The 57,671-nt window shown below is 72.0% G+C and carries 44 protein-coding genes and 1 pseudogene (2 of these 45 running past the window's edge); 9 read left to right on the forward strand and 36 right to left on the reverse strand.

What is annotated here, in order from left to right; genetic code table 11:
* A protein-coding gene (locus ACFPFQ_RS05925; protein WP_379615559.1) for a PIG-L deacetylase family protein crosses the window boundary here: on the reverse strand, positions 1-346 show its start. Its footprint begins 365 nt before the window's first position; only the first 346 of its 711 coding nucleotides appear in the window; it begins with the start codon at positions 344-346; its stop codon lies beyond the left edge, outside the window.
* 74 nt (positions 347-420) lie between these two features.
* Complete coding sequence (locus ACFPFQ_RS05930) at positions 421-1,311, reverse strand: TIGR03560 family F420-dependent LLM class oxidoreductase (protein ID WP_379615561.1); 891 nt, start codon at positions 1,309-1,311, stop codon at positions 421-423.
* 123 nt (positions 1,312-1,434) lie between these two features.
* Here ACFPFQ_RS05930 and ACFPFQ_RS05935 point away from each other — a divergent pair, with 123 nt between their 5' ends.
* Positions 1,435-1,704 (forward strand): hypothetical protein, encoded by a 270-nt coding sequence (locus tag ACFPFQ_RS05935; protein WP_379615563.1) that lies wholly within the window; start codon positions 1,435-1,437, stop codon positions 1,702-1,704.
* Positions 1,705-1,837: 133 nt separating this feature from the next.
* Here ACFPFQ_RS05935 and ACFPFQ_RS05940 read toward each other — a convergent pair.
* The 5 genes and pseudogenes from ACFPFQ_RS05940 to ACFPFQ_RS05960 all read right to left on the reverse strand — a co-directional run.
* Positions 1,838-1,927, reverse strand: a pseudogene (locus ACFPFQ_RS05940) (helix-turn-helix domain-containing protein); the annotation flags it as partial.
* A gap of 42 nt (positions 1,928-1,969) precedes the next feature.
* On the reverse strand, positions 1,970-3,115 hold the full coding sequence (locus tag ACFPFQ_RS05945; RefSeq protein WP_379615565.1) for a pyridoxal phosphate-dependent aminotransferase: 1,146 nt from the start codon (positions 3,113-3,115) through the stop codon (positions 1,970-1,972).
* The gene (locus tag ACFPFQ_RS05950; protein ID WP_379615566.1) at positions 3,112-4,437 is read right to left on the reverse strand and encodes an MFS transporter; all 1,326 of its coding nucleotides are present in this window, start codon (positions 4,435-4,437) and stop codon (positions 3,112-3,114) included. Before ACFPFQ_RS05950 ends, ACFPFQ_RS05945 begins: the two co-directional genes overlap by 4 nt.
* Positions 4,434-6,197 (reverse strand): hydantoinase B/oxoprolinase family protein, encoded by a 1,764-nt coding sequence (locus tag ACFPFQ_RS05955; protein WP_379615568.1) that lies wholly within the window; start codon positions 6,195-6,197, stop codon positions 4,434-4,436. The genes ACFPFQ_RS05950 and ACFPFQ_RS05955 overlap by 4 nt, the downstream gene beginning before the upstream one ends.
* A complete protein-coding gene (locus ACFPFQ_RS05960) occupies positions 6,182-8,275 on the reverse strand; it encodes a hydantoinase/oxoprolinase family protein (protein WP_379615570.1) in 2,094 nt (697 codons plus the stop codon). Before ACFPFQ_RS05960 ends, ACFPFQ_RS05955 begins: the two co-directional genes overlap by 16 nt.
* A 193-nt stretch (positions 8,276-8,468) precedes the next feature.
* Here ACFPFQ_RS05960 and ACFPFQ_RS05965 point away from each other — a divergent pair, with 193 nt between their 5' ends.
* A complete protein-coding gene (locus ACFPFQ_RS05965; protein WP_379615572.1) occupies positions 8,469-9,191 on the forward strand; it encodes a GntR family transcriptional regulator in 723 nt (240 codons plus the stop codon).
* A gap of 57 nt (positions 9,192-9,248) precedes the next feature.
* Here the strand turns inward: ACFPFQ_RS05965 and ACFPFQ_RS05970 are convergent, their stop codons facing one another.
* The 20 genes from ACFPFQ_RS05970 to lanL all read right to left on the reverse strand — a co-directional run bounded on the left by ACFPFQ_RS05970 (position 9,249) and on the right by lanL (position 35,124).
* The gene (locus ACFPFQ_RS05970) at positions 9,249-10,010 is read right to left on the reverse strand and encodes an SDR family NAD(P)-dependent oxidoreductase (protein WP_379615574.1); all 762 of its coding nucleotides are present in this window, start codon (positions 10,008-10,010) and stop codon (positions 9,249-9,251) included.
* The gene (locus ACFPFQ_RS05975; RefSeq protein ID WP_379615576.1) at positions 9,994-10,794 is read right to left on the reverse strand and encodes a hypothetical protein; all 801 of its coding nucleotides are present in this window, start codon (positions 10,792-10,794) and stop codon (positions 9,994-9,996) included. The genes ACFPFQ_RS05970 and ACFPFQ_RS05975 overlap by 17 nt, the downstream gene beginning before the upstream one ends.
* Positions 10,795-10,802: 8 nt before the next feature.
* Positions 10,803-13,730: an aromatic amino acid lyase gene (locus ACFPFQ_RS05980; protein WP_379615578.1), complete on the reverse strand. Its 2,928-nt coding sequence runs from the start codon at positions 13,728-13,730 to the stop codon at positions 10,803-10,805.
* Positions 13,727-14,743 (reverse strand): alpha/beta fold hydrolase, encoded by a 1,017-nt coding sequence (locus ACFPFQ_RS05985; protein ID WP_379615580.1) that lies wholly within the window; start codon positions 14,741-14,743, stop codon positions 13,727-13,729. Before ACFPFQ_RS05985 ends, ACFPFQ_RS05980 begins: the two co-directional genes overlap by 4 nt.
* Positions 14,744-14,776: 33 nt before the next feature.
* Positions 14,777-15,502, reverse strand: a complete 726-nt coding sequence (locus tag ACFPFQ_RS05990; RefSeq protein WP_379615582.1) for a class I SAM-dependent methyltransferase — start codon at positions 15,500-15,502, stop codon at positions 14,777-14,779.
* Positions 15,503-15,703: 201 nt separating this feature from the next.
* The gene (locus ACFPFQ_RS05995) at positions 15,704-16,762 is read right to left on the reverse strand and encodes a tetratricopeptide repeat protein (protein WP_379615584.1); all 1,059 of its coding nucleotides are present in this window, start codon (positions 16,760-16,762) and stop codon (positions 15,704-15,706) included.
* Positions 16,763-16,900: 138 nt separating this feature from the next.
* The gene (locus tag ACFPFQ_RS06000) at positions 16,901-19,561 is read right to left on the reverse strand and encodes a helix-turn-helix transcriptional regulator (RefSeq protein ID WP_379615586.1); all 2,661 of its coding nucleotides are present in this window, start codon (positions 19,559-19,561) and stop codon (positions 16,901-16,903) included.
* The gene (locus tag ACFPFQ_RS06005) at positions 19,558-20,823 is read right to left on the reverse strand and encodes a cytochrome P450 (RefSeq protein WP_379615588.1); all 1,266 of its coding nucleotides are present in this window, start codon (positions 20,821-20,823) and stop codon (positions 19,558-19,560) included. The genes ACFPFQ_RS06000 and ACFPFQ_RS06005 overlap by 4 nt, the downstream gene beginning before the upstream one ends.
* A gap of 450 nt (positions 20,824-21,273) precedes the next feature.
* On the reverse strand, positions 21,274-22,236 hold the full coding sequence (locus ACFPFQ_RS06010; protein ID WP_379615590.1) for a helix-turn-helix transcriptional regulator: 963 nt from the start codon (positions 22,234-22,236) through the stop codon (positions 21,274-21,276).
* Positions 22,237-22,320: 84 nt separating this feature from the next.
* Positions 22,321-23,142: a helix-turn-helix transcriptional regulator gene (locus ACFPFQ_RS06015; protein ID WP_379615592.1), complete on the reverse strand. Its 822-nt coding sequence runs from the start codon at positions 23,140-23,142 to the stop codon at positions 22,321-22,323.
* A 219-nt stretch (positions 23,143-23,361) separates the two neighbouring features.
* A complete protein-coding gene (locus ACFPFQ_RS06020) occupies positions 23,362-23,568 on the reverse strand; it encodes a hypothetical protein (RefSeq protein WP_379615594.1) in 207 nt (68 codons plus the stop codon).
* A gap of 107 nt (positions 23,569-23,675) precedes the next feature.
* Positions 23,676-24,743: a tetratricopeptide repeat protein gene (locus ACFPFQ_RS06025; RefSeq protein WP_379615596.1), complete on the reverse strand. Its 1,068-nt coding sequence runs from the start codon at positions 24,741-24,743 to the stop codon at positions 23,676-23,678.
* On the reverse strand, positions 24,740-26,059 hold the full coding sequence (locus ACFPFQ_RS06030) for an MFS transporter (RefSeq protein WP_379615598.1): 1,320 nt from the start codon (positions 26,057-26,059) through the stop codon (positions 24,740-24,742). Before ACFPFQ_RS06030 ends, ACFPFQ_RS06025 begins: the two co-directional genes overlap by 4 nt.
* Before the next feature lie 113 nt (positions 26,060-26,172).
* A complete protein-coding gene (locus ACFPFQ_RS06035) occupies positions 26,173-26,316 on the reverse strand; it encodes an ALQxL family class IV lanthipeptide (RefSeq protein ID WP_379615600.1) in 144 nt (47 codons plus the stop codon).
* A gap of 46 nt (positions 26,317-26,362) precedes the next feature.
* Complete coding sequence (locus ACFPFQ_RS06040; RefSeq protein ID WP_379615602.1) at positions 26,363-28,141, reverse strand: ABC transporter ATP-binding protein; 1,779 nt, start codon at positions 28,139-28,141, stop codon at positions 26,363-26,365.
* A complete protein-coding gene (locus ACFPFQ_RS06045; protein WP_379615966.1) occupies positions 28,138-29,853 on the reverse strand; it encodes an ABC transporter ATP-binding protein in 1,716 nt (571 codons plus the stop codon). The genes ACFPFQ_RS06040 and ACFPFQ_RS06045 overlap by 4 nt, the downstream gene beginning before the upstream one ends.
* 154 nt (positions 29,854-30,007) lie before the next feature.
* Positions 30,008-30,157 carry an ALQxL family class IV lanthipeptide gene (locus ACFPFQ_RS06050; protein ID WP_379615968.1) on the reverse strand — a complete coding sequence of 50 codons (150 nt, stop codon included), beginning with the start codon at positions 30,155-30,157 and terminating at the stop codon, positions 30,008-30,010.
* A 50-nt stretch (positions 30,158-30,207) separates the two neighbouring features.
* Positions 30,208-30,333: a hypothetical protein gene (locus ACFPFQ_RS06055; RefSeq protein ID WP_379615603.1), complete on the reverse strand. Its 126-nt coding sequence runs from the start codon at positions 30,331-30,333 to the stop codon at positions 30,208-30,210.
* A gap of 241 nt (positions 30,334-30,574) precedes the next feature.
* Positions 30,575-32,368 carry an alpha/beta hydrolase family protein gene (locus tag ACFPFQ_RS06060; RefSeq protein WP_379615605.1) on the reverse strand — a complete coding sequence of 598 codons (1,794 nt, stop codon included), beginning with the start codon at positions 32,366-32,368 and terminating at the stop codon, positions 30,575-30,577.
* Entirely contained in the window at positions 32,368-35,124 is a 2,757-nt protein-coding gene (gene lanL / locus ACFPFQ_RS06065) for a class IV lanthionine synthetase LanL (RefSeq protein ID WP_379615607.1), read from the reverse strand. The genes ACFPFQ_RS06060 and lanL overlap by 1 nt, the downstream gene beginning before the upstream one ends.
* Positions 35,125-35,392: 268 nt before the next feature.
* Here lanL and ACFPFQ_RS06070 point away from each other — a divergent pair, with 268 nt between their 5' ends.
* Positions 35,393-37,954 carry an ATP-binding protein gene (locus tag ACFPFQ_RS06070; protein ID WP_379615970.1) on the forward strand — a complete coding sequence of 854 codons (2,562 nt, stop codon included), beginning with the start codon at positions 35,393-35,395 and terminating at the stop codon, positions 37,952-37,954.
* Positions 37,955-38,032: 78 nt separating this feature from the next.
* Here ACFPFQ_RS06070 and ACFPFQ_RS06075 read toward each other — a convergent pair whose 3' ends face one another.
* Both ACFPFQ_RS06075 and ACFPFQ_RS06080 read right to left on the reverse strand, forming a co-directional pair.
* Positions 38,033-38,521: a hypothetical protein gene (locus ACFPFQ_RS06075; protein ID WP_379615609.1), complete on the reverse strand. Its 489-nt coding sequence runs from the start codon at positions 38,519-38,521 to the stop codon at positions 38,033-38,035.
* Entirely contained in the window at positions 38,518-39,765 is a 1,248-nt protein-coding gene (locus ACFPFQ_RS06080; RefSeq protein WP_379615610.1) for a cytochrome P450, read from the reverse strand. The genes ACFPFQ_RS06075 and ACFPFQ_RS06080 overlap by 4 nt, the downstream gene beginning before the upstream one ends.
* Before the next feature lie 241 nt (positions 39,766-40,006).
* On the opposite strand from ACFPFQ_RS06080, the gene ACFPFQ_RS06085 reads away from it, so the two are divergent.
* Genes ACFPFQ_RS06085 through ACFPFQ_RS06095 form a run of 3 tightly spaced genes read left to right on the forward strand, consistent with a single transcriptional unit; the run spans position 40,007 to position 43,918 of the window.
* Complete coding sequence (locus tag ACFPFQ_RS06085) at positions 40,007-41,227, forward strand: beta-ketoacyl-[acyl-carrier-protein] synthase family protein (protein WP_379615612.1); 1,221 nt, start codon at positions 40,007-40,009, stop codon at positions 41,225-41,227.
* The gene (locus ACFPFQ_RS06090) at positions 41,224-42,954 is read left to right on the forward strand and encodes a CoA-transferase (protein ID WP_379615614.1); all 1,731 of its coding nucleotides are present in this window, start codon (positions 41,224-41,226) and stop codon (positions 42,952-42,954) included. Before ACFPFQ_RS06085 ends, ACFPFQ_RS06090 begins: the two co-directional genes overlap by 4 nt.
* A 13-nt stretch (positions 42,955-42,967) precedes the next feature.
* Positions 42,968-43,918, forward strand: a complete 951-nt coding sequence (locus tag ACFPFQ_RS06095) for a ketoacyl-ACP synthase III (RefSeq protein ID WP_379615616.1) — start codon at positions 42,968-42,970, stop codon at positions 43,916-43,918.
* A 62-nt stretch (positions 43,919-43,980) separates the two neighbouring features.
* Here the strand turns inward: ACFPFQ_RS06095 and ACFPFQ_RS06100 are convergent, their stop codons facing one another.
* Both ACFPFQ_RS06100 and ACFPFQ_RS06105 read right to left on the reverse strand, forming a co-directional pair.
* On the reverse strand, positions 43,981-44,727 hold the full coding sequence (locus ACFPFQ_RS06100) for an enoyl-CoA hydratase/isomerase family protein (protein ID WP_379615618.1): 747 nt from the start codon (positions 44,725-44,727) through the stop codon (positions 43,981-43,983).
* Positions 44,728-44,750: 23 nt separating this feature from the next.
* Entirely contained in the window at positions 44,751-45,815 is a 1,065-nt protein-coding gene (locus tag ACFPFQ_RS06105) for a 3-oxoacyl-[acyl-carrier-protein] synthase III C-terminal domain-containing protein (RefSeq protein ID WP_379615620.1), read from the reverse strand.
* Positions 45,816-46,093: 278 nt separating this feature from the next.
* Here ACFPFQ_RS06105 and ACFPFQ_RS06110 point away from each other — a divergent pair, with 278 nt between their 5' ends.
* The 3 genes from ACFPFQ_RS06110 (at position 46,094) to ACFPFQ_RS06120 (ending at position 50,057) form a co-directional block, all read left to right on the forward strand.
* Positions 46,094-47,854, forward strand: a complete 1,761-nt coding sequence (locus ACFPFQ_RS06110; RefSeq protein WP_379615622.1) for a thiamine pyrophosphate-binding protein — start codon at positions 46,094-46,096, stop codon at positions 47,852-47,854.
* A gap of 21 nt (positions 47,855-47,875) precedes the next feature.
* Entirely contained in the window at positions 47,876-48,976 is a 1,101-nt protein-coding gene (locus ACFPFQ_RS06115; protein WP_379615624.1) for a 3-oxoacyl-ACP synthase III family protein, read from the forward strand.
* A gap of 124 nt (positions 48,977-49,100) precedes the next feature.
* A complete protein-coding gene (locus ACFPFQ_RS06120; RefSeq protein ID WP_379615626.1) occupies positions 49,101-50,057 on the forward strand; it encodes an NADP-dependent oxidoreductase in 957 nt (318 codons plus the stop codon).
* Positions 50,058-50,090: 33 nt separating this feature from the next.
* Here ACFPFQ_RS06120 and ACFPFQ_RS06125 read toward each other — a convergent pair whose 3' ends face one another.
* The 5 genes in view from ACFPFQ_RS06125 to ACFPFQ_RS06145 are tightly spaced (each overlapping or abutting the next) and all read right to left on the reverse strand, a layout consistent with a single transcriptional unit that may run on beyond the window.
* Positions 50,091-51,317: a cytochrome P450 gene (locus ACFPFQ_RS06125; RefSeq protein WP_379615628.1), complete on the reverse strand. Its 1,227-nt coding sequence runs from the start codon at positions 51,315-51,317 to the stop codon at positions 50,091-50,093.
* Positions 51,314-52,546, reverse strand: a complete 1,233-nt coding sequence (locus ACFPFQ_RS06130) for a cytochrome P450 (protein ID WP_379615630.1) — start codon at positions 52,544-52,546, stop codon at positions 51,314-51,316. The genes ACFPFQ_RS06125 and ACFPFQ_RS06130 overlap by 4 nt, the downstream gene beginning before the upstream one ends.
* On the reverse strand, positions 52,543-54,126 hold the full coding sequence (locus ACFPFQ_RS06135) for a PfaD family polyunsaturated fatty acid/polyketide biosynthesis protein (protein WP_379615632.1): 1,584 nt from the start codon (positions 54,124-54,126) through the stop codon (positions 52,543-52,545). The genes ACFPFQ_RS06130 and ACFPFQ_RS06135 overlap by 4 nt, the downstream gene beginning before the upstream one ends.
* A complete protein-coding gene (locus ACFPFQ_RS06140; protein WP_379615633.1) occupies positions 54,120-56,147 on the reverse strand; it encodes a beta-ketoacyl synthase in 2,028 nt (675 codons plus the stop codon). Before ACFPFQ_RS06140 ends, ACFPFQ_RS06135 begins: the two co-directional genes overlap by 7 nt.
* Positions 56,144-57,671 carry the 3' portion of a beta-ketoacyl synthase N-terminal-like domain-containing protein gene (locus ACFPFQ_RS06145; RefSeq protein ID WP_379615635.1) on the reverse strand. The gene runs 4,769 nt beyond the window's last position, so only the last 1,528 of its 6,297 coding nucleotides appear in the window; the start codon falls outside the window, past its right edge — the gene reads right to left on this strand; it ends in the stop codon at positions 56,144-56,146. The genes ACFPFQ_RS06140 and ACFPFQ_RS06145 overlap by 4 nt, the downstream gene beginning before the upstream one ends.

Here is a 57,671-nt window from a genome sequence, read left to right on the forward strand (position 1 = left end):
GGACCGGGGACGACACCACGACGAGATCGGGGCGCACACGCCGGATGCACGCCGCGATGTCGCGCCGCAGCTCCAGCGTCACGGTCAGGCGGCCGTCGGGATAGCCGAGGAACTCGATCTCCGACACACCGACGGCCGCACCGGCGGCTCGCTGCTCGGCCCGCCGGATCGCGCCGATCTCCGACCGGGGCACCGCCGGATCGAACCCACCCGCGTCCCCGTCGGTGAGGATGCAGTACGCGACGAAGACGCCGGCGCCGGTCCAGGCCGCCACCGTGCCGGCGAGGGTGAAGTCGATGTCGTCGGGATGAGCGACGATGGCCAGTACACGCTCGGGCTCCGGCATTCCCTCATTCGACCATCACCCGCCCGCCACCGCCGACCGCCCCGGCACCCGCCGGCCGACCCATCGCCGTCGGTTCAACCCAGTTGCGGTCGGATCTCGGCGTGGAACCGTTCGAACAGGACGCGGGCATCCGCGGCATCACTGCGGATACCCGGCACGATCAGCTCGTCGAGGCCCGCCTCGCGCCAGCGGCCGATGACATCCACGATCTGGTTCACCGAGCCGGCGATGATCGGCTGGCGCGACTCGGTCGGGGTGCCGTCGATGTCGAGGATGGCCTGGGTCGAGCGGCGGATCGTGCGCGGGTCGCGACCGATCCGCGCGCAGTGCTCGTCGAGCACCGCGGACTTGCGTGCGAACAGCTCCGGCGTGGACCAGCAGTTCCACTCGTCGGCCCGGCGCGCGACGACACCGAGCATCCGCCGCTCGCCCGCGGCGCCCAGCATGATCGGGATGCGGCGTCCGCTCGTCGGGACCCGGGGCGCGTCGGTGACCGTGTAGTGGGTGCCTTCGACGGTCGTCCGCTCGGTACGGAGCATGCCGGTGAGCACGGCCAGGCCTTCCTCGAGACGGTCGATCCGTTCCGTGACGGAGCCGAGCTCGATGCCGTACGCGGCATGTTCGTTGAGCTGCCAGCCCGCGCCCATGCCCAGTACCAACCGGCCGCCGCTGAGCTCGTCGATCGTGGCGGCGGTGTTGGCCAGCACCGCGGGATGCCGGTAGGTCATCGAGGCGACGAGGCTGCCCAACCGGACCCGAGGCACCACCGTGGCGAGCCCGGCGAGAAGGCCGAAGCACTCGAACAGCGGGGTGTCCGAGCGCTCGGCGGTACCGGTGTTGGCCATGAAGTGATCGGCCAGCCAGATGCCGTCGTAGCCGGCGGCCTCCACGTCCTTCGCCACCGCTACGACGTCCTCGGCAGCCCACGTCCCGTTGAGCCAGGCGCTCACCACGAAGTCCGACACATGCCCTCCCCGATCAAGTCGAGGCCATGAGATCACGCCGGTCGGGTCGGCAACCGGCGACCCTGGTTGGCAGCAAGGCCACCTTCCCGCAAGAATCGACCGACCGAGATCGTCAGGAGAGTCGTGCCCAAGACGTCCGCGTTCCACCCCGACCTGAAGATCGGGCGGTTCATCCCGAAGTTCACCATGGGCCCGCGGCTCACCCGCCTCCTCGGCAACATCAAGATCCGCACACCACCGCCACCACCCGACATCCTCATCGAGGACGTCGTCAGCGCCGGCGCGTCACTACGCCTCTACCGGCCCCGATCACTCGAAGGCGCCGCCCCCGCCCTGTTCTGGACCGAGCAGGCCCGCGCCCTCCGGTCAGCACTGGGCGGGCCCGGCCGGTGAGAATCGCGGTCCGGGCGCAACGAACGGCGCGTTCGTCCATATCCGGTGGACGAGCGCGCCGTTCGTGCGGGACGAGTAGAGCGGCTCCGGGAGCGCTCAGCCTCCGGGAGCCCCCGGCGCGAACAGCGACGACCAGATCCTCCTTCCCCGGGAAATGGCGGTAGAACGTGGCCCGGGTCGTCTCGGCCTCCAGCAGGATCCGATCAACCCCCACGGAATGCAGGCCCTCGGCGTCGTGATCGGCCGGCGGAGGTTCCGCCGGTGGTCACGCCGACGCGGAGCTCACCGTCTCGGCCACGAGGTCGGCGAGCCGACGCCCGACTTCGATCAGGCTGTCCTCGGTGCCGCCGTAGAGGAGCCGGGCATGGGTGGCCGGCCCGTGGAACGCGTTCCCGGCGATGCCTGCCACCCCGTGGTGGAGGAGCAGATCCTCGAGGGCCCGGCCCTGCATGCCGGTTGCGGTGAGGTCGGCGAAGGTGAAGACCCCGGCGGCGGGCCGCACCGCCGTCAACCCGGCCGTCTCGATCGAGGTCTGCAGGAGGTCACGACGATCGCGGAAGCGCGCGTAGATGATGTCGAGCCATTCCTGTGGACCGGTGATGACCGCCAGCGCGGCCGCCTGCGGCACCTCGCCGACGTTGATGGCGTCCCATTCGAACGCACGATGGATGGCCTGCAGCAGGTGTGCCGGGGCGTGGACGTAGCCGACGCGCCAGTTGCTGAAGGCGTAGTTCTTGCTGAGGCTGGTCACCGTGACGAGGTGGGGGTGCCGCTCGCGCAACGACTGCAGGGGCAGGTACCCGGGACCGTCGTGGACGTAGCGCGCGTAGGACTCGTCCGAGAACACGACCAGGTCGTGCTGCGCGGCGAGGTGGACCAACCGCGCCAGCTCGTCGGCGGACGGGACGTGCCCGGTCGGGTTGTTCGGGTTGCAGAGCAGGATGGCGCGGGTCGCGTCGGTGATCGCGCCGGCGACGGCCTCCACATCGGTCGCCCAGCCGGCACGTCGGGCCGCAGGCACGTACACCGGCCGGGCGCCCGCCATCCGCACCATCCCGTCGAAGAAGTAGGTGGGGGCCGGGATGACCACCTCGGCACCCGGAGCCAGCAGGGCACGCAGGGCCACACTCATGCCGTGCTGGGCACCGTGGGTGATCAGCAGTTCCCGCGCGGGGTCGACGTCGAGTCCGAACTCCGCGCCGAGGTGACCGGCGAGCGCCGCGCGCAGGGCGGGCGCACCGCGGCTGTCGCGGCGGAAGACCGAGGCGGCGGCCCGGGTTGCCGCCTCCACGACGTGCTCGGCCATCGGAACGTTGGGCACGCCGGCCATGGGCACCAGGCGGCGCGCATCGGAGCGGCGCGGCCGGTCGGCGAGTTCCAGCGCGGCGAGTCGATCCAGCATCGTGATCATCGACCCGACTCGACCCGGCGACCGACCCCGATGACGATGCCGACCCCGACGACCATCACCCCGGCGATCATGAGGAGGGCCGGGGTGTAGCTGCCCGTCGCGGTCTGGATGGCACCGGTCACGTAGGGGGCGATGAAGCCGCTGAGGTTGCTCACCGAGTTGATCAGCGCGATACCGGAGGCGGCGGCCGCCCCGGTCAGGCCGAGTGCGGGGATCCGCCAGAACTGGGGCATCGCGGTGTAGATGCCGGCGACGCTGACGCACACGGCGGCGATGAACAGCGTGCCGTTCTGGGTGAACGTGGCGAGCACCAGCCCGACGGCACCGATCCCCATCGGGATCGCCGTCGCGACGACCGCGGAGCGGTGCGCCATGAGGCGGGACCAGACGATCATCGCGACGGCCCCGACGACGTAGGGGATGCTCGAGAGCAGCACGCTGCTCACATCGGCGGCGCCTGCGATGCTCGAGGTGAGTGACGCGATCATCGTCGGGAGGAAGAAGGCCAGCGGGTAGAGCCCGAACACGATCGCGAAGAACGACACCGCGAGCGCCCACACCCGGCCGCTCGTCAGCGCCTGCCGCATCCCGGTCAACGCGCCGCGCGATCGCTGCTCGGCCGCCTCGGCGCTGAGCACGGCGGCGATGTTCTGCTTCTCGGAGTCGGTCAGCCAGCGCGCATCGGCGGGCCGATCCGGCAGCAGCAGGAAGATGAGGATGCCGACCAGTACCGTGACGGTGCCCTCGACGAGGAACAGCGCCCGCCATCCGGTGATCCCCAGCAGCTGCTGGCCCCAGGTCAACAGGCCTGCCGCGAGTGGAGCCCCGATGATCGACGACACCGGGATCATCAGGAAGAACGCCGACAGCGCCCAGGAACGCTGTTGGCGGGGGAACCAGAACGTCAGGTACAGCAGGATGCCGGCGGCGAGGCCGGCTTCGGCGAAGCCGAGCAGCAGCCGCGCGATGTAGAGCGCGGCAGGTGAGTTCACCGCCGCGGTTCCCGCCGTGATCAGGCCCCAGCTGACCAGGATCCGGGTGATCCATTTCCGGGCCCCGAAGCGGTGGAGCATGAGGTTGCTGGGCACCTCGACCAGGATGTAGCCGATGAAGAACAGCCCACCGGCGAGGCCGATCTGTGCCGCGGTGAGCCCGAGGTCGCGCGACAGCGGCGCGGCGATGTAGCCGAGGTTGGCGCGGTCGATGTAGCTCGTGACGTAGGCGACCCCGATCAGCGGGATGATCCGCCATCCGACGCGCCGCCACATGCGGTGCTCGTCGGAGGTCCTGCCGCGCTGCGTCGTGTCGACGGTGTCGGTCATGGGCGTGCCTCTCGGGAGAGGGGGTGGAGGGGGCTGACGGGCGTGCGCAACGCGGCGGTGGCGTCGAGGTCGAGTTCGCGGGCGGCGGTGATGACGACGCCGTAGTCGCGCGCGGCGCCCTCGGGCGTCACCTTCTCCTCGATGACGTCGTCGAGCACCGCAGCGGGCGCGCGATCGTGGGGATCGCCGAAGCCACCCCCGCCTGCGGTGACGTGCCGGATGCGGCTGCCGGCCGCGAGCACGAGATGGGGCTTCGACGGCAGCAGCTGCTCGTGCGGGGTGCCCGGATGCAGCACGTTGAGCGACGGGGTTCCGTGCGCGCCACCGTCGAGTCCGTAGGGCAGGAACGTCCGGCGATCGGAGCGGATCTGCACGCTCGCCTCGGCCGCCAGCACGGTGATGTCACGGAAGGTGGCCAGCCCGCCCCGGAACCGACCGGCGCCGCCGGTGTCGGGGAGGTAGCCGTAGCCGTCGATCCGGACATGGCCGGAACGTTCGATCTCCTCGATCGGGGTGTTGGCGAGGTTGGCGCCCAGCGGACTGATCCCATCGACACCGTCGCGGTCGGGGCGCGCGCCCCATGCGCCGCAGAGCACGTCCCAGAGCACCACCGATGCACCGCGCTCGTCGGTGATGCCGATGGCCACGGAGTCGGGTCCACCGTCCCCCGCCGCCGGCACCCGGCCGGGGAAGGCCGGGGCCAGCGCGCCGAGGACGGTGTCGATGATCCGGTAGGCGACCAGCCCGCGGGCACCGCGAGCGGCCGGTCGACGCGCGTCGAGGATCGACGCGTCGGGGATGCGGAAGGAGAACGGGCGGTAGAAGCCGCTGTTGGACGGGATGTGACCGCCCAGCACGCCCTGGACAGCGGCATAGGCGGCCGAGCGGGTGAAGGACGCCGTGGCGTTGAGCGCGGAAGCCACCTGCGGGGACGAGCCGGTGAAGTCCAGCAGCACGCCGCGTTCGTCGAGCGTGACCTGCACCGCGAACGGGATCGGGCCCGAGCCGAGCCCGTCGTCGTCGATGTGGTCGGTGAAGGCATAGGTGCCGGGGACGGCCTCGGCCAGTGCTGCGCGCAGCAGCGTCTCGGAGTAGTCGAGCAGGTCGTCGACGAGTACCGCGAAGCCGGCCGTTCCGTGGCGATCGGCCAGTGCACGCAATCCGACGGCCCCGGCGTGGCACGCCGCGAGCTGCGAGTCCAGGTCACCGCGCAGCAGGTCCGGTTCGCGGACGTTGCGCAGGATCAGGTCGAGGAAGGTCGTGTTGATCATGCCGCCGTCGACGAGTCGAGACGGTGGGATCTGCACGCCCTCGGCGAAGATGCTGGTGGACTGCACCGCCATCGAGCCGGCGACCCAACCACCGACGTCGGCGTGGTTGACCACGGTCACGGCGTACCCCAGCAGCGTCTCCGGGTCGCCGAAGACCGGAGCGATGGCGAAGATGTCGGGCAGGTGCATGCCACCGCGGGAGGGATCGTTGAGCAGGTAGACGTCGCCGTCGGCGATGGTGGTGCCGAACTCCTCCAGCACGGCTGCCATCGCATCGGGGATCGAACCGAGGTGCACCGGACAGGTGTTGGCCTGGGCGATGACCCGGCCGTCGCCGTCACACAGCGCCGCGGAGAAGTCCATGCTCGATGCGACGATCTGGGAATGTGCGGTGCGCAGGATCGTGACCGCCATCTCGTCGGCGACACCGGTCACGGCGTTGCGGAAGACCTCGAAGGTCGCGGCGTCGCGGATCACGGTGCGCTCCACGTGATGACGATGTTGCCGGCGCCGTCTCGGCGGGCTGTCGCGCCGGGTGGGACGAGGGTCGTCGCGTCCATGTCCTCCACGATGAGGGGACCGGGGGTCGGTTCGGTCCCGAGGTCGCCGCGCCCGATCACCGGGGTCTCGACGGGCTCGCCGAACCAGCACGTGCGGGAGGTCGGGGCCCGACCCGTCGCGTGCGGCATGCGCAGGAACCGATCGATGGCGACGGGGTTGGGGATCCGGGCCCGGACCCGCACCGCGACGATCTCGACGAGGTCGTCGGAGCCGGTTCTGCCGTAGGTGCGCCGGTGCTCGGCGTGGAATCGGCTGCGGGTCGCTGCCAGCAGCGCGGCGTCGACGTCGCCGTCGGGCAGCGGGATCCGCAGCTCGAACCGCTGGCCGCGATAGCGCATGTCGAGCAGCCGCTCCACGGTCGGGACCGGGCCGTTCCCGTCAGCCCGCAGCGCGGCCACGACCGCGGCGGCGAGCTGGTCGAACTCCGCTGCGAGCGCCGCGACGTCGGCGAGGTCGGCGCGATACGGGGTGACGCCTTGGCGCTCGACGTCGGCGACGAGGAGACCGAGGCTGCTGAACAGACCGGGATGGCACGGGACGATGACGGTGGCGATGCCGAGCTCCCTGGCGAGTCCGGCGGCGTAGAGGGGCCCGGCCCCGCCGAACGCAACCATGGTGGCCTCCCGCGGATCCCGGCCGCGCTCGCTGGTCACGGCCTTGACCGCTGCCGTCATGCCGGACACGGCGACGTCGTAGGCGCCGCGCGCGGCGGTGGGTACGTCCGTTCCGAGCTGTTCGGCGACCACGGTGAGAGCCTTGGTCGCGAGGTCGGGATGGATCGCGACGCGGCCACCGGCCAGCGAGTCCGGGCTGAGGTATCCCAGTGCCACGTTCGCGTCGGTGAGGGTGGCCCGGTCGCCGCCGTTGCCGTAGCAGGCCGGGCCCGGACGGGACCCGGCGCTGCCCGGACCGACATGGAGCGCGCCTGCCGCGTCGGTGGTGATGACGCTCCCCCCGCCGGCACCGACCTCGGCGATGTCGATGGAGGGCGCCCGCACGGGGTACCCGGCGCCGCTTCCCAGGCCGCGCGCGACGTTCATCCCGCCGCCGACCTCGTAGTCACGGGCCACGAACGGCTCCCCGCGTTCGATCAGGGATGCCTTCGCGGTCGTTCCACCCATGTCGAACGCGACCACAGCATCGAGGCCCAGGAACCGGGCGAGCTTCTGCACCGCGGTCACGCCTGCCGCGGGACCCGACTCGATGATGTTCACCGGACGGTCGATGACGCCCTCCGCGTCGAGCAGTCCCCCGCTGGACTGCATCACCAGCAGGGGCGCGGTGATCCCGGCGGAGCGCAGATCGGTCGCCAACGTGGTGACGTAGCTGTGCACGACCGGTCCGACGTAGGCGTTGACGGCGGCGGTGCTCATCCGTTCGAACTCGCCTGCCTCCGGGGAGACATCCACCGACGCCGTCACGTACACGCCCGGGAGCGCTTCGCGGAGCAGCTGCGCGACGCGGCGCTCCTCGTCCGGGCGCAGGTACGAGTTGATCAGGCAGACGGCCACGGCCTCGACGTCGGCCGCGCGCATCAGCTCCGCCATGTCGGCGATCTCGCCCGGATCTGCGGGCGGATCCAGGCGGGCGTCGGCCGTGATGCGTTGCGCGAGCTCGTAGCGATGGCGACGAGCGGCCAGCGGGCGCGGTTTCACCCATGACAGGTCGTACAGGCTCGGGCGGCGGAGCCTCCCGAGCTCGAGCACGTCGCGGAAACCACGGGTGGTCACCACCGCAGTCCGCGCGCCGTCCATCTCCAGGATCGCGTTGGTCGCGACCGTCGTCCCGTGCAGCATCGCCAGCACGGCGTCCGCCCCGGCGCCGGCCTCCAGGATCGCTGCGACGGTGGCCGCGACGACACCGGTGGCGAAGTCCGGAGGTGTCGACAGCAGCTTGACCGGCACCACCTGACCGCCCGGCCCGAGCGCGATGACGTCGGTGAAGGTACCGCCGATGTCGGCGCCGACGCGCCAACCCAGGGTCGAACGATCTGGAACACCGCTCACGAGGTTGCTCTCCTTCGGAGGTGTCTCGTCCTCCCAGGTGGGCAGCACCGGGAAGTTTGAGATACCGTAGAGCGACTATAAGATATTATCAAGCCATCATCGAGATACTTAGATTGCCGACCCGGATACGACCGTGGATCAGTGCTGATACTCTCGGCGGGCGAACCGGCCGGTTCGGGGATCGGGGACGTGCATGGATCAGCTACCGGACCTGCTGCGCGCACCCACGCAGGGCGGCCTGATGGAGCAGGCATACCGGCGGTTGAAGCGGCAGATCATCGAGCTGCAGCGGCCACCGGGCGTCGTGTTCACCGAGCTGGAGGTGGCCCGCGACTGGGGCCTGAGCAAGACGCCGGTACGCGAGGCGTTGGCCCGGCTGCATCGCGACGGCCACGTCCGCCCGCTGGCCCGCGCCGGGTACGTCGTCGCCGACATCACGCTCAGCGACGCCGCCGACCTGTGCGACATGCGCTCGCTCGTCCAGTCCGAGGCAGCGGCGCTGTGCGCCGACCGTGGGTTGCCCCCCGACACCCGGGCCCGGCTGGTCGCACTGTGCGTCGACGACATCGACGGCCAGCTCGGCGGACCGCACTTCGAGGAGCGGCTCCGCGCGAACTACGAGTTCGAAGCCATCATCGCCAACGGCTCCGGCAACCACCGCCTCGCCGCCACCGCGGTCGCGATCTTCGACGACCTCGAGCGGGTGGCGCGCCTGTCCATCCGGCTCGACCCGTCGATGCCACCCGAGCGCATCCCGGAACGCCGCGCGATCGTCGACGCCATCATCTCGCGCGAACCGGACGCCGCCCGCAAGGCGATGCGCCGCCGCACCAGCTCAGCGGCCCGCGAGATCCTCGGTGCGCTCAACACGAGCGCAGACATCACCCACACGCCGATCCAGCTCCCGGGAGCCTGATCGACCACGCGTCTGCCGTCGGCAGGACACCCGGAGCGGTCTCCGCGCGCTCGCCTCCTACGGGATGCCCCCGTCGACCCGCAGGGTCGCGCCGGTGGTGAAGCTCGAGGCGTCCGAGGCCAGGTACAGCACCGCGCCGACGATCTCCGCCGGTCGACCGACCCGCCGCAACGCGTGGGCCTTCGCCATCGCGGCGATGACGTCGGGATCCCAGAACCTGCTGACGTCCGTGCCGAACGGACCGGCCATCACGGTGTTCACCCGCACCACCGGTCCGAGTGCCTGGGCGAAGCCCTCCGTCAGCGCGTTCAACCCGGCCTTCGCGGCCGCGTACGGCAGGACCTGCCCGTTCGGGCGCAGCGATCCCGTGGAGCCGATGTTGATGATCGAGCCCCGCCCGGCGGCCTGCATCTGCTCCCCCACCAGCGCGGAGAGCCGGAAGGGCCCCTTCAGGTTCACGTTGAGCACGCTGTCGAACAGCTTCTCCGACACGTCGGTGATCGCGTCGTAGCGCGGCGACATGCCCGCGTTGTTCACCAGCACGTCAATACGACCGAAACGGTCGTGGACGGCCGCCACGAGCCCGGGCAGCTGGTCCCAGCGACCGACATGAACGCCGTAGGGCAGCGCGGAGCGCCCGGTGCCCGCCACGACCTCGGCCGCCACCGCCTCGCAGGTCGCGACGGTGCGGCTGGCGATCACCACGTCGGCACCGCAGTGGGCGGCGGCCAGCACGATCTCCCGGCCCAGCCCGCGACTGCCGCCGGTGACGAGGACGACGCGGCCGGTCAGGTCGAACAGCTCATCGGCGTAGCCCATGACCGAAACTCCCCCCGGGGAGATCGCCGTGACGGGAACCGATCGCGTCCAACCCGACGACGACGGATCGGTGATACGTCCGGATCACCGACGGCATCCGGTCGAGCACGGCGCACAGGCGACGGCCACCGTCGGCCATCGTCGCCGCCCCGAGCTCCTCGAAGATCAGCACACCCTCGCGGATCGTGGCGAGGGCGTGGTCGAGGAACGCGCGATCCGTCCTGACGAGCAGGGCGGACCACGCACCGACCCGAGCCACGGCGCTGGCATCGGCCGCCGCACCAGCGGCATCGCCGATCTCGCGGTGGACCGTGCGCATCCGGTCGGAGAACGCGGCCGTGACCCGGGCCTCGGACGTCGCGGTCGCCTCCGCGATGGCGGCGCGCAGGTCGACGCCGGAGCCGGCGGGGTGGGAGAGGTCCCGGGTGCACGCCGCCATCGCCAGCAGGTCGGCGCCCAGTACCCGCTCGTGGTAGCTGTCGAGGAACCGCTGGTGCATGCGCGACGCGCAGGAGGCCACGATCGAGCCGCGGGCGGCCGAGCCGTCCCCATCGCTGCGCAGGCCGTCCAGGAGCTCACCGTCGGCGGCCGCCGCGGCTGCCAGTTCCGTCAGCAGCCGCAGGAACCCGACCCACATCGCGTAGAGCTCGTCCATGGTGAGGATCGCGACCCGACCCGCCGGGTCCACGGTGACCCCCCACTTCCCGCCGAAGTCGGGGCGCCGGATCCCGTCCGGCACGGGATGGGACACCGAGCGCGGCGGCGCATCGGTACGGGTCCCCACCCGGCAACTCATGCCGCGCCGTCGACGATCCGCCGCAGCACCCCGGAGCGGATCGTCGCGGCCACGGCCTCGATGTCGGTCGCCAACGGCCGATCCCGGTCCACCGGCGGCGACAGGGTCCGGATGTGGTCGTACGCCGCCCTGGTCGGCGCGCTGAGGCAGTCGACGCCACGCAGGTCCGCCGCCTGGCAGGTGGCCAGCAGCTGGATCGCGGCGACGTCGGTCACGAACCTGATCACGGTACGGGCGTCGCGTGCCGCGATGGTGCCCATGCTGACCTTGTCCTGGTTGTGTGACTCGGTCGACCGCGAGAACGAGCTCGCCGGCATCGTTGCCTTCAGCGCCTCCGCGGTGAGCGCCGACGCGACGATCTGCATGCCCTTGAAGCCGTGGTGCAGGCCGGCCTCCCAGTCCCCCGGCTCCACCGCGGCGATCAGGTTCGGCGTCAGCCCGTTGTTGAACTTCTCGTCCACGACCAGCGCGAGCTGCCGGTCGAGCAGGTCGCCGACGCTGGCGACGGCGGACTTCAACCCGTCCATGGCATGGGCGACGTGGCCGCCGTAGAAGTTGCCGCCGTTGGCGACGGACTGGCTGGCCACGTCGAAGAGCGGGTTGTCGTTGGACGAGTTGATCTCCACGGTGAGCCAGCGCTGCGCCCACGTGACGGTGTCGCGCAGCACGCCGGTGACCTGCGGGGCGCACCTGATCGAGTAGCGGTCCTGGATGGGGTGCGCCAGCTGCCGGTAGCCGGTCGCCTGCCACGCAGCACCCTCGTCGTCGTGCCGGTCCGACACCTGGCCGTCCAGCAGACCGCGGATGGTGGCCGCGCTGTCGATCAGGCCGTCGTGGGGCTTCTGCTCGTAGAGGAAGGCGGTGAAGTGTTCCGGCGTGCCCAGCAACACCTGGCTCGCCAATGCCGTGCACAGGTCGGCGGCGAATGCCAGCTCCACCGCGTCATGCACGGCCAGCGTGGCGAACCCGGACATGAACGAGGTGCCGTTGACCAGCGCCAGTCCCTCCTTGGACACCAGCGCGATCGGCACGAGACCGGCGTCGGTCAGCACCGCGGCAGCCGGCTTGGTCACCCCGCGGTGCTGCACGGTGCCGGTGCCGGTCAGCATCGCGGCGAGATAGCTCAACGGCACCAGATCGCCGCTGGCCCCCACCGACCCCAGCTCCGGGATGGTCGGGAGGATGTCGCGGTTGAGGCACTCGATCAGCAGTTGCACCAGTTCGGGCCGGACGCCGGAGTTGCCGCGGGCCAGGCAGTTGGCCCGCACCAGCAGCGTGGCGCGCACGACGTCGGGGTCGGCGACCGGGCCCAGACCGCAGGACAGGAACCGGAGCAGGTTGCGCTGCAGCTCCGCCGACTTCTCCCCGGCGATCTGGCGCGTGTTGCTGTCGCCGAACCCGGACGTGACCCCGTAGATGGGGAGCCCGGCCGCGACCATCGTGTCCTTCAGCAACGCCGACGCGGCCATCCGGGCCACCGATCCGGTGCCCACCTCCACCCGCGGCCGCTCCCGATCACGGGCCACGGCGACGACGTCGGCGACCCGCAGCTGGTGGCCGTCGATGATGACGGGCGGGGCGACGGGCGGGGCCGGCCGCCGTCGACCCGCTGCGATCTCGTCCCGGAACTGCCCGACCCCGTTGGCGACGATCCCGTCCCGCGACCGCCCCACCAGCATCAGCCTGCCGTCGTCGATCCGACCGAGATCACCGCTGCGCAGCCAGCCGTCGGCGGTGAACGCGGCGCGGGTGGCATCGGGATCGCGGTAGTAGCCCGGGGTGACCATCGGTCCGGCGAGCTGCAGCTCGCCGACCGACCCGGAGGGCAGTGCCCGGTCCTGCGCGTCGGCCGTGCGGATCCGCAGGCCGGTGAGGGGGACGCCGAGTGCCGCGAACTCCTGGCCGTTGTCGTCGTCGGGGAAGTTCGGCGAGAAGACGCTCCCCCCGCAGGTCTCGGCCATCCCGAACGTGGGCAGCAGCACCCGCTCGCGCAGCCCCAGCGGCGCGCAGCGCGCCAGGAACGCGGTGGCCGCGCTCGTCACGATCGGAGCGCCGTCGCAGCTGACGTGCCGCAGGCAGGACAGGTCGATGTCCTCGGCAGGCGAGAGTCCGGTGGCCGCCGCCGCGAGCGGGCCGAGCAGATGAGCGGGGATGCGGGTCGTGGTGACCCGGTGTCGGGAGACCAGCCACAGCCACCGCAGCGGGTCGCCGAGGATCGTTGCCGACGCCACGTGCACCTGCGTGGCCCCGACCGACAACGGCAGGAGGTGGCCGTCCAGCAGCGCCGCGGCATGGTCGAGCGCATCCCCGTCGAGGAACGTGTCGGAACGGCTCAGACGGTGTCGAACGCGCTTCGCGCGCATCGCGGCGACCAGGTTGGCGTGGGTCAGCATCACGAGCCTCGGCTCGGCCGATCCGGACGTCGGCACCAGCAGCGCGAGGTCCTCCCCCTCGCCGACGTGCATCCTCGTGGCCGGCTCGTTGCCCGCCAGGCTCGCCACGGTGATCGCCGTCAGATCGGGAACGGTCCGCAGGCCGGCGCCGATCTCGTCATCGGTGATCACGACCGGCCCGTCGAGCAGCCCCCGGATGCTGTCGAGCTGTTCCCGACGCCGGCCGGGATCGCCGTGCCGGGACGGCAGCGGGCAGGGCACGTAGCCGCCCAGCTGGCAGGCCCAGAAGGCGGCGAGGAAGTCCTGCGGTGCGTCGATCAGGAGCACGACGCGATCCCCTGGGTGCAGCCCCCGGTCCCGCAGGCCGGTGAGCAGCCGGGCGGCCTCGTCGTGCAGCTCCCGGTAGCTCTGCACCTGGGCGGCGTCCTCGGCCCCGTGGTGGTGGCGCAGCTCGCCGCCGGCCGCCGCCGCGTGCAGCAGGAGGTGCGGGAGGGTGTCCACGTCCGTCGACAGGTCGTTGTCCAGTGTCATCGCTCTCGGTGTCCTTCTCGTGGCAGCGGCAGGGTCAGTGGTGCGTGACGCAGCAGGAACTGGTCCAGGAGGAGGTTCACCAGCCGCGGCCGGGTCGCGAAGACGAAGTGATCGGCTCCGGGGATCTCCGCGAGCAGTGATGCGGCGATGTGGTGGCGCAGGTAGAGCCCGACCTCGGGCGGCACCTCCCGGCCGATCGGGCTCGTGACCAGCAGGGTCGCCGCGGTGATCGCGGGGAGCAGGTCCCGGTCGTCGTCGCGGGAGATCCCGTCGAGGAAGGCCGTCAGGGTGGCGGCACCGGTACGGGCGGCCATTGCGCGGAACCGCGCGGAGATCACGGCCACCTCGACGGCGGTCACGTCCCGCAGGACCCGGCCGGGGTCGAGCATCGCGTCGATCAGGCCCGCCGGACCTCCCGATGCCCACGCCGCGTCGAGCTGCCGGATCCCGGCGTCGTCGATGCCCCACGGCCAGCCCGCTCCCCGCCGGAATCGCGGTGAACCGTTGATGACGACGAGACGCCCGACGGCATCGGGGTAGAGCGCGGCGAACCGGAGCCCGACGTGGCCGGCGACGCCGAACCCGACCAGCGCGTCCCCGTGCAGGTCGAGGCGGTCGAAGAGCCGTTTCAGGTCGGCGACGTAGAGCCCGGTGACGTCCCGGGTCCCCGCCGGGATCCGGTCCGAGGCGCCGCACCCTCGCAGGTCGACGAAGACGTTGCGGGACCTGCCGTGGAAGTGGGCCCGCTGCGCGTCCCACGCACGGGCATCGAGCGGGAGCCCGTGGAGCCACACGATCGCGGGGACGTCGACGCCGGGCCCGGGATCGTCGACGTAGTAGGCGATGCGGCCGTCGGCGACGGCCAGCAGGCGACGATGCCGGTCCAGGTCGTGCGCCGGTGTCGAGGGTCGACCCAGCAGCGCCAGATCCGCCGCGGTCGCGACGACCGGTGCGTCCACCCGGTGCCGAGGTGCGGAGCGGACGGCCACCGCCGCGCCGAGGCTGCTCGCCATCGCGATCAGGCCGCTCTTCCGGGCCCGGCGACGTCAGGCATCGCGACCGAACAACCAGAACTCGCCGGGCACGGTGAACGGGGCACCGTCACTGAGCTGCACCGTCGAACCGAGCGAGAGGCTCCCGCTGCGCAGCAACCGGAAGCCGTGACCGGCGAACAGGTGAACGACCTCGCCGTCGTCCAGCTCACCCGGACGGATCCCGTGGTCGAAGACGCGAGCCATCTTGGGGGGCGGCGGCCCGTCGAAGATCAGCAGCTGCTCGAACACCTCGGCCGAGCCGGGTCCGGCCTCGACGACGAGCACCCGACCGCGTTCGCCCGCGAGCTCGGCGACGCTCGCGGCCACCGCGTCGCGGTGACCCGCCGGGAGCTGGTGGAACAGCTCGTGAACGTGGACGTTGGCGTCACCGAGTTCCTCGTGCAGGCAGAAAGCCTGATCCACGGCGCCCGCATCGAGCACGCAGTACTCGACGTTCGGCGCCTCATGGATCTCGCGGGCACCCCGGATCGCCTCGGCGGAGATGTCGATGCCGACGACGAAGTCGAACCAGCCGGCGAAGTAGGCCGTCTGCCTGCCGTTGCCGCAGCCCAGGTCGATCAGCGGCAGTGCGGGATCGAACACCCCGGTGTCGAGCGGGAGTCCGCTCGCGATGTCGACGTCGGGATCGACGTCCCATATCGCCGCGCGCTCCGTCGTGGCCACTCCGCGCCAGAAACCGTCCCATTTCTGCCGATGCGTGAGCAGATCGGTGCGCAAGGGTCGTGTCCTTCCCGTTCTCGGATCGTCGTAACCAGTAGACCGGGCGGGTTCGGTTCGGCGCGTGAGCAGCAGGTGCTCAATTCCGGCGCAACAGCCGTCGCGGGACTCTCCGCGGATTTCGGCCTATTCCGAGATAGGCGACCGATGGGTACCGTGACAACAGAAGTTCCGGCGCCGGCCCGGCGTGACCACAACGGCCTACAACCCGGCGACCGACAGCGCCGCCCGGCAGCGCGCCGCAACGGGGTGCTCCGGATCGCCGGCAGCGCGCAGGATGGCGAGCGCGCGCCGGAGATGACCGGCACCGCCGATCCGGTCGCCGGCGGTACACAGCACGACGCCGAGATGGCAGTGGGTGCCGGCGAGCTCGGGGTGGTCCACGCCGAACACGCGCCCCTTCACGCCGAGGCAGCGGGTCAGCAGCGCCTCGGCGCGCGGGAGGTCGCCGGCGCGCAGTGCCGCGGCACCGAAGTTGTGCAGGACCGCTGCTGTCTCGCGGTGGTACGGGCCGTAGCGCAGCTCGACCGCGGGGAGCAGCCCCTCCAACACGGCGAGGGCCTCGTCCGCACGGCCACCGGCCACGAGCACCCCGACCAGCGCCTCCTCATCGGCGAGGATCATCGGATCGTCGGCGGCGCAGGTACCGATCCGGATGGCCAGCGCGGCCCTGGCCGCCGCGACGGCGCTGGTCAGGTCGCCGTGGGCGTGGGCGAGGCCGCTGAGATTGCGGTGGACGGCGGCGAGCTCGGGGTGGGGCAGGACGTAGCCGCGTTCGAGCAGCCTGCGCGCGGTCTCGAAGGACACCCACGCCCGGCGGGGTCGCCCGGCGCGGCGGTGGGTCAGCCCGAGCTCGTTGTGTGCCTGTGCCCGGCTGTCGGGCTCGCGCGCGAGCCGCACGGCTCGCCGCAGGAACCGCTCGGACTCGCTGTGTCGGGCCCGCTGCCGCAGCAGCACCCCCTGGGCGACGATGGCCTGCACGCGCAGCCGGTCCCACGCCGTCCCCGTGCTCGCCGACCGTGCGACGCAACTGAAGATGCTCGACGCGATGACGTGCTCGCCCCGGTCGGCCGCCACCATGCCGCGGACGAGCCGGGCCCGGCTCACCAGTATCGGCTCGTGATCGCCGCCCTCGAGTGCCGCACACGCCTGCTCGACGGCCTCGGTTGCCGCGCCCAGGTCACCGTCGGCGCGGTGGCGCATCGCGATCGCGAGCAGTTCGGAAGGATGCGTGCGTGGGGCGATCAGCGTCTCGGTCATTCTGTCCTCCGAGCATTACCGGATGCGGCGCAGTGCGCCAGAACATCCAGGAAACGCGGCGGAGCGGGTAATTCCCAGAGCAGTAATTGCTCAACGTTTCGTGCGGGCGACCTCGGGTTGCAGGCGGGCAGGGCTCGTTTACCGGGCCGGTTGGTCGAGGGCCTGCATGAGCTCGCGGCGGCTCGTGACGCCCAGCTTGCGGTACGCGTTCTGCAGGTGGTTGTTGACGGTGCGCACCGAGACGACCAGCCGTTCGGCGATGTCGATGCTGCTCAGCCCGCCGGCCGCGAGCAGGCAGATCTCCCGCTCCCGGCCGCTGAGCGGGCTGGGCTGCCCCGCGCCGGCCAGCGGTGGCGTGCGTGCGCCCTCACAGCGCACGCGCAGCTCCCCGATGCGGGTGGCGATGGCGGCGCGGTGTCGCGGATCGGTGGGGCGCTGCTCCGCGGTCGCCTCGGCCTCGAACAGGTCGGCGCCCATCTCCGCGAACGCCGCTGCGGCACCGGCGAGCACCTTCGCGTCGCGGTGGGCGACCCCTTCGGCATAGCGGGCCCGCGCGGCGATCATCGGGCTGTCGGTGCGCTCGCGCAGCGCCAGCAGCCGGGGCAGGGCTCGCTTCGCGTCGCCGAGCCGGGCGATGTCGTGCAACAGGGCTGCCGCCAGCGACAGCTGACCCGACTCGATCATCGCATCGGCAGCGGCGGAGAGCCGCTGCCGGGCGCTGTCGAGGTGGCCTTTGGAGACCAGCGCCCACGCCTCGGCCTGCGGGACGAGGCCCTGCGTGACCGCCGTACCCGTCGGCTCCGACGCATCGGCGGCGAGCGCGTCCCCGCCGTCGACGTCCCTGGACTGGGCATCGGCAACGGCGAGTCCCGCGAGTGCGAGGACGAGTTCCTCGTGGCAGCCGTGTCGCCGCGAGATCGCCACGGCCTCCCGGAACCACCGTGCCGCTGTGCGCGGGCGGCCACGGGTCAGCTGGCAACGACCCATGAGGCAGGTGAGCACGGCCTGGGCCGTGATCACCTCGTCCTCGACGGCGGCGCGCAGGCCGCGCTCGGCCAGTGCGATCGCCTCGCGGAGCCGCCCTGCCTCGTGGGCCGCCGTCGCGGCGGCGTGGTCGAGGAACGCGGGGTGCAGCCTCGGCACTCCCCGGGCCGGATACGGGTACCGCAGGCCCGCGGCGGCGGCGATCGCCGCGTCGGTGCGCCCGAGCGCCGCGAACGCGGTGGCCCGGGCCACCCCCTCGATCATGCTGACCCCACCCGGTCCGGGTGGGGGCATCGCGTCGAGCAGCGACCCGGCCTCCCGGGCGCGGTCGCTGCGGGCGAAGACGAGCGCGCGGACCGCGGAGAGCTCGTTGAGGTGCGTGTCGTCGAGGACGCTGCGCGCCTGGTCGATCGTGGCGATCGCCCGATCGGGAGCCACGACCCCCCAGCAGAGATGAGCGGCACGCAGGATCGCCAGCCTACGCAGTGACTCGTCGGCGGGTGCGTACTCCATCGCCTCCGCGAACACGCCGTCGGCCTCGTCGATCCGGCCCGACTGGGCGAGCGCCTCACCGAGCAGCGCTGCGGCCAGCGCGCCTGCTTCCGGGGTGCAGTCGGCGGCGAGGGTGGCCCTGGCGAGGCGCTCGACGACGGCGAAGTCGGCAGCCGCGTGCGAGAGCTGCGCCCCGCGCAGGAGCAGCTCCGGGTCGGCGGTGCCGTCGATCTCCAGCTGCCAGTTCGCGATCCGCAGCGGGTCGGCGGGGCGCCGGCAGGGCGCGGCCGCGAGCTTGTCGATCTGCGCGCGCAGGATCCGCTCGACCCGGCTGCGGGGCACGAAGTCGAGGAACGCCTGCCGGTAGAGCGGGTGGGAGAGGCTGACCGCGTGCCGGTCACCGTCAGCGGTGACGGTGATGAGCCCTTCGGTCTCCAGCAGTTCCACCATGGGCATGCCGACCTGATCACCGAATCCGGCGAGGTCGACCGGCTCGCAGACGGCGAGGAACTCCAGCGCGGCGTGGGCACCGCCGTCGAGCCCGGCGATCCGGGTGGCGATCACCCCGCGCACCCGGACCGGCGTGGTGGGCCTGCTGGTGAGCTGCCACACCCCGTCGGCGCGCACGAGCGTGCCCTCCTCGGTGCAGCCGTGCACGAGCTCGCGCAGCAGCAGCGGGTTGCCCCGGCTGGACGTCCACAGCGCCGCTGCGGCCGCGGCACTGACCGGTCCATCGAGCGCACGTTCGAGCAGGGCCGTGACCTCGGTGCGGTCCAGGTCACCGAGGTCGATCCGGTTCGCCCGGCCCTCCCGCCAGAGCGCCCCTGCCGGGTCCGGCGTCGGCGCGGTGTCGCTGTAGGTGCCGACGAGGAACACCTCTCCGGCGGCGGTCAGCTGCTCCACCAGCCGGGCCGACACGGGGTCGAGCAGGTCGATGTCGTCGACCAGCAGGACGAGCCGCCTGCCGCCGGCCCGCTGGCGGACCGCGGCGCGGGCCCGTTCGAACAACTCCACGGCCTCGGGCAGCAGCGCCTCCCCCTGGCGAGCGCGCACGGCAGGCCGCGACGAGCCCGGCATCAGGTGGATCAGGGCGCCCAGCGGGATCGAGCCCGCCATGCGACCGGCCGCCACCCGGGCGACGGGGAGACCGGACTCCTGCGCGGTCGCGAGGCACTCGTCGGCCAGCCGGGTCTTGCCGACGCCGGGGGCGCCGACCACGAAGTAGCCGAGGCACCTCGGGTCGGCGACGCTGCGCCGGAACAGCGCGCGCTCGTCGACCCGCCCGACGAACGGCCACGAGTAGCGGGCGAGCGTCACCGTCATCGGGGGTCACCACTTTCGAGGACGAGTTCGTCGAGGGTCATCGCGAGCCCGAAGGCGCGCCGGGCCGAGGCCACCCGGAACGCGGGCAGCGCGTTGGACAGCTCCTCCAGGACGATCCGCAGCGTGAGCCGCGCCAAGCCGGCACCCGGGCAGCGATGCGGCCCTCCCCCGAAGGCCAGGTGGACGGTGGGGCCCCGGTCGAACCGCACCTCCTGCGCGTCGGGGAACACGCTGTCGTCGCGGCCCGCGGACGGCAGCAGGAGCTGAACCCGGTCACCGGCCCGGATGGGGACCCCGCCCAGCTCCGTGTCCCGGGTGACGACCCGGCTCAACGTGATGGCGCTGTAGGCCCGCAGCATCTCCTCGACGGCGGCGGGGATGCGGGCGGGGTGATCCACGAGCTGGCGCCACTGCGCCGGGTTCTCCCCCAGGTGTGCGACGTGCAGGCAGAGCTCCGCGCGGGTGGTGTGGATGCCCGTGCCGATCAGCAGCGAGACCATCGAGACGATCTCCGCGACGCTGAGGTCGCGCTCACCGCGGAACCGGGAGCGCACGATGTCGGTGAGCCCGTCCTCCGGCGGGAAGCGGGCGTCGCGGCGCAACCGCACCGCCGCTTCCAGGTAGGAGATGATGCGCGGCGACCAGTTCCGCACGAACTCGGCGCGGACATCCGGGTCCGGCGAGAACTGGTCGTGCAGGATCGCCGCGTTGAAGCCGAGCAGCAGCTGCAGGTCACCGGCCGGCAGGCCGAGCAGCTCCAGCAGCGCCAACGCCGAGAGCGGCACGGCGACGTCCCCCCGGAAGTCGAGGGGCCCACCGCCCGCCAGCATGCCGGTGATCAGCCCGCGAGCATGGTCGCGCAGCGCCGGTTCGAGCCTGCCGACGCGGCCGGGGCCGAAGACCCGGCCCAGAATCTGCCGGTACGCGGTGTGCCCGGGTGGGTCGATCGCGATCGGGATGTTGCTGATCCGCTGATCCATCTTCGGCCACGGGATCACCGTCTCGACGCTCGAGTACGTGACGGGATCGACGAGGACCCGGCGGATGTGCTCGTAGCGGGAGACCACCCAGAACCCGCCGAACATGTCGCTGCGGGCCACCGGGCACCGGGACCGCAACGCGCCGAGCGCCGGATACGGGTCGGCGGCCAGCGCCGGGTCGAAGACGCTGAACGCCCTGGCCGACTCCGCGACCACGCGCTCGGCTGCTCGTGGATCGTCGCCTGCGCGGTGGGGGCATGCGACATCGTCGACTGTCGTCATCGGGCCGGGGTCCCTTCGTGAAGACGAATCACGATAACGCCGATCGGTGACATCCGGGTGACAATCGGCGAGCGTCGATACGCGCCGACCGGGATGCTGCGGTCGACGGGCACCCCACGGATCTGACGGAGACTGCCGAGTGTTGCGATCATCATTCCCCACGGTCGCGGGCACCATTGCAGATTAGGAAGTGCGGGGCACCGGCGAATCGGTAACCCAACCTATTTTTGGGCCGGTGCCGTCACCGGCACCGGCCGGCTTGCCGGCCTGCGCCGGTGACGCGTGAGGAAATCTACGCCCCGACGGCCACATCGGGACCTGGCAGAAAGGGCGCACCGGCCACGCGGTCCGCAGCCGCCTCACCAGCGCAGATGCGGTGCCGAACCGGGCCCGGTCCGCGGGCCGTGACGAAACTGCCGATGCCGGACGTCGCGCCGGGCCGCGCTCCGGTCAGCGGCGGCGTTCCCGGTAGGCCCGCTGCCGGCACGCCGAACCGCAGAAGGCGCGCGGACGCCCCGTCGAGGCCCGGGCCACGGGGCCCTGGCACACCCGGCAGCGGCCGAAGTCGACGACCGTGGCGGCACCGCTCACCGGCGGCGGGTGGGGGTACTGCACGCCCCGGGGGAACGGGGGCTCGTCGGCGGCGTCGGCCCGGCCGAGCAGCCCGATCCGCTCGGCACGCAGGACCGTGGACACCCGGTCCGAGGTTCCCAGCTTGCGGTGCAGGCTCTCCTGGTGCCGCCGGACCGCCCGGGGCGAGACGTGCAGCCGGGCCGCGACCGACGTGGTCGTCAACCCGTCGGCCATGGCCTGCAGCACCACGAGCTCGCGCGGGGTGAGGCCGAAGTCGTCGGCGACCTGGGCGGGGGCGGCCCCGTCGACGGGGTCGGCCCGGTCCGCAGCGGAGCGCCATCGGGACAGCTCGGCGAGATGGCGGTCGGTGGCGATCAGCAGCGGCTGCAACCGGATGGCCAGCGCCCGGTCGCGATCGCTGAAGTCCTGCCCGGAGCGCATCATCACCAACCCGCCCAGCTGCGGATCCCGCCGCAGCGGCACCACCAGCTGATGCGGTGTCCCGAGCAGCTCCTGGATCTGCGAGCGGGAGGCGCTCGCCCGCCACGCGCGGGCCGTCCAGATCCCGCTGGCCGTCGCCGGGAGGAACGTGTTCGGGCGGGCGAAGTGCTGGTAGAACGGATGCTCGATGAGGATGGCGTCGGGAAGCACGAAGCCGGCGGGAGTCCGCTGCCGCACCCAGTCGGGCTGGCTCTCCAGGATCATCCCGCGCCGCGCGGCGAAGTCGACCTCCATCGACCAGTACGACTCCGCGTGGAACAGCTGGACCAACCCGTCCTCGCCGCCGAGCATCCGGCCGGCCCGATCCGGGTCGGGATCGTCGAACAGAGCCCGGACCACGTCCAGCAGCTGACGTCGTTCCGGAACGGCACGGCTCGCCGGTGACGCCGCCGCACGCAGTTCCGACCGGGCTCCGGACAACGATCAGCTGTCCGATTCCGGGGACCGGCCCAGCAGGCCGAGCCGTTCTGCCCACAGCACCGTCGAGACCCGATCGGCGGTACCCAGCTTGTGGCGGAGGTTCTCCTCCTGGCGGCGGACGGTACGGGCCGAGACGTGCAGCCGCCTAGCGATCGAGGCCGTGGTCAGCCCGTCGGCCATGCCACGCAGCACCACCAGCTCGCGCGGGGTGACGTCGAGATCGGTGACGGGCTCGATGGGCAGCACCGCGCTGTCGGGAGCCTGATCGGCGGGCCGGGTGCGCCAGCGCGCGAGCTCGGCGATGTGGCGATCGGCGGCGACGAGCAGCGGTTGCACCCGGCGGGCGAGTTCGACGTCGTCGGCGGTGAAGTCGGCCCCGGACCGCATCAGCAGGATGCACTCCAGCCGCGGTTCCCGACGCAACGGCACCAGCAGCTGGTTCGGCGTGCCGAGCATCTCGTCGATCACGGAGCGGGCCGCGCTGTGGTGCCACGCCCGCGGGGACACGACCGTGCCGGCGCGTTCCGGCAGGAACGCGCTCGGCTGGGCGTAGTGGGTGAAGAACGGATGGTTGACGACGAGGTCGTGGGGCATCGCGAACCCCGGAGGCGTCCGTCCCGCCACCCAGCCGGGGCGGCTGTCGAGCACGTGTCCAGTCCGCCCGCCGTAGTCGATCTCCAGCACCCAGTGGGCGTCCGCATGGAACGCCGGGCTCGTCCCGATCGCGCTCAGCGCCTGACCCGCGTGGATCGGGTCCGGGTCGTCGAACAGCGCCCGCACCACCTCCAGCAGCTGGCGTCGTTCGGGCGTGGCGAGTGCTGGCATGGACTCCCCTGGCAGGCCCTGGAAAGCGTGGAACACCGATCCGGGCGGCGGACCGCCCCAGTACAACACCGGACACGGCGTCGCGACATGAGTACTGATTACTCAGGTTGTGCTACCCAGGTTGCCAATGCGGCCGCGGTGGCCTCGCCGGGCTGGGGTCGCCGAACGGACGGTGGCCGGAGGCGAGACGCCTCCGGCCACCGTTCCCGCACCGACCGGTCAGAGTTCCCGACCGGCAGGAGCGGGCGCCGTGGCGTGGCGGGGGCTCGTGACCCCGAACACGACCTCGACGTGGTTGGGGTTCATGGCCCCACACACGACCTCGACGTGGTTGGGGACGATGGCCCCCAACACGACCTCCGCATGGTTGGCGGAAAGGGCCCTGGCCAGCACCGGGACGTCATTCCGGATATCGGTGGCGGTCATCTGTCTCCATTCGGATTCATCGCGAATTGCGAGATAACTCCGACACCGAACTCGGTGCCTGCACCATTCCACCGGAATTCGGCGAGCGGGTCATGAGCACGCGGTACTCAAGAGGTGAGGTTCTGCAGTGCCTCGCGGCAGATCACCGCGATCGGGTGGTCGGTCTCGGTGTCGGCGGCCAACACCGCCACGGCGCGACGGAACAGCTCGACGGCCGCGGCGGACTGCCCGTTCGCCTGCAGGACCTGTGCCAGGTTGCACAGCGTCGAGGCGAGTTCGGGGTGAGCCGGTCCCAGCGCCTTCTCCTTGAGGGCGAGGCTGCGCGCCAGCAGCTCACCGGCCCGGCCGTGGTGTCCGGAGGTGAAGGCGGCGGAGCCGAGATTGTGCAGGACCACCGCCACCTCGTGGTGCTCGCCTCCGTAGGACTGTTCGACGGCGGCGAGCACCTCCTCCAGGATGGTCTCGGCCTCGGCGACGCGGCCGGCCGAGATCAGGACGGCGGCCAGCGCGCCCCGGTCGGCGACGGTCGCCGGGTGGTCGGGCCCGAGCGCGCGTTCGCGGATCTCGACCGCCAGCCAGGCGGCGCGTTGCGCCTCGGCGATGTCGCCGCGCGCGTGCGCGAGCCCGCTGAGGTTGTGGTGGACGGTGGCGAGCTCCGGATGATCCGGACCGTGTGCCGACTCGAGCTCGGCCCGGGCCCGCGCGTAGTGCTCGGCAGCCTCGTCGTAGCGTCCGGCGTAGCGGGCCGTCATGCCGAGCTCGTTGTGGGCGGCGACGCGGCCGTCGGGATCGCCGGCCTCGAGCGCGGCCTGTGTCAGCAACCGGTGGGCCGTGCGGTACTCGCCGTGCATCCGGTGCAGCGCACCCCGCACCGTCAACGCGTGCACGCGCAGGGTTGCCGCGGCCGAGCCGCTGACGCCGTCGAGCGCGGCGCCGACGGCCACGAACAGCTCCGCTGCCCGCGTGTGGTCGCCCGCGTCCTGGATCAGCAGGCCGTCCATCAGCAGGACGTTCGCCTCGCCCACCGGCTCCGACCGGGCGAGCACACTGCGCCGCGCCGCCCGCAGCGCGGTCACCGCGTCCTCGTGCTCGCCCGCCAGCCGGTGCTCCGCGGCCAGCGTCAGCCAGTGCCGCCAGTCCGGCTGATCCGTGGATCTCCGCATGTTCGCCGTCACGGTCGGTGCTCCTTCGCCTCGCTGTCGTGCGATCCGCTGCGATGGCCATCGGCTGCCGCGGGCAGGGAGGCGGCGAGCCGCCGGGCGGCGAGCGCGGCCACGCCGCAGCCCAGTGCCGCGCCGGTCAGCAGCAGCTCGGCGTTGCCGTACTGCAGGACGACACCCCCGAGGGCGGGCCCCGCGGCGAAACCCGCGGTGTAGGCCAGCGCGGAGGTCGCGTTGTAGCGGCCGCGCAGGCGCTCGGGCGCGAGGTCGTTGACGATCGCCGGCACGGTCGGCGCCAGCAGGCACTCCCCGACAGCGAACAGCACCGCGGCGAGCAGCACCGCCACCAGCGCACCGGCCCCGTGCGAGCGCGCCACGACGAGCACGATGATCCAGGTGAGCGCCCACACCAGCCCGGCAGCCATGATCCCGGTGGTGCGCCTGCGGCCGCGCAGTGCCCGCAGCACCATCGACTGCACCGCGACCACCGCGATCATGTTCGCGGCGTACGCGAGGCTCAAGGCGCCAGGGCTCAGCCCGGCCCGGCCGACGGCGACGACCGGCAGCACGAGCGTGAACTGCGCGAAACCGCTCCCCACCAGCAACGCGGTGATCGGGAAGAGCCTGCGCATCCCGCGGTCACGAAGGACCGCTCCGACTCCGGGCTGCCCTCGACCCGGACGCTGCGCGCTCCGCTGCCGATCGACATCGAGCCCACACAGGCCGATCGGGATGATCGCTACTGCCGCGAGGCCGAACGTGGCAGCGTCGAGGCGGTAGAGGAGCGTGAACGTGGCCGGATCGCCGGCCACCACCACCGCCGCGGCGACCAGCGCCCCACCGGCGAGCCCGAGGTTCATCGTCGCGTAGCGCAGCCCGTAGATCCGGTCCCGCGCCGCGCCCGCGACGAGCCGCGCCAGCAGCGCGTCCTGGCCCGGCCAGGCGATCGCCACCCCGAGTCCGGAGAGCCCGGTCGACGCGACGGCCACACCTGCCGACCCGGCCTCGGCCAGCGCGAACGCGCCGACCCCGGCGATCAACAGCCCGGACTGCAGCGCCACCGCCGGACCGAGCCGGTCGGTGAGCAGCCCGCCCAGCGGGTTGCCGGCGAGCCCGGCGACGGCGATCGCGGCAGCCGCCGCGCCGGCGACACCCAGGCTCAGCCCGCGGACGCTCGTCAGGTAGACGACGAGGAACGGCAGCGTCATCCCGCTCCCCACTGCTGAGAGCAGGTCCGCACCCAGCACGAGCCACACGTCGCGCGGCCGTGCTGTTCGAGCCTTGTCCAGCACGTCGTTCGCCCTCCGCCTGCGTCGGTGCAGCTCCGTCAACAGTCCCTCCTCGGTCACGCACCGTCTTGAGCAGCGGCTGCTCAGTTCGACCACGAAGGCCGACGAACCGGATCGAGACGTCCGGTTCGTCGGCCCTTCCACCCGGGGAGCGGTCAGAGCTCGGTGGCGTGCGTGTGGGTGATGTGCGTGCACGTGCCGACCTGGCAGCCCAGCGTGCCGATCGTCAGCCAGCACTGGATCAGACCGACCGGTTCGGCCGTCGGCAGCAACTGCAGGGCGTTGACGTCGATTTCCATGGTTGTGGACCTCTTTCACGAACGAAGGGAGAGTTGCTGCAGCGGATCAATCGGTGCCGATCGCGACGGCCACCACCTCCTCCCCCGTGAGTGCGCGGTCGTCCCAATAGCCGACGAGATCGGCATAGGTCCGGGACGTCGCGACGAGGTCGTCGTGGGTGCCCGCGTGCACCTCGTCCCCGTCCAGCAGCAGGATCCGATCGGCGCGACGCGCGGAGCTGATCCGGTGGGCGATCACGATGAGCGAACCCGGACGGGCGGCGAACGCCGCCTCCACCCGCGCCTCGCTGCCGACATCGAGATGGCAGGTGGCCTCGTCGAGGATCACGATCCGCGCCTCGGTGAGGTACACCCTGGCGAGCGCGACGAGCTGCCGCTCGCCGCTGGACAGCTCCGCGCCGCCCGCCCCGAGCAGCTGCTCGTGCCCCCCGATCCGGCGCACCAGCTCGTCCATCCCGAGGCACCGGACCGCACGGTCGAGGTCGCCTTCAGCGGCCTCGGGACGCAGGTAGGTGAGGTTCTCCCGCAGGGTGCCGCTGAACACGTAGGCCTCCTGTGGGATCAGCATCATCACGTGCCGCAGCGCCGTCTCGTCGATGTCGCCGACGGGCACGTCCCCGAGCAGGACGCGACCGCTACGCGGGCGTTCCAGCCCGGCGAGTAGCTGGGCGAGCGTCGACTTCCCGATCCCGCTGGGACCGACGATCGCCAGGTGTTCGCCGTCGGCGAGGGTGAACGAGAGATCGCGGATCACGGGCTCGGCGTGCTCGCCGTAGGCGAAGGTCAGGCCGTCGACCCGAAGGTCCGACGTGGACGGTGGTGTTGCTCCTGCCCCCGTGGACGCATCGGCGGGAACTGCCGTCGCCTCGGCCAGCCGGTGCAATGTCACCCCGAGCTCACCCGCCCAGAGCCCGGCCATCCCCAGCATGCTGCTCAATGCCGGTTGGAGCGTCGCCACGAGATAGGTGACCGCGCCGACGAGCTCACCCACCGACAGCTGGTGCGACGCGAGCAGCCACGGCGACAGCGCCAGCACGAGCACCACAGGCACCTCGCCACCCACCGAGATCGCCAGAATGCGCATGCTCGACGCCCTGGCCAGCGCGACAGCGGCCCGGGCGCGCGCCTGGATCGCCACCCCCACCGCGGCAGCCGCGCGGTCCTCCGCCCCGCAGGCGACCACATCCCGGATCGCGGTGAGGACGACACCGGAGACGCTCGCGAGCTCCTCCCCGGCGAGCACGACCGCGCGATGGCGAGCGCTCAGCGTTCGCAGGGACAGGGCGTACCCGACCAGGCTCAGCAGCACCAGCGGTGCCGCGATCGCACCGGCGATCGGGGCCACGACGGCCAGGCCCACCAGCGCCAGCGCCAGCGCGACGACCGTCTGCCGGACCGCGCGCAGTGACGTCGCGACCAGGCCACGCACCGACTCGACCTGCCCGGTCAGGCGCGCCACCGCTGCCGAATCCGGCACGTCGCGGCCGGCCACCCCCCGCCGGAGGCTGCCACTCACCACCCGCCGGACGAACCCGTCGCGCAGCGGCTCGACCACCTCGGCCAGCCATGGGAAGATGTTGCGGGTGGCCGCCGCCTGCACCAGCATGGCGACGCCGAGTACACCCAGCCAGCCCACGCCGACCCAGGGCCGGTGCGCCAGGAAACCGCTGTCCAGCGCCGTCGCCATCAGGTAGCCCGAGCTGAGCGCGGGCAGCCCTTCAACGGTTGTCCACACGGCCACCCGCGTCAGGGCGCGCGCTCGCGGTCGCAGCTCGGTGCGCAGCAGGCCCCAGCCCCCGCGGCTGATGCGCGTAGTCCCGGTCATGCGACGACCTGCCGCGTCGGGTCCGACTCGGGCGCATCGGCCTCCACGAAGATCGCGCGGTAGTCGCGCTCTCGCCACAGTTCGTGGTGGGGAGCGACAGCGCGGACACCACCGTCGTCGAGCCAGACGACCAGATCGGTCCGCGCCGCGATGTTCGCCCGATGTGCCACGACGATCGTGGTGCACCCGGCCATGACCGTCGCGAGCGCGGCGGTCACCTGCGCCTCGGTCGTGGTGTCCAGGCTGGAGGTGGCATCGTCGAGGATCAGCAACTTCCGACGCCCGGCAACGGCTCGTGCGAGGCCGACCCGCTGGCACTCACCGCCCGACATCGGCGCCGCATCCAGTGGGGTGTCGTACCCGGCGGGCAGCCTGCGGATGAGGTGGTCCGCGCCCGTCGCCCGGGCCGCGTCGGTCACCTGGTCACGCGTCGCGGCCGGCAGCCCGTAGGCGATCGCGTCGTGCACCGTCGCGCCGATCAGCACCGGTCTCTCGAACGCGTAGGCCACCTCGCGACGCAGCGCGGTCGCGTCGATGTCGGTCAGGTCCGTGCCGTCCAGCGCGACCGAACCCGAGTCCGGGTCCAGCAGGCCACCGGCGACGAGGGCGAACGCCGACTTCCCCGAACCGGACCGCCCCACGACGGCGACCGAGGCACCACCTGGCAGGTCCACGCTGACGCGGTCCAGGACCACTCCGTCGTCGGACAGCACGACGACGTCGCGAAAACTGATCGAACCGGGTCCGTCCGGAGCTGTCGACGTCCGGCCGGCCCGCCGTCGGGGCAGCGCCAGCATTGCTGCGAGTCGACGGCCCGCCGAGCAGGCCTCCGCGATGCCCAGCAGTATGTCCACCTGCCCGATGAAGCCGAACGCGAGTGGCACGTATCCCGCCGCCGCGATCAGGGCGCCGGGGCTCAGCCGGCCGTCGGCCACGCCGAAACCCGCCACCGCCAGCACGACGATCTCGGTCACCGGCAGCAGGATCCGCAGCTTCCAGACGCTGTTGCCCTGGATGCGCCACACCGACCGGCCGACGGCGGACAGATCCGGCAGCGGGGCCAGCACCCGCTCGACCTCACGATCGACGGTGCCCCCGGCCCGGATGTTCCGGATCCCGGTCAGGGCTTCGGCCAGCCGGGCGGCCAGCGTTCCCTGCAGCTCCTGGTAGCGCGCGAACAGGCCCGAGGTCCGGGAGACGAAGACCCGCATGATCAGGACAGCGACCGGGATGCACAGCGCGAACGCGCAGACAAGCGACCAGTCGATGAGGGCGAGGGCAACGAGGCCGCCGACAGAACCGGCAGCGGACACCACCGACGTGAGCGCCAGCGAGAGCACCCCGCTTGCCTCCGGCGCGTTCGTCACCAGCCGGCTGGTCAGGTCACCGTCCTCGACCTGCCGGCGACCGCGGAGGTCGGCCACGAGGACGCGGCGCACCGCCGCGTTCTGCAGTGCGGCCGAGGTACGGGCGGCACAGGTGACTCCCGACCAGGCGCACAGAACCGCCGCGGCCGAGTCGAGTAGCAGCAACGCCCCCAAGTCGCCAACCGCACCGCTGAGGCCATCACCTCGGACCGCCGCATCGACCGTCGCAGAAAGGGCGGCCGGAAGCAGCAGTCCCGTTGCGCCGCTCGCCAGGAACGCGATCGCCAATAGAACCGTGAACGCCGGCGACCGCCGGGCGGCGAACTGGAGCAGCCGCCCCATCATGGGACGCACGCCCGGCAATTCTGATGCGGCGGCGACGCCGGATACGTCCGTGCCACGACTGCGAGTGACTTTCACGGAGCACCTTTCCAGCTGGATCGAGATAGGCCGGCAGGCCGGCGGATCGATGTGCACGGTGATCCGCCGACCCTTCCGACTACTGGACGCTCATCAGGGTGCAGGAATACTTGACGTCACACGTCAGAATCCCACAGGTCTTCTGACAGTTTGCCAGTCCAATCAGCTCCTCAGCAGGAAGCAGCTGCAACGCATTGACCTCGATCTCCATATCTTCACCTCCTTCCATTTCGGTTGGACGTCCACCCACATATCGCAAAATGCGAACGCGTTGACGATCTAGACGACGGCGGTGTCAGAACGCTTGCAGCTGCCGTGCGGATCGCAGGTCGCCCACTCACACTTGCCCAGCACGGTCAGCTCCTCCACCGGAAACAGCTGCAGTGCGGTGACGTCGATCTCCATCTTCAACTCTCTTCTCTTCTCATCTGCGTGACGTTCTCGGGTCGAGAGCGCCGGTCCTGTCGATGAGGTCGCGACCCCATCTCGACACCATGCGTGGACTGGCCGGATCAGGTCAGTCCACCGAGCGTGTCGATAGTCTTCTTGAAGGTCGCCGACCCACATGTGAGTCGACAGGGCGTGAGGTCCACCGCTTCTTCGGCGGGGAAGAATTGCAGCGCATCGACATCTACCTCCACAGGCATCACCTCCTCTCGAGATCGTGGTCTACTTGGCTCGGAAATTCGCCCGACGCCAAGAAGTGTGCGATCTCGCGGGCCAGCTCCACGCCGTTCGCGTCACCAATGGGATAGTGACTCCCACCGGAAACCTCGCGATAGCAGTAGCTCTTGCCGCAATCGTCGAGCAACTCACCGAGGATTCGGGAATGAATCACCGGAATGACATCGTCGGCTGTGCCGTGCACGAACAGCAGTGCCGCCGTGATGCGCGTGCCGAGCACCGCGAGATCACGTGGGCCGAACGCATCGGTCATCGGCGTCCGCCCACCCAGTGCGTCGATCATGGTGCGCACCGAGGTGCCTGCGCCGTCGTAGAGCGAGGCCGCAGACAGGAAGGGCGCCACCGCGACGCAACGGGACCAGAGGTCAGGCTCTGCTGCGGCAGCCATCAGCGCCAGGAAGGCCCCGTAGCTGGCGCCGTAGAGCAGGAGCCTCCTGTCGTCACGGCACAGTGAGCGCGCGAGATGGCGGATGTCGTCCAGATCGGGGCCGCCCCACGCGTGGTGGATGGCCGTCCGGTGCGACGGACCGTACCCGGTACTGCCCCGCTGGTTGGGGGCGACGACGGTCAGACCTGCCGCTACGAATCGTTGCAGCAGCGGGTCGAAGCCGAGGTCCCAGGCCGCCGCCGGCCCACCATGCAGGGCGATCACGACGTTCTCCGCGTCACGCCAGTGCTCATCGCCGTAGACGACGGCCTGGATCGGGCCCGCGGGGCCGGGCAGGTCGACGAGTCGAGCGGAGGCCCAGTGCCCGACGTCTACGGGACCGCTACCGAGGTGCTCGACATGCCACGTCGATCCGCGCTCGATCAGCCGAGTCAGCCCGACCGGACGGTCGGACGACGAGAACGGAAAGGTGAGGCCCCGCGCATCCCAGCAGACGTCGCCGTACACGCGCCCAGCAGGCAACGGTAGCTGGATCAGATCCTCACCCGCCGGTTCGAAGACATAGAGCCGGGATCGGGCCCCCTCGGTCACGTGGAGGCAGACCCGCGTCCCGTCCGGGTTCACGGCCACCGGGAGCACCGTGCCCTCGATCCCCGCGAGGATGCGGGGCACTCGGACCTCCGATGGACGCGCGCTGGCATGAGCGAAGCCCAGTGCCAGCCCATCGTCGGTGGATACGGCGAGGACCCGCAGGCCGGACTTCGCGCTCGCCAGGATCAGGTGCCCATCGGCCTCCGGGCTCGACACCGCCTCGACGGTCCCGGCACTCAGGTCGATCACGGTGGGACCCTGCCGAGCAGCCACGGCGTGAACCACGGCCAGCCGGGTTCCGTCGCTGTCGAGCCACACCCCGCCCCCCACCTGCCCCGGCATCGACATCGGCGGGCCCAGGCCAGCGGCGGTGATCTTCCACACGCACGTCCCGGAGGCGTCGGTGCCGATCCCGATAGCCAGCGTTGCGGGATCCGGGGTGGGGAGCAGGCGAAACCCCGCGGACTCGATATCGCCGACCGATCGCTCCGTCAGACCGTCCGGTGTGACCGTGACGAGCGCAATCCGATGGCGGCCACCCGGCTCCGGACGCGTGAGCAGCACCTGCCCGCCGGGCAGGCAGAGCAGCTGCGTGAAGGTCGACTCGCCGGGCGACCCGTCAAGGCGCCTGCGGACGACCTCGTCCCCCGCCAGGTCCCAGTGCTCGACGGTCAGCCGTCCTCCGCTGTCAGCGACGAGGCAAGCCGCGACGTCACCCCTCACCGAGAAGCTGATCCGGGTCTCGGCACCGGCGTCCAGGCACGTCGGGGCGCCCATCACGCGCTGGCCAGCAACGTCTTCTCGCGCGGCCGGACGAAGCCCACATCCGGCGCGTCCACCATCCACCAGCGGGCACCGGCATGACGCAACCGCAGCAGGAATCCGAGCACTCCGGCCAGCCCCGTGCCGTATCCGGGCGTGACGTGCAACGGATCCTCGGCGCCCACCACGAGCAACCCGTCCCGGGTGCCGCGGCGCAGGTGGATCAGTGCGGCGAGCTCCTCGGCCCAGGCGTGGTAGCGCGGGTCACCGGTGGCGTCGGCGAGGTCGAGCAGGAACTCCCCGTCCCCGGCGAGCCCGTGGCACACGCTCGACCCGGCCGACCACTTCTGCCGATGGACCGTCTCGGCGGCCTTCCGCGCCAGCTCCAGGTACCGCGTGTCCCCGGTGACCTGCCACAGCCGGACGAGGAACGTCCCCACCCCGGACGCACCGCTGCACCAGTGCCACATGTGCTGGGCGGCCGGATCCGCGCCAGGGGCGTCTGCCCAAGCAGCGGTGTCACCGTCGACCTCGGCCACCGCGACCAACGTGGCTCCGGCCGCGAGTGCCGCGTCCAGGTAGCGGGGCTCGTCGGTGGCCCGCGCGGCTGCCAGCAGGAAGGCTCCGATGCCGGCAACGCCGTGTGCGAACCCGTAGTGGACCAGCCCGGCGAGCGGGGAGTCCAGGTCCGTGGCGATCGGCCACACCGTGTGACCGTCTCGCACCTGCGCAGCCACCAGCATCGCGTCGGCAGCGACGCCGAGGCGGGCGCGGAGTGCGGGATCAGCGGTTTGCTGCCAGAGGTGCAGCTGCGCCATGCCCGCGCCCGCCACGCCGTGACAGATGTCGGGATTGCCCCACTCCAGGGGCACGGCCTTCGCAAGGTCGATCGCGCGGTCCGCCATCTGCGTATCGCCGAGCACGCGGGCCGCGTCGTACTGCGCCCACGCGGTGCCCGACCGGCCGAAGTACAGCCCCGGGAGCAACCGCGAGATCTCCAGCCGGCTGTCGATCCAGCCGGCCACGGTGCGGACGCCGTCCCGGATCCGGGCATCACCCGGGTACACCCCAGCGGCCCGGGCCAGCACGGCGAGCACACCCGCGGCGCCGTACTGGACGTTGCAGGGGTCGGCGGTCGCGCCGTATCCGGATTGGGTCCAGAGGCGCGGGCCGTCCGGAGTCATCGACCGCAGCAGGTACGTCAGGCCGTCGGCGAGCAGGCGGTCCTGCAGCTCGACCGGAAGCCGGGAATCACCCCGCTGAAGGGGATCTCTCCGCATTGTCGCCGCGGTGCCGTCGCGGGCCGCCAGCAATCTGTCCCGAACCTGTTCAATGCTCAACCTGTTTGCGGGATCGTCACCTGTCAGCCCGCGAACAATGGCGCAGAAGTCGCCCGCGTCCGCATTCTCCGCCGCGACCTGGGCGACCAGCTCCCGCATCCGGTCGCGGTGCGCACGGAAGGGTTTGTCGGGTGTCGCGACCGGGTCCGAGCCGGACACGAGGTAGAAATAGATCGCGCCGAGCGCGAACAGAACGGCTGACCATTCGGCGGCCGGTGCGGCCCGGTCCGAGCCCGCCAGGTACTCCGGTGCGCCGTACCCCGGGGTGTGGGCACCGTCGTCGACGGGGCCGGGTGCGCTGGCGTGTTCGAGATCCACCAGCTTGAGGCCGCCATCGGGTGTCACCATGATGTTGTTGGGGCTCAGGTCCCGCAGCACCAGCCCGGCCTGCGCCGTCTCCGTCAGCAGGTCCGCGAGCTGGATCGCCACATCGAGCACTTCGGGCAGGGGCAGGCGTTGACCCGGGCCGGCCGTGCGCTCCTGCAGCCAGCGCCGCAGGGGTTTGCCGGGGATGAGCTCCTCGGCGAGGAACAGGTGCTCCTGGTGCTCGAACAGCGCGATCTTCGCCGGAGCGATCTCCCGGGACTCGAGGAGGTCGAGCACGCGCGCCTCGTAGCGGAGCAGGTCGCGCGCGTCGGTTCCCCGCAGGGATGCTCCGACGTGCGGGCGGGCCTGCTTGACGATCACGTCCAACCCGGTCTCCCGGTCGGTCGCGCGGAAGACGCCACCCGTGTTCGCGTGCTTGATCGCCTCCTTGACCTCGAACCGGTCGCCCAACAGGACGCTCGTGGGCGGGGTAGCGGCCCCCATCGCCCGTACGTCGGGCACCGGGGACACCGCCCACGGCGGCGGGCTGAACCAGGCGCGGCGTTCGTCCTTCAGGTGCTCGCCGTCGGGCCCGACCAGCACGGAGTCGAAGCTGCCATCGTTGTTCAGCACCGGCTGCCCGGCGAACACGCCGTAGCGGAGGTGGACGAGGCTGCCGGGACGCAGCCTCCTGTCGGAGAGGATCTCTGGTCCGGGCAACCCCCGGGTCGCCTCGTGCAGCCGCTCCGCGAGGTCCCGGAACTGCTCGTCGTTCTCCGGGTACACGGTGATGAACTTCCCGCCGCTGCCGCGATCGACGTTCGGAGACACCAGCTCGGACACCTTCGCCAGCGATGCGGCGAACTTGAAGTGGCAACGGGCGGCGACCAGCACATCAGCGGCCGCTGCCAGCACGACCGGGGCCGACAGCGGTGTCGCCGACACGTGGAGCTTCCAACCCTGGTCCCGCACTGCGACCCCAGCCGGCTCCACGTGGTACCAGAAGTCACCCTCGCGGGTCGTCCAACCCTCGCCGCCGCTGCGGTCGAGCACGCTCCGCACGATGTCCTGCAGCAGCAGCGCGGTCGATCCGCTTTCCGCCTTTCCTGCGGCGAGGTCATCCATCTGCCGTCATCTCCTGTCGAATGTCGCATTCCACGAGCCGCGCTGGTGCGGGGAAATCTGATGTGAACATCGCAATTCGTTTTGATTTCCGGGACCGACTATCCACCGGGAACCGGCACCGGCAAATGAGCAGTCGGTACTCAACGTCCGAGCATCGCGATCGGGCGACGCCCGCGTTTCCCGATCCGCAACATCCGGCAGGTGTGGCGGGTACGACATTCACGGCGGCCCACCGCGGGCACGGGTCACCTAGAGTTGCGCCGTGCGGATGCGGGAGCGGGAGGGTGCCCTCCAGCAGCTCGCCGGGCTGCTCCCGGACCCGGACGGCTCCGGCCACGTCGCCCTGATCAGCGGCGAGGCCGGGATCGGCAAGTCCGTCCTGACCAGCGAGTTCGCCCGGCGCGCTGCCGCGCACGCCACGGTCCTCTCGGGAGCATGCGACCCGCTGACGACACCACGCGCGCTCGGCCCGCTGCATGACATCGGGCGCCACGCCGGTGGCGTGCTGGCGCGGTCGCTCGCCGACGGCGAACGGCGCGAGGTGGTGTTCGCCGCGCTGCTGGATCAGCTCGACGACCACGGTCGACGGCCGCCGACCGTGCTGATCGTCGAGGACGCGCACTGGGCCGACGAGGCCACGCTGGACATGCTGACGTTCCTCGGCAGGCGGATCACGCAGACCCGGGCCCTGCTGGTGGTCACCTTCCGTGACGACGAGGTCGGGTCCGGCCACGCGCTGGCCGCCGCGCTCTCGACGATCCCCCGCACCGCCACCACCCGGATCCCGCTGGCACCGCTCTCGCCGCGGGCGGTCGCGGCGATGGCCACGGGTTCCGGGCTCGATCCGGTCGAGGTCTTCGACACCACTGGCGGCAACCCGTTGCTGGTCGCCGAGGTGCTGGCCGCGACCACGCCGGGGGTGCCGCCGACGGTGCGTGACCTGATGCTCGCCAGGCTGGAGGCGTTGCCCGCCGCAGCGCGACGGATCGCCCAGCTCGTCTCGGTGGTGCCCGGCCGGGTCGACGCGGAGCTCACGGCACACGCGCTCGAGGAGATCGACGCCTGCTTGGAGGGCGGCGTGCTGGTGGCCGCCGGCGACGGCGTGGCCTATCGCCACGAGCTGCTGCGCCGGGCGGTCGCAGACTCGCTCTCACCCGTCCGTCGAGCACAGCTGCACGCCACCGTGCTCGGCGTGCTGTCGACGACCTCGACCGATCCGGCCCGCCTCGCCCACCACGCCGCAGGCGCCGGTGACGTGAGCGCGCTGCTGCGCCACGCTCCCGCCGCGGCCACCCGCGCCACCGCGGTGGGCGCGCATCGGGAGGCCATCGAGCACCTGCGCGCCGTGCTGCCCCGTGCCGACCGGCTATCGCCGGCCGAACGCGCCGAGATCCTCCACTCGTTCGCGGTGCAGGCCTACCTGACGGGCGCCTACGACGAAGGCCTCCCCGTCGCGAAGCAGGCGCTCACGCTCTGGGAACAGCTCGACCAGCCGGAACGGATCGGCGACATCCTGAGCTGGCTCGGCCTGCTGAACTGGTGGACGGGCCATCCGGCAGAGGCCGACGCGGCCTACCGGCGCTCGGTCGAGGTGCTCGAGACCCTGCCCGAGAGCTCTCAGCTGGCCATGGCCTACAGCTACCAGGCGATGCGCCATTTCGCCTTCGACGAGACCGACGACGCGATCGCCTGGGGACACAAGGCGCTGGCACTGGCGGATCGACTCGGTGACGCGAAGGTCGCCGCGCACGCCCGAGTCACCATCGCCTCGGCGAAGGTGATGCACCGCGGTGGCGACTACGGTCAGCTCGAGACGATCTACCAGGACGCGGTCCGGTCCGATCTGACCGAGGAATCGATGATGGCGTTGTGCTACGCCGCGTCAACGGCGATCGAACACGCCGACTTCGTCCGTGCGGCCGCCGCCGTCGAGCGGGCACTGGCCTTCTGCCAGGACCATGACCTGCTGAGCACGGCGCAGTACCTCCTCGGCGAACGCTCCCGGATCCGCTTGGAACAGGGCGACTGGACGGCCGCAGCCGACGACGCGGTGCGCGCGCTCGACTGGCCGAGCGCCCCCGGCATCACGCAGATGCCGGCGCTGGTCACGCTGGGCCGGCTGCGCGCGCTGCGTGGCGATGCCCAGGCGCTCACGCTCCTGGACGAGGCCGCGACCTTCGCCTTCCGCTCGGGCGAGCTGGCCTGGATCGTGCCGACCGCGATCGCCCGGTCCGAGTACTTCTGGCTGGAAGGGGACTTCCCGCAGGCGGCGCAGGAGGTGCTGCGTTGGATCCCGCTCGCCACGCAGCGCCGGCACCGCTGGTGGCTCAGCGCGCTGGCGTTCCGGTTGTGGAAGGCCGATCCGGCAGCCGAGCTCCCGCCCGAGCTCGATCTGCCACACCGGCTGCTGCTCGAGGGCGACGCCGCCGCGGCCGCAGCCGAGTGGGAGCGCCGCGGCTGCCTGCACTCCCGGATCGAGGTGCTGGCCTGCGGTGCTGCCGAGGCTGCCACCGAAGCGCTGCGCATCAGCGACGCGCTGGGCGCCACCAGGCTCGGCGTCCGCTGGCGCGACGAGTTGCGCCGCCGCGGCATCCGGGTCACGAGGGGGCGCGGGCGGGCCACCGTGTCGAACCCCGCCGGGCTCACCGCCCGGCAGCTCGAAGTGATCACCCTGATGGCGGAGGGGCTCACCAACCCGCAGATCGGCGAGCGCCTGTCGATGTCGCCGCGCACCGCGGGCCACCACGTCTCCGCGGTGTTGGACAAGCTCAACGCCAACACCCGCAGCCAGGCGACGGCGACGGCGCTGCGCCTCGGCCTGCTGGACTAGCCGGAGCTGACGCACACCGTCAGTGGCTCACGCACACCGTCAACGGTGTGCGCCGGCCCCTCAGAGTGTGCGTCAGCTTCAGGCGTCTCCCGCACCGGAGAGGCAGATCTGGCCGCGGATCTCCGCGTCCAGGTGCGTCGTCCCGGTCCCGTTGAGGTAGACGACACCGGTGGCGCCCGCCAGCCTGCCGGTGCCGCTGACCAGCGTCGATATCGAGGTGGTGCGCCCGCCCGCGGTATCGAAGATCCCGATGTCGCTGAAGACGGCCGTGCCGTGGGGCGTGGTCAACTGCCACGTCGAGGTGTAGGAGAGCATCGAGGGCGCCACTCCCGGCATCCCCGCACCAGCTGCCGTCGCGGTGAGCACCGCGCTCGTCGTCCCGTTCAACGGCTTGGCGCCGGTGATGGCGCCCCGGGTGCACATGCCCACCGGGCTCGCGCAGTCGACGGTGGTGACGTCCACGACGAACCGCCCCGCCACGGTGCGACACAGCGGCGCGGCCTGCGCGTCGACACCGACGACCCCGGTCAGCACCAACACCGCGATGACGGTCAGGATCCTTCTCATGCCGGCTGTCCGGCCTCGGCTCGATCGCCTGCCGCGGTGAACTCGACGAGCACCCGGTCCGGGCCGCGGGTGAACAGCCCGACGTCCACGGTTGCGGCGTCGGGGGCGGATCGCAGGTCCGGCGCCATGTCCAGCAGGGCGTTGACGCCGATCGTCACCTCGGCCTTGGCGAGGAACGATCCGACGCAGAAGTGCCGCCCGAGACCGAATCCGACGTGGCCCGCCGCGGCGGTGAACGCCCGCGTGGCGTCGAGGTCGGACCGGAACAGGTTGAACTCGTCCGGGGCCGCGAACCGCTCGGTGTCGCGGTTGGCCGCCCCGATCAGGCAGGTGACGGTGCTCCCCGCCGGGATGGTGCCGCCGCTGACCTCGACGTCCTCGGTCGGCTCGCGCATCACCATCTGCGTCATCGGCGAATGCCGGAGCGTCTCGGCGAAGGCCGCATCGACCAGGCTCCGGTCGGCCTGCACGGCAGCGAGCTGGTCGGGGTGCGTGAGCAGGTTGTGCATGAGGCTGCCGATCGCCTTGTCGGTGGTCTCCCCGCCGGCAGCCAGCAGCAGGCTGACGAACCCCTTGACCTCCTCGCTCGTCATGCGGAAGCCGTCGATCTCCGCGGTGCACAGGACCGAGAGCAGATCGTCGCCCGGATCGGCCTGCCGGGCCTCGATCACCGGGATCAGGTAGTCGGCGATCTCCTGCTTGACGCTCAGGCCGGCCGCTGCGACGTCGGGGTCCCCATTGAGGTTGGACAGGAAGGCGATGATCGTCGCGTACCAGTCCTGGAACTTCGCGTAGTCCTGCCGCGGCAGCCCCAGCATGTCGATGATGACGTTGATCGGGAGCAGGTTGGCGAACTGGGCGACCAGGTCGGCGTGCCCGTCGCCGGCGAACCCGGCGATCAGCTCCGCGGCGTTGCGTTCGATGACGGGCACGAACTTCTCCGTGAGGTCCCGGCCGCGGAAGGCCGGCTGCACCAGTGACCGCCGCGTCGAGTGCTCACGGCCGTCCATCTGCACGATCGTGCGGCCGTGCAGCGGTTCGAGCTGCCAGGCGTAGTTGCGGGTGGAGAACCGGGGGTCTTTGAGCGCCAGCTCCACATCGACGTAGCGGCTGATGATGTAGCTCTGCATTCCTTCGTGCCACAGCAACGGGTACTTCTCACGATACACGGTGTAGGCGGCGTAAGGATCTTCGACGAATTCTGGCGAGGCCATGTCGGGGGCGACACTGACGGAGTCATTCACGCGGTTCGACCTCCTGGTCGGATGGATGTCAATCCCCGCGAAAAAATAGTGAACGGTCAACCAACCGACCAGAGCAACCGGTACTCAGGTCATCCCGGTGCCGGAACGGGGCTGGTCCAGGTGGGTATCCGGTGCTCATGTGCGGTCCGGGCCGAGGGGTTCTACTGGGACGACCGGCCGCAGGGAGTCCGCTGCCGTGCCTCGCCGGAGCGCGAGAATGCCACCGGAAAGGATCGGTCGAATGCGCGAAATTGTGATCACCGGAACTGGTTTGATCCTGCCCAACTGCGACAGCCGCGAGACCTTCTGGCGTCAGCTCCACGATGGCGACTCCCAGATCTCGCTCTGTGCGGACCCCAGCGACCCCGGCGCGCTCGTCCCGATGGGGCGGGTGCACGACTTCGACGCCCGGCGATACGTCAAGGACGTTCCGGAGCGGTTCTACAACCGGTTCGGCCGAGCCCACCTCTTCTACCTCTCGTCGCTGTTCCAGGCCTGCGACGATGCCGGCCTCGACCCCGCGACGGTCACCGGTGATCGCGTCGGGCTGTTCGACGGCACCTCCCGCGATCACCTCGACGTCTGGGCCGAGCACCTCGGCGAGGGGGTGCCACTGACCAGGCGAGACGTCGCCATCGCCAACTCCGCGATGGGGGTCGGTCTCGCGGCAGCGCTCCTCGGCGTGTCCGGCCCGGCTTACACGTACTCGAGCACCTGCGCGTCGGGCGTCGTCGCTGTCGGGCACGCGCTGCGCGAGCTCGAACGCGGCGACATCGACCTGGCGTTGGCGAGCGGTCACGACGCCGCGTTGCTGGCACCGGTCTACGAGATGTACCGCAACGCGGGGCTGCTGAGCGTCGAGCAGGAGGATGCGCGGCGCGCCATCCGCCCCTACGGGGGCAACTCGCGCAACGCCCTGGGCGAGGCTGCTGTCACCGTCGCACTGGAATCGCGCGAGCACGCCGACGCTCGCGGCGTCGAGGCACTCGCCACCCTCGCCGGCTACCGGTACGGCAACTCCGGGTTCCACCCGACCACCATCGACGAGACGGGTGCGCGCGCGGCCGAGCTCATCGAGGGCCTGCTCACGCAGCACGGGGTGGCCCCCGAACAGGTGGGGTTCGTGGTCGGACACGGCAACGGCGTGGAGGGCAGCGACCGGTCGGAGCTCGCCTACATGAAACGGGTGTTCGGCGACCGGGCCCCGCAGGTGCCGCTCCTGACGGTGAAACCGGTCTACGGACACGCCCTGGGCGCGTCGGGCGTCGTCAGCCTCGCCGCCGCGACGCTGATGCTCCGGAACCAGTACGTGGTCCCGACCATCAACATGGACCCGCAGCTGGACACCGGCGTTCCCCACCAGCCGAACGTCGGAGCACCCCGGGACTGCGAGTGGGGCCTGGTCGTCTGCTTCGGCATCGGCGGGCAGAACGTGGTCCTGCTGCTGCGCAGGGCGACGTGACGGGCTCCCCCCTGTCCACAGCGTCGAGCACCAGCAAGGTCCGGCCGCTCGACGAGGCCGTGCGCGAGCACGTGGCGCCGGGGATGCACCTGCACTTCGCCTCGACGCCCAGCCGGGCCAACGCGGCCATCCGCGCGGTCTGCCGGGTCTTCCGGGACCGGTCGCCGGGCTTCACCCTCAGCTCGACGGGGTTCCACTCCACGGCGCACCTGCTGGGCCGGCTGCGGCTCGGCGAGCGCTACCTGGCGTCGTTCTACGGCGACAACTACCCCACGCCGCGCTCCAACCCGCTCTACCGGAGGCTGCTCGCGGAGGGCGTCGCGCTGGAGCACTGGTCGGCGTTGAGCTACACGATCGCGCTGCGGGCCGGCGCGCTCGGGCACCCCTACGGCGTCACCACCTCCGTTCTCGGATCCACATTGGAGGACGAGCTCGCCGGTGACGGCCGCTTCACGGTGGTGGCGGACCCGAACGATCCCGAGCGGCGCATCGGCCTCGTCGCCGCCGTGCGCCCGGATCTCACCTTCGTGCACGTGCCCGCGGCCGACGCGCAGGGCCGCGTCCTCGCCGCGCTCCCCCACAGCGAGGGCATCTGGGGCGCCCTCGCGGCCCGCTCCGGCATCGTCGTGACCGCCGAACGGATCGTCGACGAGGAGCAGACCGCACGCGCGCCCGATGCCGTCATGCTCCCGCCGCACCGGGTGGTCGCGGTCTGCCCGGCCCCGTTCGGGGCCCACCCCCAACCCTTGTTCGCGCCGCGCGGTCTCGACCTGCCGAGCTACCCCGATGACTTCGACGCCTACCGGCTGCTCCGCGAGGTCGGCGTGGACGACGTGGGCCAGGCCGCGCTGGTGGACGAGGTGCTCCTGCGCGACGACGACGGCGAGGCCTACGCCAAGCACTTCGACCTCGCCGAGCGGGCCCCGAACATGGCGTCACGGCAGGTTCACGAGCCGGGTCGGGACAGCCGCGCCGTCGAGCCGACGGGGTCCGAGCGGCTCACCGTGCTGGCAGCGCGGCGCATCCAGCAACTCGTGCGAGCCAAGGGGTATCCGGTCATCCTCGCCGGCGTCGGGCATTCGTTCTTCGCCGCGCGCATGGCCAAGCTCTGGTTGGCGCAGGAGGGGATCGACGTCGAGGTGAACGTCGAGACCGGGATGTACGGCATCGACTGCGGGCCGGTGTCCGGTCCGTTCATCCTCGGCCTCGACGTCCTCTCCCACGCGCGCCGGCTGACGTCGATCGAGGACGTGCTCGGCGCCGTGACGTGCGGCGCCGACAACCGGTGCCTCGGCGTCATCGGCGCGGCGCAGGTCGACGCGCGCGGCAACCTCAACAGCACCCGCCTCGACGACGGCACGTTGCTCGTCGGTTCCGGCGGTGCCAACGACATCGCGTCCGCCGCGGCGGAGGTCATGGTCCTCGCGAGCTGCGACGCGAGCCGGCTGGTGAGCGCCGTCCCGTACATCACGAGTCCCGGACGTGGCGTGCGCCAGGTGGTCACCGAGCAGGGCGTGCTGTGCCGGGACGCCGACAGTCCACAGTGGCGCATCGAGGACGCCTTCGCGCCACCGGCCGGGACGCCGAACGCGGGAGTCGAGCGGCTGCGACAGGTGTGCCCGTGGCCGCTCTCGGCTCAGGTGCCCGCCGCGGCGGCCCCGCTGACCCCCGAGGAGCGCCAGCAGCTGGCGTCCTTGCAGAACCACCCCACCCCGGGGTCGACGTAGGAAGGCAACACACATGGACACCGTCGCCATCACCGGCCACGGGAGCTACCTGCCGCGGCACATGCTGAGCAACGCCGAGCTCCCACCCTTCGACCAGCCGCTCTCTGACGACGAGATGGAGCGCATCGGCGTGCATCGCCGCGGCTGGGCCGATGACACGGAGGGCATCGCCGAGATGGCAGCCATGGCCGGGCAGCGCGCGTTGGAACGAGCGGGGCTCGAGGCCGACGCGATCGACCTCCTCATCCTCGCGAACTGGACCGCGCGCCGCTACATCCCCGAGCACGCCCCGCGGGTGCTGCGCCTGCTCGGCGCGAAGCGCGCGTTCGGGTGGGACATCTCGTGTGCCTGCGCCGGGTTCCTCTACGGCCTCGGCACCGCGCACGGGTTCCTGCAGAACCCCCGCTGGTCCCGGGCGCTGGTGATCGCCTCGGAGCACACGTCCCGGCGGGGGCGGCCGGGAAGCAAGGCGAAGCTCATCCTCGGTGACGCCGCAGGCGCGTTCGTGCTCGAACGCAAGGAGGGCACCAGCGGACGGCTCATCGACTTCGAGCTGGCCACCGACGGCGCCCACCACGAGATCATGGACATCAGCCCGGAGAGCTGGGTGCGCACGCACATCCAGCAGAAGGAGCTCAACGCGCTCGCGGGTGGCTCGATGTGTGCGGTGGCGCAGCGGGTGCTGGACCGCTCGGGGGTGGCGCTCGACGACGTCGACTGGATCATCCCGCACTCGGGAACGGCGGGCGTCCAGGCCACCGTCGTGCGTGAGCTGGGTGCCGCGCCGGAGAAGATCCTCGCCAACTTCGACTCGATCGGGAACGTCTCCTCGGCGTCGATCCCCACGGTCGTCGACCAGTTCGTGCGGGCGGGCACGATCCGGCCCGGCGACCTGATCCTCTCCGCCGCGGTCGGCACGGGCTGGTACGCGGCAGCCGCCCTCTACTCCGTAGGCGCAGGCTGACGCACACCGTGAGGGGCTGGCGCACACCGTCGACGGTGTGCGCCAGCCCCTGAGGGTATGCGTCAGCTGCGTTGACGAAAACGTTCGAGGCGAGCCTGCGTCTCGGCGGCGAACCAGTGATCGAGGAACCGGGCGCGGCGCGCCTCACGGGTGGCGGCGATGCGGTCGAGCACCGGGGCCGTCAGATCCCGCTTGAGCGCACGGACCGCCGACCGGCCCGCCGTGGCGAAGGCCCGCGCCTCGTCCATCGCATCGGCCATCGGACCACGTTCGCCCGCGACCTGGTGCACCAGGCCCAGCCGCTGCGCCTCGGCGGGTGCGAACTGCCGGCCCTGCAACAGCAGCCAGCTCAGGAGCGGCGACGGGACGGCATGGCGCAGGATCTCGAACCCGGTCGCCGGGAGCGGGAGGCCGAACTGCACCTCGTTCACGCCGATCCGGAACTGCCCCTCAGCCATGACGCGGACGTCGCACGCCATCGCCAGCACGCAACCTCCTGCGATCGCGTGGCCGTTGATCGCCGCAACCGTGGGCCGATCGAAGGCGAACACGCGGCGAAAAGCAGTGTCCACGGCGTCGACGACGCTATCGAGGGCAGCGCGGTCCATGTCCTGCACCGCAGCGAGATCGAGTGCACCGCAGAAGACGCGCCCCCGACCGGTGAGGACGACCGCGCGCGCGTCAGCCCGTTCGACCTCGTCGAGCGCGGTGTGCAGTGCATCGAGGAAGGCGGGACCGATCGCGCCGCCGCGACCGGGTTCGAGGCCGAGAACGGCGATGCCACCCTGGACGGTGCACGACACGGGCACGGAGGCTCCTCACGTTGCTGCTGTCAGGCCACGAACAGGGCCGCGCCGGCACTGATCCCGGCTCCGGCGCTGATCGCCAGGACCGTGTCCCCGCGCTTCACGACGCCGCGCTCCAGCTGCTCGGCGAGGCACACCGGGATGCTCGCGCTGCCCGAGAAGCCACCCTCGCCACCGAACCAGAGCACCTTCTCCCGTGGCCACCCGAGCCCGGCGCGGGCCGCCTCCACGACGCCGGCGTGGGTCTGGATCGGCAGCAGCCAGGTCACGTCGGCAGGCTGCAGCCCGTTGCGTCCCATGATCGTGCGTCCCACCTGCAGGAGCAGGTCGAGCACGGCCGCTCCGGCGCGCGACCCCTTCATGATCATGGCCTGTCCGTCGGGGCCGAGTCCCACCCAGTCGCGCTTGTCCGCGTCGACGAGGTTGACGTAGTCGACGATCCCGAAATGCCCTGCGGGCGGGGATTCGCGCTTGCGGACGACCGCCGCGCCCGCAGCGTCGGAGGAGATGAACACGAAACTCGAACGGTTCGAGGCGGCGGTCGACATCCGGCTTCCCTGCTCGGTGGAGACGAGCAGCGCCGCGCGATAGTTGGGATTGGCGAGCAGTGCATCGGCGACCTCGAGGCATCGCACGAATCCCGTGCAACCGCAGGCCTTCAGGTCCAGCCCCAACGCGTCATTGCGGCCGATCTGCTGCAGGACCATCGGTGCCAGATCGGAGATGCCGGGATTCTCCAGGTCTCCCGGATGGAGCACGGAGATGGTCGTCGCCGAGCTCACGAGCACCACGTCGATCTCGTCGCGCAGCCCCGGGTCGGCGGCCAGTGCCGCATTCACGGCATCGCGAGCCATCGTCCACGTCGTCTCGCCCGGAGCGCACCAGCGCCGGAACGTCATCTGCGTCTCGGCGACGAGCGCTGCCCGATCGGCGGGCAGATCACCCTCGGCCCGTGCGAAGAACTCGTCGTTGTCGATGACGAGGCTGGGATGGCCGTAGCCGGTCGCCACGATCTCCAGACCGTAGGTGCGCCCCTGGCGCGCCGGAACGCCCCACTCCGAGCGGCAAGATGTCATCAGGCCCGCGTTCATGATGTGTCCGATCGGTTCGGCGTGACGGCGACAACGGACTGCCCGACGCCCATGGCGTCCGATCCAGTGGACGCGAGCAGGCCCGGAGTCGTCTTGAGCAGCGGCTGCTCAGCAATCCCGTGGGCGGTCACTCCGGTGGCCATGAGTACCCGGTGCTCAAGACCGGGGCCGCTCCCGCCGGCTAGCGTCGCCACGGGTCAGCCCGATCGTCTCCACCCCGCTCGCGTTCCCGATCCGCGGGAAGCGCACTGCTCGTCCAACACACCTCGGAACGAGTCATGACAGCTTCGCGGCGCACACCGGCTCAGCCCCCGCTGCCGGCCGACCCGACGTTCCCGCCGAGCCTCGGTGTCGTCGGGTCCCCGTCGTGGCGCCCCGAGCCGACGTCCGCGGTCTCCCGGCAGATCCTCGACGTGCTGGCGGAGTTCGGGATCGACACCCTCTTCGGCATTCCCGGCGGCGCGATCTCCAGCCTCTACGGTGCCCTGCTGCATCGGCCGCGGTTCCGCGTGGTGAACGCCAAGCACGAGACCGGCGCGATCTTCATGGCCATGGGCCACGCACTGGCCACCAACCGGCCGGCGGTGGTGGCCACGACGGCCGGGCCGGGCATCACCAACATGCTCACCGGGCTCGTCTCCGCCTACTACGAGAACCTCCCCGTGATCGTGCTGGCCGGCGAGGTCCCCACCGCCGCGTTCGGGAGGGGTGCGTTGCAGGAGGGCTCCGCCGCGGAGTTCGACGCCGTGTCGCTGGTCCGTCGCACCACCACCTTCGCCGCCCAGGTCACCCGCGCGGACTCGGCGACCGCACTGGTCCGCGAGGCCGTCAACGCGAGCACGAGCGGTCGCCGGGGACCCTCGTTCCTCACGCTCCCCCTCGACGTCGCGGCAGCGAACGTGGTCGATGCGCCTTCCCCTCGCGGGAGCGTGCACACGGCGTTCGACATCGACGCGGCCGGATGCCGGCAGGCCATGGAACTCCTGATCGGGGCCCGACGGCCGCTCCTGCTGGCCGGCTCGGGCTGCCGCAGCGCGGCCGGTCGGGCGGCGCTGCTGCGGCTCGCCGTCGCCGCGGGCGCGCCGGTGGCCACCAGCCCGAGAGCCAAGGGCGTCGTGCCCGAGGATCACCCGCTCCACCTGGGCGTCTTCGGCTTCGGCGGCCACGAGTCGGTGATCGAGTACCTGCGAGGCGGGGTCGATGTCGTGCTCGCGTGCGGGGCCGACCTCGACGACTTCTCGACCAATGCCTGGTCACCGCTGCTCGCGGCCGCGACCGCCTTCGTCCAGGTGGACGTCGACATCGCCCGGTTCGGCCGGAACTATCCCATCGACCTCGGCCTGCTCGGCCCGGTCGACCAGATCGTCGAGCAGATGCTGCGATCGGCCCCGGCCGCACCGCGCCGGACACCACCCGGGCTGCCCGGCGTGGTGACCCAGGTGCCGAAACGGTCGGCCCGGGGGGCACTCACCACGGCCGAGGTCGTGCTCACCATGAACGAGATCTGCCCCCGCGACGCGGTGTTCACCGCCGACATGGGCGAGCACCTCGGCATCGCACTGCACTACCTCCGGATCCGCGACGGCGGCCGGTTCGTGACGTGCCTCGGCTTCGGTTCGATGGGCTCGGGCATCGGCGTGGCCATCGGCCACCAGATGGCCGATCCGACCCGTCGGACGTACGCCATCACCGGCGACGGCTGCTTCCTGATGTTCGGCATGGAACTGGCAACAGCCGTGCAGCACGAGGTTGCGGTGACCATCGTGATCATCAACGACAGCCGCCTGAACATGTGCGAACTCGGCTTCCGCGACCAGTTCGGCGCCTCACCGGACCTGAGCACGCAGGTCATCGACTTCCACCAGGTCGCACGCGGCATCGGCGCCACCGCCCACCTGGTCACCACCCGCGACGAACTGGTCCCCGCACTGTCGCAGCCGGCGCGGGGACCGGTCGTGCTCGACGTGCGGATCGACCCCGACGTCCGGCTCGATGGCAGCCAGCGCACCGCAGCGTTGCGCCAGTTCACGAGCGACTGAGTTGATCACGAGGAGCCTCGCATGCTTTCCGTAGGCATACGGTCGATCGCCGTCGAGTTCCCGAGCGTGGTGCGCACCAACGACTACTGGCGTGCGCGGTACCCGGACGTGCTCGCCGATGCCGAGCAGAAGACGCTCGCTCAGGTCTTCAACCCCACCGACCCGACCGCGGCCAGCGCCGATTTCGACACCGAGATGCGGCCCTACCTGGCCGACGTCTTCCGCGGCACGGTCGAGCGGCGCGCACTCGGCCCGGGCGAGACCACCCTGCTCCTCGAGGAACGCGCGGCCCGCAAGGCGCTCGACGCCGCCGGCCTGGCGCCCGCGGACGTCGACCTGATGATCTGCTGCTCGTTCCTCCCCGAGCACCTCGGGCTGGGCGACGCCGCCTTCCTCGCACAGCGGCTCGGGCTGACCGGCTCGGCGTGGAACGTGGAATCGACGTGCTCGGGCGCTCTCGTCGCACTCCAGACGGCGAGCGCGCTGGTGCGTGCCGGCGAGTACCGCACGGTGCTCGTGGTCGTCTCGTGCACCTACTCGCGCGTGATGGACGAGACCGACACGCTGAGCTGGTTCCTCGGCGACGGGGCGGGCGCCTACGTGGTCGGTGAGGTACCCGCCGGTCAGGGACTGCTCGCCGTGAACAGCGTGCACACCGGCGAGACCTGCGGTGCGTTCCGCTGGGACCTGGACGTGCACGAGGGCGCGCCGCGGATCGCGGTCCGGGCCGGCACCAACTCCGGCCGAGCCCTGCGCGACACCAGCTCACCGGTGCTGCGCCACTGCTGCCTCGGCGCCGTCGAGAAGGCCGGACTCGCGATCAGCGACATCGACTTCCTCGTCTGCAACACCCCGCTGGCCTGGTACGACCGGTTCGCCGCCCGCGCGCTGCGGATCGACCCGGCACGCACCCTCACCACCTACCCGCGCTACGCCAACATCGGCCCGGCCCTCACCACGACCAACCTCTACGAAGCTGCCAGCACCGGCATGATCAAGGAGGGTTCACTCGTCCTGCTCTTCACGGTCGGCACCGTCTCGACCGCCGGGGCCGCCGTCATGCGCTGGGGCGATGTGGGGCTGGGCCCGGCTCCGGCAGTCCTCGCTCAGCCCGACCCGTGACGCTCCGGCGCGAGCGAGCTGCCCGCGAGCTGAAACGGAGCCTACTCCGCTTGTGCTACCTTGTGTCCGGTAAACGGAGCCTCTTCCGTTTCATCGTGTCGCCACGCGCAGGAGTTGAACGAACATGCAGGAACAGAGCGATCCGTTGCCGGCGAGCACGAGCAGGGCGGTCCGGCTCGACGCGTTCGGCGGCCCCGAGGTCCTCGCCGTCCGCGACGTGCCCACGCCGCAGGCCGGCGCGGGGCAGATCCGCGTCCGGGTCGCCGCGTCCGGACTCAACCCCATGGACTGGATCATGACCGCGGACGCGGAGACCGCGACCCGGTTCGGCCTGAGGCTGCCGGCCGGGTTCGGCACCGACTACGCGGGAGCGGTGGACCAGGTCGGTGCCGGCGTAGCCGGGTTCGCGCTCGGGGATCGGGTGTTCGGCGGGGCCTTGTCCCGCGCCGTCGCCGACCACGTGGTGGTCGACGTGCCCGGCCACATCGCGACGGGCGTCGCCCATCACACGCCCGACGGCGTCGACGACCGCACCGCCGCCACCCTCGCGATCGCAGGCTCCACGGCGGCCGCCGCCATCGCCGTTCTCGACCTCGGCCCGGACGACACGGTGCTGATCGGCGGCGCGGGTGGCGGGGTCGGGGTGTTCGCCGTCCAGCTGGCCCGGTTGGCGGGGGCGCGGGTGATCGGAACGGGATCGGCGACGTCGTCCGGCTTCCTCACAGGCATCGGGGCCGAGCCCGTCGCCTACGGTGAGGGTCTGGCGGATCGGGTCCGCGCCCTCGCCCCCGGGGGTGTCACGGCCGCGCTGGACCTGCACGGGACCGAGACCGTCCACACCGCACGGACACTGGGCGTGCCCGACGGGCGCATCTGCGCCATCGCCACCCAGGTCGACGGGGTCAGGCCGGCGAACGGCGCCAACGCCGCCCCCGGCGCGCTGGAGGAGATCGCCCGCCTGGTCGCGGCCGGCCGGCTCCGGGTGCCCATCGCGGCGACCTTCCCGATCGAGCAGATCCGCGCCGCGGTCGAGCTCCAGGTCGGCAGGCACGTGCGCGGCAAGGTCGTCGTCAACCTGTAGGCCAGGAGGTGCCCGGAGGGCGTGGGTACCCGCTTACCCCGCGGTGACCGGCAGTGCGACGAGGCCGCGGTGGATCAGGCTGGGCAGGTAGGTCAGCTCGGACCCGGCCAGCGCCAGTCCGGGTGCGCGTTCGAGCAGCGACCCGATCGCGATCGCCGCCTCGAGCCGGGCCAGCGGGGCGCCGATGCAGTAGTGCACGCCCAGGCTGAAGCCGAGGTGTCGCCGGGCGGGGTGCGGCCCGTGGAAGCGGGTGATGTCGAAGCGGTCGGGCTCGGGGTAGACCGCCCCGTCGCGCCCGGCGGCAGCCATCACCACCACCACGCCGTCCCCGCGACGGAACCGGCGACCGGCCACGGTCGTGTCGGTGAGCGCCACCCGGATCGTGAACTGCGTCGGCAGGTCGTAGCGCAGCATCTCGTCCAGCGCCGCCGGCATCAGCTCGGGACGGCTGCGCAGCAGCGCGAGCTGCTCGGGGTGCTGCAGCAGGGCCAGCACCCCGTTGCCGATGAGGTTGATCGAGGTCTCCATGCCCGCGACGAGCAGCAGCATGCAGATGCCGACCAGTTCCGGCTCGGTGAGCCGGTCGCCCTGCTCCTCCACCATCAGCAGATCGCTGAGCAGGTCCTCGGCCGGCTCCGCCCGGCGCTGCGCGACGAGCCCGTGGAAGTACCCGGCCGCCGCACGCGCCGCGGTGCCGCGTTCGACGATCGCGTCGGCGGGCAGCAGCTCGTCCGGGTCGGTGCCGCGGGCGATCGCGAGCTCCCACTGCCGCAGCAGCGGCCAGTCCTGCTCGGGGACGCCGAGCACGCGGCCACCGATCATGCGCAGGGCCAGCGGCACGGCGAGGTCGGCGATGACGTCGATCCGCTCGCGCACCAGCGCGGCGTCGAGCAGGTCGGTGACGACCCGGTCGACGAGCGCGAACAGCGAGGCCACCGTCCGCGGGCTGAACGCCTTCGTCACCAGGCCGCGGAAGCGCGTGTGGTCGGGTGGGTCCATGCGCACGAACGAGCCCGGGATCAGCGCGCCCTGGTCGCGGAACGGGCTGATCCCGGCCTGGTAACCGTGCCCCCAGTGCGGGCTCGTCAGGATCTGGGCGCACTCCTCGTAGCGGGTGAACACGGTGACCGGCACGTCGCCCAGCAGCAGCGGGCAGGCCGCGGTGGCCTCCCGGACCCGCCCGAAGCTCGGGTAGGGGTTCGCGCGCTGGGCGGGCTCGAACGCGTCGAAGCGCACCGGCTGCTCGTCGATGATCGTCATGCGGAGGCTCCTCGAAGGCGCACGGGCAGCGCGGACATGCCGCGCACCACCAGGTTGGGGCGGTAGGGCGGGCGGTCCACGAGCAGTTCGATCGACGTGACCCGAGCGGCGACGGCCTGGAGCACGGTCTGCATCTCCAACCGCGCCAAGGCGGCCCCGATGCAGTAGTGCAGGCCCAGACCGAACGCGAGGTGCCGCCGCGGGCGGGGTCGCGCCGCGTAGCGGGTGATGTCCAGCGCTGCCGGGTTCGCGAAGGCGTCGGGATCGCGGTTGGCCGAGCCCATCAGCACGATCACGGCCTCGCCCGGCGCGAACGTCGTGCCCGCGATCGTCAGCTCGGCGTGCGCGGTGCGCGTCGTGAAGTGCACCGGCGGGTCGTAGCGCAGCACCTCGTCCACGGCCGGGAGGGCGAGATCGGGGTTGCGGCGCAACAGGTCCAGCTGGTCGGGCCGGTGCAGCAGGGCGAGCAGGCCGTTGCCGATCAGGTTGACGGTGGTCTCGTGCCCGGCAACCACGAGGATCAGCAGCGTGCCCAGCAACTCCTGGGGCGACATCGTCTCGCCGTCGGCGCCGGCCCTGGCCAGCGCGGTGATCAGGTCGTCGCGCGGGTCCGCCCGCCGCTGGGCCACGAGGTCGCCGAAGAACGCGGTGAAGTCGTGCACCGCGGTGGTGCGGGCGGCCAGCTCGTCGGGGCTCAGCAGGGCGTCGAGGTCGAGACCACGGGCGATCCCGGCCGACATCCGGCGCACGTCGGCGTGCGCCGCGGCGGGGACGCCGAGCAGGTCGCACACCATCGTGAGCGGGAGCGGGTAGGCCAACGACTCGATCAGGTCGGTCTCGCCCTCGGCGAGCGCGGCGCTCAGCAGCCCATCGACGATGCGCTCGGCGTGGGGGCGCATCGCCTCGATCCGGCGCGGGGTGAAAGCGGCGCTGACGAGGCCGCGGACGCGGGTGTGGTCCGGCGGCTCCATCCAGAGGAACGACCCGGGCAGCTCGACGTCGCTGTCGGGATGCAGCAGGTCCGGTTCCTCGGCGTGGCTCCACGCCGGGTCGGCCAGCACGGCGTCGCACTCGGCGTAGCGCGTGACGATCCGGGTGCCCAGCGGGCCGGGTACCAGCGGGCCGGCGGCGCGCAGCACCGCGTAGGCGGGGTAGGGATCGTGGCGGCTCGCCGGGGCGAAGGAGTCGATCACCGCCTGGGTGACGGGATCCAGTGCGGTCTCGGTCATGGCCGCACCCCCGGACGGTAGGTCGCGCAGCGCGCCGGCAGGGTCACGCCGCCGGCGCGCAGCGTGGCCAGCCGGGACTGGTACGCGGCACCGCGCATGACGTGCTGCGCGAGCGCGGCGACACCGCGCCGCTCGACGGGCTCCAGCGGGGTGCCGCGCAGCCACGCGTTGCAGGCGCCCATCGCCGCCCCGCACCACACCTGGTAGTCGGCGGCGCGCTCCGGGTCGCCGGTGGCGGCCCATCCCGACGACTGCCCGAGGTACCACCGGAACACCAGCGCCATGCGCCGCTTCGGGTTGCCCTCGGCGCGGGCGATCTGCTCCGGGTCCCGCGCGCTGAAGTAGGCCACCGTGTCGGACCACACCGCGTCGAGGCCACGTCGGAACACGGTGCGCTCCAGGTCGGCACGCTCCGCCACGGGGATGTCGTCGATGCCGTTGTGCCGCCGGTACAGCTCGAACAGCCGCCGCGCCCGCGACGGGAACAGGGTGCCGCGGCGCAGCACCTGCACGTCGACGCCGAGCTCGAACATGTCCGAGGACGGCGCCATGTCGCAGTCGGTGACGTCGGCCGCCCCGAGCAGCCGCTTGACCGCGTCCGACTGGCCCGACTCGACGCACGCCTGATTGATCGACCCGGTGACGACGTAGTCGGCGCCCATCGCGAACGCCGCGGCGGCGGCCGCCGGGGTGCCGATGCCCCCCGCCGCGCCGACGCGCACGGCGTGCCCGTGACCGGCGCACACCTCGTCACGCACGCGCAGGATCTCCCCGAGCAGCACCGGCATCGGGCGCCGGTCGGTGTGCCCGCCCGAGTCGGCTTCTGCGGTGATGTCGTCGGCCATGGGGACGAGCGCGGCCAACCGGGCCTGCTCGGTGGTGATCGCGCCCCGCTCGACGAGCCCGCGCAGCAGCGCCGCAGGCGCCGGCCGCAGGAACAGCTGCGCCACCTCGGTGCGCGAGACCTTCGCGATCACCTGGTGCGCGATCTGCGGCCGCCCGTCCGCGCCCGCACTCAGCCCGAGTGCCCGGTAGCGCACGACCTCGGGTGTCAGCTCCAGGAACGCCGACGCCTCGACGCACCGCACGCCGTAGCGCAAGCACAGGTCCACTGTGGAGCGTTCCATGGCCGGCTCGCTCGGGCTGTGGATCAGGTTGCAGGCGAACGGTCGGCCCGGTGCTTCGCGGGTGATCGTCGCGAGCCCGGCGTCGACCTTCGCCGACACGAGCCCGGCCGCGCCGAACGAGCCCAACAGGCCCACGCGCGCCAGTGCCACGACCATCTCCGCCGACGCGAGGCCGTGCGCCATCGCCCCGGTCTGGTACGCGAGTTCGACGCCGTGGGCGCGCCGGTAGGCGGCCGACCCCAGCTGGCGGGGTGGGAGCGGCCCGGCCGCGGCCAGCACGGCGGTGCCCGGCCGCCGCGCGACGCTGCCGTCCCCGGTCAGGCCGACACCGTCGCCGTCGCGCACCACGTAGACGGGCTGGTCGAGGTCGGCGAGCACCGCGTACGCGGCGTCGGGGGTGCGAGCGAGCACGTCGCCCCGGCTCAGCAGCGGGATGTCCAGCAAGGTCACCACAACGGCGCTCCCTTCTCGCGGGCCTCGGCGGCGATGCCGTCGAGTTCGTAGATGCGCAGGCCCGGTCGCCACAGGCTCGCGTCGGCCACGACCCGGACCCGGCCCGCGCGACGGGTGACGTCGCGGATGTGGACCTCGAGGGTCAGCTCACCGTCACCGGCGAGGATCTGGCCGCGGTAGCGCCACGCCAGCTCGACGCCCGCCGGGACGCCGAACTCGGGTTCGGTGAGCCCGGCGAGCGCGCCGGTGTCGAGGAGCCAGGCCTGCAGGGCCTGGATCACCGCCTCCACACCCAGCGATCCGGGCATCACCGGGTCGAGGTGGAAGTGGCGGGCGAAGTACCAGTCCGACGCGGCGACCGGCCGGGTCGCACGCAGGTAGCCGCCACCGTGGCGGCCACCGCCGTCGACGACCTCCATGCGGTCGAGCAGGTCGAGCTCGCCCGTGGCACCGGTGGCGACGGGGATCTCACGGGACGCGGAGCCGGGGTGCTCCTCGAGCCAGGTCGGGACGCTCGCACCGTTGTCGAGGCCGGTCTGGTTGGCCAGCGCGGTGGCGCTGAAGAAGCCGAACAGCGACTGTCCCTCGTAGAACGGCGGGTCGCGGTCCGGGTCCTCGCCGTCGAGCCAGAGCCGGTAGCCCAGGCCCTGCAGCACCGCGCCGGTCAGCACCGTGGTCGTCAGCAGGGTGGAGCGCTGGCAGATCGTGCGCCCGCGCAGGTCGACGTCGCGGTGCAGCGTCGCGGACCCATCGAGGTTGCGGAGGCTGTAGTCGGTGTCGGGATCCACGAGCGTGGCGCCGAGGTGGTAGCCCAGCAGCAGCGCCGACTGCAGCGACGTCTCCATGAGGATCACGTTGGGCACGCTCGGGTGGGGCGCGGCGCCGAAGTACCAGGCGTCGGCGGCGCAGTCGTACTCCGTCTCCCCCGTCGCGCCGCCGGTGAGGTCGCCGCGGGTGCCGTGCACGGCCATGACCCGTCCGACCAGCCGCAGCCCACCCGCCGGTGGGCGGGTGGCACGCCGGGCCGTGTAGCGCTCGAACTCCGGGCCCAGCGCCATCGTCAGGTCCCCGCGCGAGGCCGTGGCCAGCGCCAGCTCGTCGACGACGGCGAGCGCGCCCGTGACGCCGCGGCGCACCGGTCGCGCGGGCGGGTTGCCGCCGCGGCGGGTGCCGATGGGTGTGCCATCCGGTTCCCGGACGATCACCGTGAGGTCGTGGATGCGGGCCAGCACCTGCTCCCCCGCCCGGAACTCGGCGGAGAGGCGCAGCCAGGGCCGGGGCAGCAGGTCCGCCGCGCGGATCTCCGCGACGACCTCGGCTTCGCCGTCCGAGATCGCACACAGCTCGACGGCACCGCCGTCGGTCGTGAGCCGGGCGTCCGGAACGCACAGGTGCAGGCCCAGCCACAGCGCCAGTACCGAGCCGGCCTGCCGGGCCGCGACGCGCACGTCGCCTTCGCCCAGGGGTGCGGCGCAGGTGCCGATGAGCACTCCGGCTCCGCTGGGCCCGCCCGGGCGCAGCTCCGCGACCGACCGCAGTGGGCCCTCCGGCAGGGCGGGAGCGGGCTGGTCGTAGCGCGCGCCGAAGACGGCACCGGCACGACCCGCGCACAGCAGCGCGAGCTCACCGGGACCGAGCGCCGCAACGGTCGTGGTGGCCAGCGGCTCCAGCTCCCCCTCCCGCCGGTAGGCGATCCGCGCCGCCGCGAGTCGCGACGATACGCCCCGCGAGTCGGGACCGATCACCCCCCGAGTCGGGACGGAACGGCCCGCGCGCAGCGCTTCCAGCTGCCGTTCCTGCCATGCCACCTGGACGTTCATCGCGGCATGGTGGGCGGCCAGCAGCTCCGTGCTGAGGGTGGCGACGAGATCGGCGACGGCGCCCTCGCGATCATCCGGCCCCGTTGCCACCACGGGCGCGGGCGCGGCGGTGCGCACCACGGGACTCAGTGCGTCGAGCGCATCGAAGGGGCGGCCGTCGAAGCCGAGGGTGTCGAGCTCGCTCATGATCGGCTCGCTCATGATGCGGCCTCCGCGTTGCGCCGCTGCACGGCCTCGGCGAACTTGGCGGCCATCTCCGGCGTGCTGACCGCGGCGATGTCGCTCCAGCGCTGCAGGAGCGTGCCGTCCGGGGCGTGCACCGCGGCGTTCACGGTCACCCCGTTGGCGCCGGGCCGCAGGTCGTCGACGACCACCACGAACGGGGCGTCCGACGGCAGCGGCGCGTGCAGGTCGATCCGCCCGACCGACAGCGGCAGGCAGCCGGCGTCGAGGTACCAGACCCCGAGCACGCAGGCGGCCTGCAGGACGACGTCGCCGAGCACCGGGCTGTGCAGCGCCCCGGCCCAGGCACCGCCGTCGAGCGGGGTGTCCGGGAGCCGGCACTCCGCGACCAGCCGCGTCGGGGCGCGCTCGATGACCCGGCGGATGCCCTGGAGCAGGAAGCCGTGGAACAGGTCGGCGTCGGCGTAGATCGCGAGGCCGTTCTCCGGCCCCGCTCCCAGCGGCCAGGCCGCTGGGCCGTCGGTGGCGAGGGTCGCCGGGGCCGGGCCGAGCACGAGCGTCGCGCCGAAGTGGGGCAGCGCCCGGTCCCCCGCCTGGCTCCGGATCGAGGCCCTGACCAGCACCGATGATCCTTCGACCCGGCCGGCGTCGAGGTGCAGTTCCAGCTCGGACGGCTCGGAGCCGTCCAGGACGATGCCGCGATGCACCTCCACGTCACGCAGCCCGACGACCACGAGATCGCGATGGGCCTGCTCGGCGCCGCGGGCCATCCAGCCCAGCGCCGCGGCGGCGGGCAGCACCGCGTGCGCGCCGACCCGGTGGTCGCCGACGACGGGGTCGCGGGTCAGGGGGAAGACGTCACGGCGGGTGAGTACCGCGGCGACCGGTTGCGGGTCGCTCGGGGCGAGCGCCCCGGCCGGCCCGACCAGGACGCTGCGCTGCGCGACCCGCGACGGGGTGAGCTGCTCGACGAACGCGGCCGCGCCGACCGCGGGGTCGAGCAGGGCGACACCGCGCGCGGTGAAGAGCTCCTTGAGCTGCGCCGTCACCATGCCGCCGTCCCAGGCACCCCAGTGGACGCAGGTCGCGTTCGGCAGGGAGGCCGCGATCCGGTCCAGTGCCTCGTTGGCCGCCGCGTAGTCGGCCTGGCCCGGGTTGCCCAGCACCCCGGCGACCGAGCCGAACAGCAGCGCGCGGCGCGGTGGCCCGTCGAGCGCGTCGAGCACGGCGCGCAGCCCGGCGATCTTGGGTGCGAGTACGCGGCGCACGGCGTCCGGGGTCTTGTCGGGGAGCGCGGCATCGGCGAGCACGCCCGCGCCGTGGACCAGGACGGTGACGCGGGCGGCGTCGTCGCCGAGCGCTTCCCGGACGGCCGCGGCGTCGGTGACATCAGCGGCGAGGTAGCGCGCCGTCGACCCGATGGCGGCCAGCGTCGCGCGGATCTCGCGCTGGGCCAGCAGCCCGGCAACCTGCGCCTCGACGTCGCGCGGCGTGACCGTCGCACCGCCGGCGCGCCGGTCCGCGATGAGCGCCGCCTTGACG

The organism is Pseudonocardia sp. GCM10023141 (genome assembly GCF_042653605.1).

Bases quoted from the DNA above. Each gene is read 5' to 3' on its own strand.
- ACFPFQ_RS05945 (WP_379615565.1), bottom strand. From the start codon at position 3,115: ATGATCACGATGCTGGATCGACTCGCCGCGCTGGAACTCGCCGACCGG.
- ACFPFQ_RS05950 (WP_379615566.1), bottom strand. From the start codon at position 4,437: ATGACCGACACCGTCGACACGACGCAGCGCGGCAGGACCTCCGACGAG.
- ACFPFQ_RS05965 (WP_379615572.1), top strand. From the start codon at position 8,469: ATGGATCAGCTACCGGACCTGCTGCGCGCACCCACGCAGGGCGGCCTG.
- ACFPFQ_RS05970 (WP_379615574.1), bottom strand. From the start codon at position 10,010: ATGGGCTACGCCGATGAGCTGTTCGACCTGACCGGCCGCGTCGTCCTC.
- ACFPFQ_RS05980 (WP_379615578.1), bottom strand. From the start codon at position 13,730: ATGACACTGGACAACGACCTGTCGACGGACGTGGACACCCTCCCGCAC.
- ACFPFQ_RS05985 (WP_379615580.1), bottom strand. From the start codon at position 14,743: ATGGCGAGCAGCCTCGGCGCGGCGGTGGCCGTCCGCTCCGCACCTCGG.
- ACFPFQ_RS05995 (WP_379615584.1), bottom strand. From the start codon at position 16,762: ATGACCGAGACGCTGATCGCCCCACGCACGCATCCTTCCGAACTGCTC.
- ACFPFQ_RS06000 (WP_379615586.1), bottom strand. From the start codon at position 19,561: ATGACGGTGACGCTCGCCCGCTACTCGTGGCCGTTCGTCGGGCGGGTC.
- ACFPFQ_RS06005 (WP_379615588.1), bottom strand. From the start codon at position 20,823: ATGACGACAGTCGACGATGTCGCATGCCCCCACCGCGCAGGCGACGAT.
- ACFPFQ_RS06015 (WP_379615592.1), bottom strand. From the start codon at position 23,142: ATGCCAGCACTCGCCACGCCCGAACGACGCCAGCTGCTGGAGGTGGTG.
- ACFPFQ_RS06020 (WP_379615594.1), bottom strand. From the start codon at position 23,568: ATGACCGCCACCGATATCCGGAATGACGTCCCGGTGCTGGCCAGGGCC.
- ACFPFQ_RS06035 (WP_379615600.1), bottom strand. From the start codon at position 26,316: ATGGAAATCGACGTCAACGCCCTGCAGTTGCTGCCGACGGCCGAACCG.
- ACFPFQ_RS06040 (WP_379615602.1), bottom strand. From the start codon at position 28,141: ATGACCGGGACTACGCGCATCAGCCGCGGGGGCTGGGGCCTGCTGCGC.
- ACFPFQ_RS06045 (WP_379615966.1), bottom strand. From the start codon at position 29,853: ATGATGGGGCGGCTGCTCCAGTTCGCCGCCCGGCGGTCGCCGGCGTTC.
- ACFPFQ_RS06050 (WP_379615968.1), bottom strand. From the start codon at position 30,157: ATGGAAGGAGGTGAAGATATGGAGATCGAGGTCAATGCGTTGCAGCTG.
- ACFPFQ_RS06055 (WP_379615603.1), bottom strand. From the start codon at position 30,333: ATGGAGATCGACGTCACCGCACTGCAGCTGTTTCCGGTGGAGGAGCTG.
- ACFPFQ_RS06060 (WP_379615605.1), bottom strand. From the start codon at position 32,368: ATGGGCGCCCCGACGTGCCTGGACGCCGGTGCCGAGACCCGGATCAGC.
- lanL (WP_379615607.1), bottom strand. From the start codon at position 35,124: ATGGATGACCTCGCCGCAGGAAAGGCGGAAAGCGGATCGACCGCGCTG.
- ACFPFQ_RS06070 (WP_379615970.1), top strand. From the start codon at position 35,393: ATGCGGGAGCGGGAGGGTGCCCTCCAGCAGCTCGCCGGGCTGCTCCCG.
- ACFPFQ_RS06075 (WP_379615609.1), bottom strand. From the start codon at position 38,521: ATGAGAAGGATCCTGACCGTCATCGCGGTGTTGGTGCTGACCGGGGTC.
- ACFPFQ_RS06085 (WP_379615612.1), top strand. From the start codon at position 40,007: ATGCGCGAAATTGTGATCACCGGAACTGGTTTGATCCTGCCCAACTGC.
- ACFPFQ_RS06095 (WP_379615616.1), top strand. From the start codon at position 42,968: ATGGACACCGTCGCCATCACCGGCCACGGGAGCTACCTGCCGCGGCAC.
- ACFPFQ_RS06105 (WP_379615620.1), bottom strand. From the start codon at position 45,815: ATGAACGCGGGCCTGATGACATCTTGCCGCTCGGAGTGGGGCGTTCCG.
- ACFPFQ_RS06110 (WP_379615622.1), top strand. From the start codon at position 46,094: ATGACAGCTTCGCGGCGCACACCGGCTCAGCCCCCGCTGCCGGCCGAC.
- ACFPFQ_RS06115 (WP_379615624.1), top strand. From the start codon at position 47,876: ATGCTTTCCGTAGGCATACGGTCGATCGCCGTCGAGTTCCCGAGCGTG.
- ACFPFQ_RS06120 (WP_379615626.1), top strand. From the start codon at position 49,101: ATGCAGGAACAGAGCGATCCGTTGCCGGCGAGCACGAGCAGGGCGGTC.
- ACFPFQ_RS06125 (WP_379615628.1), bottom strand. From the start codon at position 51,317: ATGACGATCATCGACGAGCAGCCGGTGCGCTTCGACGCGTTCGAGCCC.
- ACFPFQ_RS06130 (WP_379615630.1), bottom strand. From the start codon at position 52,546: ATGACCGAGACCGCACTGGATCCCGTCACCCAGGCGGTGATCGACTCC.
- ACFPFQ_RS06140 (WP_379615633.1), bottom strand. From the start codon at position 56,147: ATGAGCGAGCCGATCATGAGCGAGCTCGACACCCTCGGCTTCGACGGC.